This is a genomic window from Lentzea xinjiangensis (assembly GCF_900110955.1).
Classification (GTDB): Bacteria; Actinomycetota; Actinomycetes; order Mycobacteriales; family Pseudonocardiaceae; genus Lentzea; species Lentzea xinjiangensis.
In genome coordinates this window covers 1-55,938 of sequence record NZ_FOFR01000003.1, presented here as the reverse complement: position 1 = coordinate 55,938, position 55,938 = coordinate 1, and the positions used below count along the sequence as shown (strand labels likewise).

The window sequence follows — 55,938 nt, the reverse complement described above, 5'->3', positions numbered from 1 at the left end:
CAGCGGTGCGGCGAGCGGGGTGATGTCACCGGTGCCGTGCACGTCGATCAGCTCCTTGAACTCGCCCGCGTCGCGCCGGGTCCGGAAGCCGACCCACGCCACCGACACGACCGCGACGTTGCCCCGGTCGTCGCCGACGGCGAACAGCGTCCGGTCGAGCGACCGGCACGGGTTGCGCGTCAGGTGGTCCCGCACCTGGCCGAAGGAGTGCGACACGCACTCCACCGCGGGTTTGGCCGTGCGCTTGAGGGTGCGCATGTTCACCTGGCGCCACGCGCCGTCCGCGTCCCCGTTGCGGGCGGACTTCCTGCCCTCGGACTTCGCCCTGGTGATGTTCAGCCCCGCGGAGTCGGCGGCGGTCGTCGACGCACCTCCGCCGAGCGACAGCCCGCCACCGCTGCCGGCGGCCACCGACACCGCCAGCACCCCGGCGGCGACCACGGCGCCCGCCTTGCCCGCGCCGGGGTCCGAGCCGCCTCCCGGTCCACCGATCCGTCGTCCCATCCGTGCCTCCTCGACGGACGAGGACACCGCATGCGCTTCACCCGGAGGGGTGGATTGGACTCAAATCACTCGATCGGGTGGTGGTCCTTCGCAGCCACAACGCTCGGTGCTCCACTCGACGAGGGTCACGGTGGGAACGGTGCGACCTGCACCGCACCGGAGATCAAGCGCGCCGCCGCGACCAGGTCGGCTTCCCGGCCGTGCCGCGCCACGGCCTGCACCCCCACCGGCAGCCCGGCGGCATCGAACCCAGCCGGGATGCTGATCGCCGGGTGCCCGCTCAGGTTGAACGCCCACGTCAGCGCGGTGTTGATCCGATCGCCCGGCCCGTCGTGCCCGTGCGGCGGACCGGGCGTCGTCGGGGTGAGCAGCAGGTCGGTGGTCTCGAACAGCTCCTCCAGCACCGGGTTGGGGCCGCAGCGGCCGGCGAACCAGTCGTCAGCGGGGTCGTCGAGCACCAGCGGGACAGGGCGAGGGCGCAACGGCGCCGCCGCCCGCCAGGCGATCTCGGCCTGGTCGTCGTCCACGGCCGCGAAGCCCAGGTCCGTCGACCACACGGCGGTGGGGGAGGTGGTCCCGGAAGTGCCCAGGTAGGTCGCGAGCAACGCGGGGTCGCGGGTGAACACCCCGACCGCGGCCCGGTGCGACGAAGTCGTCTTCAGGCCGAACACGCCGCACCAGGCCGCCGGGACGCGGATCGACCCGGCGCCGTCGACGCCCGTGGCCAGCGGCACGACGCCCGAAGCCACCGCCACCGCCGACCCGGCCGACGAACCGCCCGGCGTGCGATCGAGGTTCCACGGGTTGCGCGTGACGCCGCGAGAGTTGCGCCCCCACGTCTGCCACGGGGTACTCCCATCGGGCGTGGTGGTCAGTCCGATCGGAACGCAGCCCATGGCCACCAGCGCTTCCCGGTGGCCGCGACGCTCACCGCGCTTCACGGCGATGGGCACACCGGCCAGGGGCAACGCGGGATCGACCGGCGGGAAGGAGCGGAAGACCTCGTGGAACGCGCACAGCACGGGTTCCACCTCCTCCAGCCGGGCCAGGGCGGCCGAGATCTGGTCGGGCATGATCACCTCGTGAAATGGACTCGCGCTGTGCACCACCTGGCTGAGCTCGCCGAGAGGTGCTCCGACCTGCCGACCTCGTTCTACAAGTTCCAGGTGGTCGAGCTGTGGGTCTTCGGCGATCTGCTGGACGTGCCGCGCGACGTCGAGACCATCGAGGTGGCGCTGGTCACCGACCTGCCGGTGGACGAGGTGCCGTGGCTGTCCGAACCGGTCGGCGCCGAGCACTGGGCGAACGCCACCCGGCTGTCGCGCAACCCCTTCGCGGCGCACTGGCGCTCCAAGGACGCGCCGGTGTGGAACCACCGCATCGAGCGGCCGACGTTGATCTGGAGCGCGGCCGGCGGCATCGACGAGGAAGCGCTCGTGGCGGTGAGCGACGGCACGGCAGAGCTGGTCCGCCAGGCCGCGCCGTCGCCGGAGGAGCTGCGCCGCAGGATCGCCGACGAGCTCGCGGTCAGCCTGGCGGCGCTGCGGGCGGCCAACCAGGCCTACACCGACCGCCGCTGGAGCCCCGGCAAGCTCACCCCCCACTCGGACGCGCTGTGGCGCGCCACCACCGGGTACCTCGACCTGCTGGACGCCAGCGGCTGATGCGCCGGACGAGACCGCGGAGCTCCGCAACCACTCCGCAGCGGTCATGGACGCGGTGGAGGCGCGTGAGACGTACCACGTGACGCGCAATGGCGTCGAAGTCGCCGAACGCCACCGGAATCCGCCCAAGGTCGACCACGCGCGCAGGCGTCAGGAAGCCGACGAGTCCTTCGGCGACGAAGACCGCGTGGGCGACTCCGACCCCTGAGAACGCAGCCATGGCTGAGCGCCCGCGTCCGGGGTGTGCTCGACACGAGCACGTACATCGACCTCGGTCTGCTGGATCCGGCGGCGCTCCCGGAGATGCCCGAGCTCACAGCGATCACGGTGGCTGAGTTGCATCAGGGCGTGGCGCTAGCCCAGGTTGCCGCGTCCAGGGCTGCTCGCACCGAGGAACTCGGCGCGGCGGTCGTCGGCTTCGAGCCACTGCCGTTCGATGCCCGGGCGGCCGCCCGCTACGGCAGGCTCGTCGCGCTGACGATGGCGGCGAACCGGAATCCGAAACCCCGGCGGATGGACCTGGTGATCGCCGCAGTCGCGTCGTCACGAGGAATGCCGCTCTGCACGCGAAACGCCGACGATCTCACAGGGCTCGACGACGTGGTCGCGGTCAGGCTCACCAGCCGCGGGCGCGCCACTCCGCCAGCGAAGGGCGCTCCTTGCCGAGCGTCGAGTCGTCGCCGTGACCGGGGTAGAACCACGTGTCGTCGGGCAGGACGGCGAAGAGGCGGTCCTCCACGTCGTTGATCAGCGAGGCGAAGTTGTCCGCCGACGTCGTCTCCCCCACACCCCCCAGGAAGAGTGAATCACGTGAGCGGTGAACACGTCCAGCCTGTGTAGCCCTACGCGCTACGCGGGGCTACGCTTGGCTCGTGAAGGTCATCAGTCAGCGGGAGTTCCGCAACCACTCCGCCGCGGTCATGGACGCGGTGGAGGCGGGAGAGACGTACCACGTGACGCGGAATGGCGTTGAGGTCGCCGAACTCCGGCCCCTGCCTCGCCGTCGTCGGCTGACGGCCGAGGAGCTTGTCGAACGACACAGGACCCTGCCCCAGGTCGATCACGTCCGCATGCGCCAAGAAGCCGATGAGTTCTTCGGTGACGAGGACCGCGTGGGCGACTTCGATCCGTGGGAGCGCAGCCGTGGCTGAACGTCCCGAATCCGGGGTGCTCGACACGTGTGCCTACATCGATCTCGGTCTTCTGGACCCGGCTGGGCTCCCGGAGATACCTGAACTCACCGCGATCACGGTGGCCGAGTTGCACCAGGGCGTAGTGATGGCCAAGGACGCCGCGTCCAGGGCCGCGCGCACCGAGAAGCTCGGCGCGGCGATAGTGGACTTCGAGCCACTGCCCTTTGACGGTCAGGCAGCCGCCCGATACGGCACGCTGGTCGCGCTCACAATGGCGGCGAACCGGAATCCGAAGCCTCGACGGGTGGATCTGCTGATCGCAGCTGTCGCGTCATCGCGTGGATTGCCGCTTTACACGCGAAATGCCGAGGACTTCAAAGGACTCGACAGCATGGTCACGATCATCGAGGTCTGATCAAGGTTGCCGGGGAGCCGGCGTTGGCAGGCTCCCCGTCGACCACGATCACCAGCCGCGGGCGCGCCACTCCGCCAGCGAGGGGCGCTCCTTGCCGAGCGTCGAGTCGTCGCCGTGACCGGGGTAGAACCACGTGTCGTCGGGCAGGACGGCGAAGAGGCGGTCCTCCACGTCGTTGATCAGCGAGGCGAAGTTGTCCGCCGACGTGGTCTTCCCCACGCCCCCCGGAAAGAGTGAATCTCCGGTGAAGAGGTGCGGGTGGCCGTTCGGGTCGTCGTACACGACCGCGATGGAGCCGGGGGTGTGGCCCCGCAGGTGGATGATCGACAACGGGACTTCGCCCACGTTGATGGTGTCGCCGTGGTCGACGAGGACGTCCGGCGGGACGGGCAGGACGGACGCGTCCAGCTCGTGCGCGACGGTGTTCGAGCCGTGGGCGCCGGCCAGGGCTCCCAGCGCCTGCCAGTGATCGGCGTGCTGGTGCGTCGTCACGATCGTGCGCAGGCGCGGGCGGGACGGGATGTGGCCGAGCAGGTCGGACAGGCGCTCGTAGTCGTTGGCCGCGTCGATGAGCAACGCCTCGTTCGTGGACCGGCAAACGAGCAGGTAGGCGTTGTTGTCCATCGGGCCGACGGAGATCTTCGTGATGGTCAGCGCGTCCAGGGTGCGGCGGGCCGCGGGGCCGTTCGGATCGACGTGACCGGTGTAGTTCTCTAGTACGTCCACGGTGGCAGACGGTAGTCGCTCGAAGCGGTGGCCCGCACACCTTCAGGTTGCATACAGGTTGCACTCATAGGGTAATAAAGGATCACCGCCGCGTCACCGAGTACGCCGAACGAACCAACGAACAGGTCCCCGCCTCTCGTGATTCCAGCGCAACGACACAAGCCCGGCAGTTCCCGCAGGGTGAGCTGGGACGTCCTCCGCGTCGTCGCCATCGGGTGCGTGCTGCTCCACCACGCCACGCTCACCAGCGTCAGCAGCCACCCCGGTCTCGGACCGCTGCCGTTCGCCTTCCCGATGTCGATGGGCGCCAGCACGTTGATGGTCGTCTCCGCGTTCTTCGCCTGCGCCTCGCTCGGCGGCGGCAGACCCGGCCGGTTCCTGTGGAGACGGCTCTCCCGCCTGCTCCCCGCGTACATGGCGGCCGTGCTGCTGACGTACGCCGTGCAGCGGTGGGTCGCGCCCGAGGGCTGGAACCAGCTCGACGGCCGGGACGTCGTCTACAACCTGTTGCTGATCAACCAGTGGTTCCCGGACGTCAACATCGTCGACTTCGCGTACTGGACCGTGCCGGTGCAGCTCGCGGCCTTCATCGCCGGCGCGGCGCTCGTGAAGGTCCTCCGGGGCGCCAAGCTCCGCGTTTTCCTGTGGGCGCTGATCGTCACGCCGCTGCTGCTGCGCACGTTGCTCGACCACTCGCACGCGCTCTTCGTGATCTACAACGGTCTCGCGCTGCACCGGGCGCAGTTGTTCGCCGCCGGCATCGCGATCTGGCTCTGGCACGAGGACCGGCTCGGAACGCGGCACCTGGCGGCGCTCCTCGTCGCCACCCTGACGGCCCAGGCGGTTCACACAACCGAGTACGGATCGACGCTCGGTTTCGCCGTGCTGTTGCTGATGGTGTGCGCGGCGGCCGCTGGACCCGATTGGGTGTTCTTCGCCCCGGTCGCCAAGCCCGTCACGTGGCTCGCCGGCATCTCGTACGGCGTCTACCTCGTGCACCAGCAGATCGGCACCGTGGTGATGGACCGCATGCACGCCGCCGGGCTGCGGTCCTGGTGGCTGCTCGCCGGCTTCCTCACCTCGGCACTGGTGCTCGGCTGGGCGATGACGAGGTTCGTCGAGCAGCCCGCGTACCGGCTGCTGACTCAGAGCCAGTCGGGCAGGTCCGGCAGCTCGCCGCGCAGGCCGGTGCCACCCGTCCTGCCGGTGAGCCAGCCCAGCACGGCGGTCGCCGACCCGCTCACCGAGCTGCGGCTCGCCGGGCCGTTGACCGCCCAGCTGCGCTGACCGCCGTCCGGCAGGGTCGCCTCGATGCCGAACGGCTCGACCCTGCCCGCGAACTGCTCGACGGCGTCGTCGAGGAACTCCTCGACGAAGTCGGCGGGCAGGTCGTCGAACCCGATGCCGCAGTCGAGGTCGATGAGGTGGATCCACACCTCGCGCAGCCGGAACAGCGGCACCTGCGAGGCGGGCAGCGCCGCGCCCTTGGGCATGGTGACCTCGGAGCGCCACGAGTGCGCGGGCATCTCGCGGCACGCGGCGTCGAAGCGCAGGCAGGCGGAGTCGAGATCGGCCTTGATCACCTGGAGGATCCGGCGGGCGCCCTCCTCGATGTCGGCGTCGCGGTCCGCCCGGGAGGTGTAGGCCTGGTGCTCGACCCCGGTCCGCGCCCAGGTGAGGAGGTTCACCAGCGCGTCCGCGTTGCGGGCGAGGTGGGTGACGACGTGCCCGCGGGTCCAGCCGGGCAGCAGGCTCGGGCCGCGCACGGAGGTCCGGTCCAGCTCCTCGACGACCTCGTACAGCACGTCCGTCGCCTGGCGCACCGCGTTGACGTGCCGGTCCGGCACACCTCGCGGGGCGGGGACGGGAGTGTGCTGCGTGGACGGCGTGTAGGTCATGTGTGCTGCCTCTCCCCGACGTTGAGGCTCCTCATCGAAGTGACCAGCCTATGAGTAAACGCAGCTCAGGGGAATGCGACAGCGGCCGGAACCGTTTTTGTCGGGGGTGCGACCTAGCATGGTCCGCGGGTCGGTCGCAGCCTCCACGACGATGCGAGTACTCTTCGAACGCTTGTTCGGAAGAGTGTGGCGTGAGTGACCCGCCAACCACAGCCGAAGGGATCCCAGTGGCAGACCGTCTTGTCGTTCGCGGCGCTCGCGAGCACAACCTGCGCAGCGTCGACCTGGACCTGCCGCGGGACAGCTTGATCGTCTTCACGGGACTGTCCGGCTCCGGCAAGTCGAGCCTCGCGTTCGACACGATCTTCGCCGAGGGCCAGCGCCGCTACGTCGAGTCGCTCTCGGCGTACGCGCGGCAGTTCCTCGGCCAGATGGACAAGCCGGACGTCGACTTCATCGAGGGCCTCTCGCCAGCGGTGTCGATCGACCAGAAGTCGACGAGCCGCAACCCGCGCTCGACCGTGGGCACCATCACCGAGGTCTACGACTACCTGCGCCTGCTCTACGCGCGCGCAGGCAAGCCCCACTGCCCGCAGTGCGGTGAGCCGATCGGCAAGCAGACGCCGCAGGAGATCGTCGACCAGGTGCTCGCGATGGAGCAGGGCACCAAGTTCCAGGTGCTCGCGCCGGTCATCCGCGGCCGCAAGGGCGAGTACCTCGACCTGTTCCAGAACCTGCAGACGCAGGGCTACTCGCGCGCCAAGGTCGACGGGGTCGTGTACCCGCTCGCCGAGGTGCCGAAGCTCAAGAAGCAGGAGAAGCACCACATCGCGGTCGTCATCGACCGCCTCAGCGTCAAGGCGTCGTCCAAGCAGCGGCTCACCGACTCGGTCGAGACCGCGCTGCGCCTCGCCGACGGCCTGGTCGAGCTGGAGTTCGTCGACCTGCCGGAGACGGATCCGAAGCGGGTCAGGGGCTTCTCCGAGAACCTGGCGTGCCCCAACGGCCACCCGCTCGCGATCGAGGACCTGGAGCCGCGGTCGTTCTCCTTCAACTCGCCGTACGGCGCGTGCACGGTCTGCACGGGCATCGGCGTCCGCAAGGAGGTCGACCCGGAGCTCGTGGTCCCGGACGACGAGATGACCCTCGAAGAGGGCGCCATCGCGCCGTGGGCCGGCGGGCAGACCGCCGAGTACTTCACCAGGCTGTTGCAGTCGCTCGGCGAGACCATCGGCTTCCGGATGGACCAGCAGTGGCGGCTGCTGCCCTCCAAGGTGCAGAAGGCGATCCTGCACGGCATCGACGAGCAGGTGCACGTCCGCTACCGCAACCGCTACGGCCGCGAGCGCTCCTACTACGCCAACTACGAGGGCGTGATCCCGTTCCTCGAACGGCGCCAGGAGCAGACCGAGTCCGAGTACATGCGGGAGAAGTACGAGGGCTACATGCGCGAGGTCCCGTGCCCCGCGTGTGCGGGCACGCGGCTCAAGCCGGAGATCCTCGCGGTCACCCTGCGCCACGGCAAGAAGGGCGACAAGTCCATCGCCGAGGTCTGCGCGATGAGCGTCGCCGAGTGCTCGGACTTCCTCGACGGGCTCAAGCTCGGCAAGCGCGAGTCGATGATCGCGGGCGCGGTGCTCAAGGAGATCCAGGCCCGCCTGCACTTCCTGCTCGACGTCGGCCTCGACTACCTCTCGCTCGACCGCGCGTCCGGCACGCTGTCCGGTGGTGAGGCGCAGCGCATCAGGCTCGCCACGCAGATCGGCTCCGGCCTGGTCGGCGTGCTGTACGTGCTGGACGAGCCGTCGATCGGCCTGCACCAGCGCGACAACCACCGGCTGATCGAGACGCTCACGAGGCTGCGCGACCTCGGCAACACGCTGATCGTCGTCGAGCACGACGAGGACACGATCCGCACGTCGGACTGGGTGGTCGACATCGGCCCCGGCGCCGGTGAGCACGGCGGCAAGGTCGTGCACAGCGGCCCGTACAAGAAGCTGCTGACGAACAAGGAGTCGATCACCGGCGCGTACCTGTCGGGGCGCAAGTCGATCCCGATGCCGGCGAAGCGCCGCAAGATCGACAAGAAGCGCCAGCTCACGGTCGTCGGCGCGCGCGAGCACAACCTGCGCGGCATCGACGTGTCGTTCCCGCTCGGCACGCTCACCTCGGTCACGGGCGTGTCCGGTTCGGGCAAGTCGACGCTGGTCAACGACATCCTCGCCACGGTGCTCGCGAACAAGCTCAACGGCGCGCGCCAGGTGCCCGGCAGGCACACCCGGATCAACGGCCTGAACGAGGTCGACAAGCTGGTGCGGGTCGACCAGTCGCCGATCGGCCGCACCCCGCGGTCGAACCCGGCCACCTACACCGGCGTGTTCGACCACGTCCGCAAGCTGTTCGCGGCGACGACCGAGGCGAAGGTCCGCGGCTACCAGCCGGGCCGCTTCTCGTTCAACGTCAAGGGCGGCCGCTGCGAGGCGTGCGCGGGCGACGGCACGATCAAGATCGAGATGAACTTCCTCCCGGACGTCTACGTCCCCTGCGAGGTGTGCAAGGGCGCGCGGTACAACCGCGAGACGCTGGAGGTGCACTACAAGGGCAAGACGATCTCCGAGGTCCTCGACATGCCGATCGAGGAGGCAGCGACGTTCTTCGAGCCGATCAACGCCATCCACCGCCACCTGCGGACGCTGGTCGACGTCGGGCTCGGCTACGTGCGGCTGGGCCAGCCGGCGCCCACGCTGTCCGGTGGTGAGGCGCAGCGCGTGAAGCTCGCGTCCGAGCTGCAGAAGCGCTCGACCGGCAAGACGGTCTACATCCTCGACGAGCCCACGACGGGTCTGCACTTCGAGGACATCCGCAAGCTGCTGGGCGTGATCAACGGCCTGGTGGACAAGGGGAACACCGTCATCGTCATCGAGCACAACCTCGACGTCATCAAGACGTCCGACTGGATCGTCGACATGGGTCCCGAAGGGGGCTCCGGCGGCGGTATGGTCGTGGCAGAGGGCACACCCGAGCAGGTCTCGCAGGTCGAGAAGAGCTACACGGGGCAGTTCTTGCTGCAGGTGCTCGAGAACGAGGAGGTGTCGGCAGCAGGGTGATGATTCCACTCGACGCGCTGGCCCACCGCGAGCGCGCCCTCCTGGCGTCGCGCGGCGAGCCCACCACGTACTCCTTCAGCCTCGTCGAGGCGCTCGACTCGTCGGAGCAGGCACTCCGGCGCGTCGCGGCAGTCGCTTGGCTGCGAACCCTGGAACGTCTTCCCGGGCTCGTGGACAAGTGAACCGGGTCGGCCTGGTGGGACGCTCGAGTCCCACTGGAGCCGAATTACACGCGGCGGGGAATCTCCAGTCCCGGTGTGAGTTTTATCGATAACCTGTCACTCCCACCGGTGATCCGGGATGATGACGGCCGTGTCACTCAACCGCTATCGCTTCCGGAGCGTGTGGCACGTGGACGCGTGCCCGGCCGATGTGTACGAGGTGCTGTCCGACATCGCGAACTACCCGGTGTGGTGGCACGAGGTCCGTTCGGCGACGAAAATCGACGACGAGACCGGCGAGCTCCGGTGCCGTTCGTTCCTGCCCTTCGACCTCGTCGTGCAGGTCAGGCACAGCATCCGCAACCAGCAGGCCGGGTTGCTGCGCGCCACGCTGTCCGGTGACATCGAGGGCTATGCGGGCTGGGAGATCACCGGCCGTGACGGCGGCACCGACCTGATGTTCGACCAGGAGGTCGTGGTCAACAAGGCGCTGCTGCGCCGGCTGGTGCTGATCGCCAAGCCGTTCTTCCGCGGCAACCACGACATGATGATGCGCGGCGGTTTCAAGGGCCTGAAGCAGGTCCTCGAGGCCAAGGCCGCGAGCCGCGACTCCTGACCTCAGCGCAGGTGCCGCACCAGTAGCGCGAGCTGCTCCGCGTACCTCTCGGCGAACTCGGGGGTGCTCGGGTCCTCGCCGCCGAGCTGACGCGCGGTCTGCTCCAGCGTCAACGGCGCCGCGGCCGCCGCCATCAGGGCGAGCAGGAGCATGTTCGGATCGAGGTCCGCGGCGATCTCTCCCGCCTGCTGCCGCGCCCGGAGGAACTCGACCTGGCCCCGCAGGAACTCCGCGTCGACCGGTGGGGTCTCGCCGGACAGGTTCGCCCACGCCCAGAGCCTGCCCTGGTCCCGGTTGTGCGCCGTGGTCATCACGAACGCCTTGACCACGTCCTCCAGCGGCTGCTCGGCGCTCGCCATCGCGGTGCCCTCGGCGTGCCAGGCGGTGGCCAGCTCCTTGTACAGGCCCTCCTTGCCGCCGAAGTAGTACGAGATCAGCTGCTTGTTCACGCCCGCCCGCGCCGCGATGTCCGTCGTGCGCGTGGCCGCGTAGCCCTTCGCGCCGAACTCCGCCGCGGCCGCCTCCAGGATGCGGGCCCGCGTGCGTTCCGGGTCGCGCTTGCGTTCCGAGGCGCTGGGCGAACGGCGTTGATCCACGGCGACACGGTAGCCGACCGCATTTTTCAACCATCGGGTTGACTTAATCAACCGAGCGGTTGAAACTTCTCGGCATGAGGATCGCTGTGGTGGGTGGGGGAATCGGCGGGCTGTGCCTGGCGCACGGGCTGCGCAAGGCCGGCGTGGACGTGACGGTGTACGAGCGAGATCTCTCGCGCACGGACCGCTTGCAGGGCTACCGGGTGCACATCGACCCGCACGGCGCCGCCGCGCTGCAGGAGTGCCTGCCCGCGGCGAACTGGGAGCGGTTCGAGCGGAGCGCGGGGAGCGGCGAGGACGGGTTCGGGTTCCTGACCGAACAGCTCAAGCCCCTGCTCGTGCTCGACCCGGACGAGGAGAAGCACTACTCGGCCAGCCGGATCACGCTCCGGCAGGTGCTGCTGGACGGGCTCGACGTGCGGTTCGGCAAGCGGTTCGAGCGCTACGAGCAGAACGGCGCCATCACCCTGCACTTCGAGGACGGCACGAAGGCCGGCTGCGACGTCCTCGTCGGTGCCGACGGCATCCGCTCCCGGGTGCGCGGGCAGTACCTGCCGCATGCGGGCGCCGAGGAGGTCGGCGTGGTCGCCGTGGCGGGGAAGCTGTTCCTGGACGAGCACGACTGGGTTCCCCGGAACCTCCTCGTCCGGGCCAACTCGATCGTTCCGACCGGCCGGTGCGGCATGTTCCTCGCAGCGCACGACGGGCTGGGCTACACGGACGACGACGGTGTGCTGTTCGACAACACGCGTCCATACCTGATGTGGGCGTACGCGGCGAAGGACCTCGAACTCGGCGAAGGGCTGCAGGCCGCGGTGCTGCGGAGGATCGCCGGGTGGAGCCCGGTGCTGCGCAGGATCGTCGAGTCGTCGCATCCGGAGACGGTCAGTCAGTGGCGCATCAGGTCGTCGAAGCGCATCGAACGGTGGAAGAGCACGAACATCACGTTGCTCGGGGACGCCATCCACGCGATGACGCCGATGCGCGGCATCGGCGCCAACGTCGCGTTGCGGGACGCGCAGCTACTTGCGCGCAAGCTCGCCGAGAGTGGTGCTGACGGCATCTCCGCGTACGAGGAGGAGATGTACGACTACGGGTTCGCGGCCGTGCGCGACTCGCTGCGCGCTGCCAGGCAGTTCGCCGAAGGTGGTCCGGTCTCGCGAACGCTGTTCCGGACCGTGCTCAGGACGGCGTCGGCGGTGCCCGCCCTGAAGCGGGCCATGTTCTGAAAAATTGATGTGAACCGTTCTGGCCCGCTGTCCGTGTCATGGGCGTCGGAGGGCACGAGCCAGGAGGTGGGAGATGGTCCGCGGGAGCGTCGCGATCGTCGCGCTGGGGTTGATCTCGCTCACCGCCTGCGCCGGGGCCCCGGGGAGCAAGCCGGTCGCGCAGCAGCAGGAAAGCGTGGTGGCGGCGCTGAAGGTCGCGGAGATCCAGGACCTGGGTCCGATCGTCACCGACGCCAAGGGCTTCACCCTCTACCGCTTCGACGGCGACCGGCCGAACGAGTCCACTTGCGACGGTGAGTGTGCCGCGTCGTGGCCACCGGCGACCGTCGAGGGCGAGAACTTCGCGGTGACCGGTGTCGACCGAGGGCTCGTCGGCAGCTTCGTGCGCCAGGACGGCAGCCGCCAGCTCACCGTCGGCGGCCTGCCGCAGTACCGCTTCGCGAAGGACAGCGCTCCCGGCGAGACCAAGGGCCAGGGCCTGCAGGGCAAGTGGTTCGCCACCGGCGGGAACGGCGAGCGCACGCAGCTCGCCGCCCGCACCGGGGTCGTCACGGGGCTCGGCGCGGTGCTCACCGACAACGCGGGCCTCACGCTCTACCGGTTCGACGGCGACACGGCCCAGCCTCCCGCGTCCACTTGCGACGGTGGCTGCGCCGCGGCCTGGCCACCGGTCGTCGTCGAGGGCGAGAAGCCTCGTGTGAAGGGCATCGACCCCACGCTGCTCGGCACGGTCGAGCGCGCGGACGGCAAGAAGCAGCTCACGGTCGCGGGCTGGCCGCAGTACACGTTCCAGGACGACAACAAGCCCGGCGAGGCCAAGGGCGTCACGGTGCCGAGGTGGTTCGCCACCGCCACCGACGGCAGGAAGGCGCAGCAGAACAAGGCGGTCGCGCTCACCAGCGCGACCGTCGCGGACCTGGGCGTCGTCGCGACCGACAAGGACGGCATGACGCTCTACCGCTTCGACGACGACTCCGCGGACCCGCCTGCGAGCACCTGCTCCGGTGAGTGCGCGGAGCAGTGGCCGCCCGCTTTCGTCAGCGAGGGTTTCCAGGTGCAGGGCGTGGACGCCTCGCTCGTGGGGACGATCGAGCGGGACGGGAAGGAACAGCTCACCATCGCGGGGTGGCCGCAGTACCTGTTCGCGGGGGACGAGGTCTGCGGTGAAGCCAACGGGCAGGGCGTTGGCGGGAAGTGGTGGGCGACGAAGGCCGACGGATCTCGCGCCGGCCGGTGACAGGGGAGAGGAGAGCCCCGGCGGGAACCTTCCCGCCGGGGCTTTCTCCGTGCTACCGCAGGCGCATCAGCAGTGCCTGCTCCGGTTCGAGCACCGGTAGCTGGACACCGGCCTCCGACAGCGCGGAACCGGGCAGCTCCAGCGGGTCCCAGCTCGCGGGGTCCCGCTGGGTGAGCCGCGGCCGGCCGGCCGGAGCGTCGAAGGACAGCCGGTACGTCCGCGCCGGGTCCAGCCCCGGCAGCCGCACCCGCCGTGGCTTGGTCTGCACCGACGTCGTGAGCTGCGCGTAGCAGAACAACGCCTCCGACCGGTCGGCCGCGACGATCCCGTGCACCCACGCCGCCGGGTCGGGGTGGTCGGAACGCACGACGGTTCCGGTGTGCACCAACGACCGCACGTCCTTGTAGTACTCGATCGCGGCCCGCAGCCCGGCGCGTTCCTCCTCGGTGGTCGAGTTGATGTCCCACTCGATCCCGAAGTGCCCGAACAGCGCCGTGGCGACCCGGAACGAAAGGTCGTGCACGCGTCCGGTCGTGTGCGACTTGGTGGGGCCGACGTGCGCGCCCATCAGCTCCGGCGGGAGGAAGACGCCGGTCCACCGCTGGATGAGCTGGCGCTCCAGCGCGTCGTTGCAGTCCGACGTCCACACGCGGTCGGTGCGCGAGAGCACGCCGAGGTCGATCCGGCCGCCACCGGACGAGCAGCTCTCGATCTCCACGTGCGGGTGCCGCAGCCGCAGGTCGTCGAGGAGCCGGTAGAACGCGGCGGTCTGGTCGTGCACGCGAGAGCTGATCAGATCGCGGTTGTGGTCCCACTTCACGAACGCGATGTCGTTGTCCGCCAACACCGACGACACGCGGTCGAGGATGTGTGCGTAGGCCTCGGGGTGCGCGATGTTCAACACCTGCTGGTTGCGCGACGGCGGCGGCAGCACGCCGGGACGCGGGCCGAGCGCCCAGTCCGGGTGGGCGCGGTAGAGGTCGGAGTCGGGGTTGACCATCTCCGGCTCGAACCACAGGCCGAACTCCATGCCCAGCGAGCGGACGTGCTTGATCAACGGGGTCAGGCCGTCCGGCCACACCGTCTCGTCGACGTACCAGTCACCCAGACCGGCGGTGTCGTCGCGGCGGTGGCGGAACCAGCCGTCGTCCAGCACGAAGCGCTCCACGCCCATGGCGGCGGCGGTGTCGGCCAGCGACGTCAGCCGGGCGAGGTCGTGGTCGAAGTAGACGGCCTCCCACGTGTTGAGCACGACCGGGCGGGGACGCGACGAGCGCTCCCGCAGGTGCCGGTGGAACGCCGCGCTGATGCCGTCGACGCCTTCGGCCGAGTAGGCCGCGTACAGCCACGGCGACTCGTACTCCTCGCCCGGCGCCAGCGTGATCTCGCCCGGCAGCAGCAGCTCGCCCCCGCCCAGGACGGGCGAGCCGTCGGGCAGGTTCTCGGCGTACGTCACGTGGTTCCCGCTCCACGCCACGTGCACCGCCCACACTTCGCCGTGGCGGAACGAGAACCCCGGCGTGCCGGCCAGCAGCCCGATGGTCGCGTCGTGACCGGTGCGGCCGTGGCGGCTCTCGCGGACCCAGGAGCCGTAGTTCAGCGTCTGCCGCTGCGGTGCGCGCTCACGGCTCCACCGCCCGGTGAAGTCGAGCAGCTCGGTGGCGTGCGACGGGATCGGGAGCGCGGTTTCCAGGCCCTCCAGCGCGTACGGCGTCGACCCGTCGTTGCGGACGACGTGCCGGACGCGGACCATGCCGGACGGCAGCAGTTCGACGGTGCCGGTCACGGTCAGCTCCGCGGCCTCGTCGGAGGCGACGTACCGGAAGATCGAGCCGTCCTCCCCGGAGAACGACGTCACCGCCAGTGCGGGCGCGAAGTGCTCGCCGCCGCGGTGGCCGCGCAGTCCGGGCCGACCGGCGTACCCGGCACCCGCGTCGGGCAGCAGCGCGAGCGTCACCGGGACGTCCGGCGCGTTGTTGGGGATGGGCCACTCCACCGCACGAGCCGAGGCGCGCAGCGCTTCGGGACCGATGTCACCGAGCGTCCGCCCCCAGTGCGCCACCACCGGCAGGCTCGAGCCCTGGAGGGCGATCACGATGCTCGACGTGTCGTCGTGCAGGTGCACGACCTCTGCGTTGCTCATGCGGGCCCCGTCCACATCAAACACAAATGAACAATGCGCCGATCCTCAGATGCGGGGACTTCGATGTCAAGCGTTGGAAATTGTTGGGTTGTGTCCTGGCTCGTGCGGTTCATCCGCGCCCGGCGGTGGCGAGGAGCACCTCGCCACCGCCGGGATCACGCGCACGCCGAGCTGGTCCCGGCGCGGCCCGTCAGACGACCAGGCTGAGCACCGCGGCGACCACGAAACCGACCACGGAGAGGATGGTCTCCAGGACGGTCCACGACTGCAGCGTCTCCTTGACCGACAGGCCGAAGTACCGCGACACGATCCAGAACCCGCCGTCGTTGACGTGCGAGGCGATGATCGAACCGGACGCGATGGCCATGACGACCAGCGCGAGCTGCGGCTGCGAGTAGCCGAGGTCCGCGAGCACCGGTGCGACGATGCCCGCTGTCGTCACGATCGCGACCGTCGCCGAGCCCTGCGCGATGCGGATGACGCAGCTGATGACGTAGGCCAGCGCGATCACCGGCAGGCCGATGCCGGACAGCTCGCCCGCCAGCGTCTTGCCGATGCCGGTCGCGGCCAGCACCGCGCCGAAGAAGCCACCGGCGCCGACCACGAGCAGGATCATCGCGACCGGCCGCAGCGAGGCGCCGGACAGCTCCGCGACCTTCTCGCGCGTCATGCCGCGCCGGAAGCCCAGCAGCCAGAACGCGAGCAGCACCGAGATCGTCAGCGCCACCGCGGGCGTGCCGAAGAACGTCGCCACCGAGTACAGCCGCGATCCCTTGGCCAGCAGGATCGAGCCGAACGTGCCGGCGAGGATCAGCACCAGCGGCAGGCCGATGATCGACAGCACCAGCCCGAGCGACGGGGGTTCCCGGTCGCCGTTCTCCGCGCGCGCCTGCTCGGCCGCGACCAGCATCTCCTCCGGCACCGGGACGGTGATCCGCTTGCCGATCCAGTACGAGTACAGGACACCGCCGACGAACCACGACGGGAGCGCCACCGCGATGCCCATGATGATGATCCAGCCGAGTGACACCCCCAGCAGACCGGCCGCCGCCACCGGTCCCGGGTGGGGCGGCATGAACGCGTGCATGACCGAGAGGCCCGCCAGCAGGGGCATGCTGAACAGCACGATCGACTTGCCGCTGCGCTTGGCGGCCACGTAGACCAGCGGCGCCAGCACGAAGATGCCGATGTCGAAGAAGACCGGCACGCCGAAGATCAGGCCGGCCAGGCCGATCGCGACGGGCGCGCGCTTCTCGCCGAACGCGCTCATCAGCTTGTCCATCAGCACCTGCGCGCCGCCGGACGCCTCGAGGATCGCCCCCAGCAGGGTGCCGAGGCCGATGATCGCGGCGATGTGGCCGAGGATGCTGCCGAAGCCCTTCTCCAGCAACGAGTCCGAGGCCTTCTGCGCCGACCCGACCAGCGCCTCCGTCGGCACGCCCGCGGCCAGCGCCACCAGCAGCGCGACGACGATCAGCGCGATGAACGGCTCGACCTTGAACTTGATGATGAGAAGCAGCAGCACCGCGATGCTGACCACGGCGAGGGTGAGCAAGCCCCCTGTTGAGTGTTGCAACCAGTCGATCACGGGCGGCTCCTGAGTGAATGGCCTGGCAATGCGCCGGTGGCGGTTCCGTCGTCGATCACCGGCACCCCGTTGCAGAACACGTACGGGATGCCGGCGGCCTGCTGCCGTGGCTCGTCGAACGTCGCCGTGTCGGCGATCGTCGCGGCGTCGAACAGCACCAGGTCTGCCGCGTAGCCCTCGCGGACCAGACCCCGGTCGGTGAGCCGCAAGCGCCGGGCGGCGCGGCCGGTGAGGTGCTCGACGCACTCCTCCAGGCTCAGCACGCCCAGCTCGCGGACGTAGCGCGCGAAGTAGCGGGGGAAGGTGCCCCACGCGCGCGGGTGCGGGCGGTCGCCGACGAGCAGGCCGTCGCTGCCGCCCGTGTGCGCCGGGTGCTTCATGATCGCCTGCACGTTCTCCTCGTGGCCCACGTGCATGAGGCAGGAGGTGCCCAGGCGTTCGTCGACCAGCACGTCGAAGTAGAGGTCCGCGGGCGCCCGGCCGAGCCGGCGCGCGGAAGCGAGGACGCTCGCGCCGACCAGGTGCGCGTTGCGGTCGTCGCGGACACCGTTGATCTCGATGGTGTCCCAGTCGACCGGGACGCCGTGGCACCCGTCCGAACCGGTCTCCTCGATCTCGGCGCGGATGCGCTCCCGGGTGTCCACATCGGACAGCCTGGCCAGCGCCCGCTCCGGACCGCCCTCCGTCGCCCACGACGGCAGCAGCGCGCTCAGGTAGGTCGCGCCCGGCAGGTACGGGTAGGTGTCCAGGGAGATGTCGGCGCCTTCGGCGATCGCGTCGTCCAGCAGGGCGAGCAGCTCGGGGGCCTTGCCCTTGTTGACCGGGAAGTTCATCGTGGCGTGCGCGAGGTGCAGAGCGCACCCGGACCGTTTCGAGACGTCCACCATCTCGGCGTACGCCTCCAGCGCGCCCGCGCCGTAGCTGCGGTGGTGCGGGCTGTAGAACCCGCCGTGCTGCCCGACGACCTCGCAGAGCTGCACCAGCTCGGAGGTGCCGGCGTACATGCCGGGCGTGTAGGTGAGGCCGGACGACATGCCCATCGCGCCCTCGGCGAGCGACTGCGCGAGAACGGTCCTCATCGTGTCCATCTCGGACTCCGTCGGCGGCCGGTCGTCCCAGCCGACGACGAGCATCCGCAGCGTCCCCTGCGGCACCAGGTACGCGGCGTTGACCGCGATGCCCTGGTCGAGGCGGTCGAGGTACTCGCCGACCGAGCGCCAGTTCCAGTCGAACCCGGGCGGGTCGTCGTTCCACCCGGCGAGCTGGCCCCGCAGCGTGGCGAGCACCTCGTCGTCGACCGGCGCGTAGGAGAGCCCGTCCTGGCCGAGCACCTCCGTCGTGACGCCCTGCGAGACCTTCGCCAGGTGGTCGGGCTCGGCGAGCACCCGCAGGTCGGAGTGCGAGTGCATGTCGATGAACCCCGGCGCGAGCACCAGCCCGTCCGCGTCGATCGACCGCGTGCCCGTGAGCCCGTGCCCGATGGACGAGATGACGCCGTCCTTGATCGCCACATCCGCCCGGTGGGCGGGTGCGCCGGTGCCGTCGGCGATCAGTGGTCCGCGCAGGACTACGTCGTCCATCGGAACGCTCCTTCTCAGAAGTAGGTGCGGATCAGGTCGACCACGGTCGTGCCGCGCACGACCGGGATGAGCTGCCACTTGTCGAACACCGTGCACGGGTGGGAAAGCCCCAGCCCGACCCAGTCGCCGACCCGGACCGTGGCCTCCGGGCCGAGCCGCAGGAACGCGTGCTGGTCGTTCAGCGCCGTCACCTCCGCCTGGGTCAGCGGGGCGATGGCGCCGTCACCCCGGCGCAGGAGCTGCGGCTCCGGCAGGCCCTCGTCGAACGAGGCGTCGCGCTTGCCGATCGTGAGCAGCGCCAGGTCGCGCTGCGGCCGGGAGGTCACCTGCGCCCACGCCCGCAGCGCCGGCCGGAACGGCTGCACGCCCCCGATCCGGGAGAACGGCGAGATCCCGCGGTAGAAGCCGTCGTCGTGCGTGATGTACGCGCCGCTGCGCAGCACCGGGGTCACCGGCACCGGCCACGGCTGGGACAGCGTCGCGGCGACCTGGTCGAAGTACGCGCTGCCGCCCGCGGTGACGATCGCCGAGTCCAGCTCGTCGAGCATTCCGGCGTCGGCCAGCCGCAGCACGAGCGTGCGCAGGTCTGCCAGGTAGCTGTCCACAAGGGACTGCGAGGACGCGGACGCGTCGTGCGCCAGCGCGCCTTCGTAGCCGCCGGCGCCCGCCAGGCGCAGCACGGGGCTGCGGTCCACGGCGCGGGCGACGGCCAGCGCCGTCTCCAGGTCGCGCGCGCCGGTCCGCCCGCCGGGCGCGCCCAGCTCCACCAGCACGTCGACCGGCCGGGCCGCGCCGAGCTCCCGCAGCGCCTCGCTCATGATCGCGACGCCGGCCTCGGAGTCCGCCCAGCAGCTGAACTCGAAGCCGGGGTCCGCGTCGAGCTCGCGGACCAGCCAGCGCAGTGCGGCGGGGTCGAGCAGCTGGTTCGCGAGCAGCACCCGGCTGACCCCGAACGCCCGGTAGACCCGCAGCTGCGAGGCGTTGGCCGCGGTGATGCCCCAGACGCCGTGCTCGACCTGCCGCTGGAAGAGCTGGGGCGCCATCGTCGTCTTGCCGTGCGGCGCCAGCTTGACGCCGTGGTCGTCACACCACGTGGCCATCGTCGTGAGGTTGTGCGCCAACGCGTCCTCGTCCAGCACGACGAGCGGGCCGACGAACTCGTCGGCGAAGAGGTCGAGCCCCTGGCCGGCGACCTCGCCGATGGTCGAGCCGAACGTGCTCGAGGGCAGGCCCTTGAACCGCCAGCTGATCCGTTCCGACCTGATGTCCGCGACGGCCGAGAGGTCCATCTCCATCAGTTGTTGCATATTTTGCAACTCCCATTGCGCGATGTGATGCTGGAGTGTGTAGCATTCGGGTGCGCCGCCGTCAACGAACACCCCTGGAGCACGCATGCGGTTCGAACACGTCGGCGGTGTCGTGTGTCTCGGCGAAACCATGGTGATGATGGTTCCGGCAGAGCCCGGACCCGTGCATCTGGTGCGCACCTGGCATCGAGCCGTGGGCGGCGCCGAGTCCAACGTCGCCTGCCACCTCACCCGTCTCGGCGTGCCGTCGTCGTGGGTCAGCGCCGTCGGCGACGACTCGTTCGGCCTCGCGGTGCTCGACGCGGTCGCGGGTTTCGGCGTGGACGTGTCGCGGGTGCGCGTCGACCCCACGCGCCCGACCGGCCTCTACGTGAAGGAGGCCTCGCCGCACGGCAGCCCGGTGCGCTACTACCGGCGCGGCTCGGCGGCGTCCGGCATGGGCCTCGAGATGATCGACCGGCTCGGCCTCGGCGAGGTGGCCCTGGTGCACGTCAGCGGGATCACCGCCGCGCTGTCCGACTCGTGCCTCGCGATGCTGCGCGAGCTGCTGCGCCGGCCGCGGCACGGCTACCGGATCTCGTTCGACCTGAACTGGCGGCCCGCGCTGTGGGCGGGCCGGGACCCGCGCGTGCTGCGCGAGCTCGCGGACATGGCCGACATCGTGCTCGCGGGTTCCGACGAGGCGGAGCTCGTGTGGGGCACCGGCGACCCGCGGCGCCTGCGGGAGCTGCTGCCCGGTCCGGTGTCGCTGGTGGTGAAGCAGGGAGCCGACGGCGCCACGCTGCTGGAGGACGGGGAGGCGCACTTCGAACCGGCGTTGCGGGTCGAGGTGGTGGAACCGGTCGGCGCGGGCGACGCGTTCGCGGCGGGCTTCCTCGCGGCCACCCTGGCGGGACAGGCGCCGTCGGTCCGCCTGCGCGCCGGGCACCTGCAGGCGGCGTCCGCTTTGCTCACCGCGGAGGACGTCGGGGATCCTCTGCCGGACGACGTGACGGCTCCGCTGCTGCACGCCGACCCGCGGACCTGGGCGTCCGCCCGCCTGGAGGTGTAGATGAGCCAGAGCCTCGACCGCGCGCTCACCCTGGTGAGCCGGCTCGCGACGGGCCCGAAGACGCTGGACGAGCTGTCCGGCGTGATCGGTGTGCACAAGTCGACGGCCCTGCGTCTGCTGCGCACGCTGGAGTCGCACCGCTTCGTGCAGCGCGACGGCGTGCACCACTACCGCCTCGGCACCGCCCTGTTCGACCTCGCGAACCTCGCCCTGGAGGAACGCGACGTGCGGCGTGCCGCCGAACCCGCGTTGCGCGAGCTCAACTCCCGCCTGGGGCACACCGTCCACCTCGCGTCCTATGAGGACGGTGAGGTCATCTACATCGACAAGTACGAGTCGACGCACCAGATGCGCATGTACTCGCGCATCGGCCGCCGCGCCCCGTTGCACTGCACGGCCGTGGCGAAGATCCTGCTCGCCGACCTGCCTCCCGCCGCCTTGCAGAAGGTGGTGGCGGGCATGGAGTTCCCGCGCCTGACGGCCAACACCATCACCGGTCCCGCGGCCTACCTCGCGGAGCTGGAACGCGTGCGCGCCAACGGCTACGCCGTCGACAACGCCGAGCACGAGGACTTCATCCACTGCATCGCCGCCCCGATCAGGGGCGCGCGCGGCGAGGTGCTCGCCGCCGTCTCGATGTCCGTGCCGAAGGTGCTGCTCGACTACGACGGCCTGCTGTCGCACCTGCCCGACCTGCTCGCCACCGCCCAAGCTGCATCAGTCGAATGCGGTTATGTTCCAAGATGAGGGAGTTCCCGTTGTCCAAGGTTGAGATCAAGACCGCCGACGCGCCGCAGCCGGTGGCCCGTTTCTCGCAGGGTGTGCGCAAGGGCAACATCCTGCAGGTGGCCGGTCAGGTCGCGTTCGACCCGTCCTCCGGTGAGATCGTCGGCACCACCGTCGCCGAGCAGACGCGTCAGACGTTCGCGAACCTCAACGCCGTGCTCGCAGCCGGTGGCGCGTCGATCGACGACGTCGTGATGATCCGCGTCTACCTCACCGACACCGCGCACTTCGCGGAGCTGAACGAGGTCTACGGCGAGTTCGTCACGGACCCGGCGCCGGCGCGGACGACCGTGTACGTCGGGCTCCCGGCCGGGCTGCTGGTGGAGATCGACGCGCTGGCCGTCGTCGACTGATCTGTTCGCAGCAACGGCGGTCCGGAGTGCGCATCGGCATTCCGGGCCGCTGTTGACGTTGTGACACGATCCGCGCATGAAGTGGTACGCGGACAGACCGGTCAGGCTCACGCGTCAGCTGATCGCCGACCTCCTCGCCGCCGGCTGGGTGGCGCTGTGGATCTGGGTGGCCACCACCGTCCACGACTGGGTGCTCCGGTTGCGGGCCCCGGGAGACGGCTTGGTCAACGCGGGTGGCGACATCCGCGACGTCTTCACCAACGCCGCGAACAAGGCCAGGGACGTGCCGCTGGTCGGTGACGACCTCGCGGGCGCGCTCGGCAACGGCACCAAGGCCGGCGAGACCCTCACCAGCGCGGGCCACGCGCAGATCGGCGTGGTCGAGGACAGCGCGTTCTGGCTCGCGGCCGCACTGGTCGTGGTCCCGGTGCTGTTCCTGCTCGTCACCTGGCTGCCGGTCCGGCTGCGGTACGCGCTCAGGGCCGGGAGCACCGCGCGGCTCAGGGACAAGCCGGACCTGCTGGCGCTGAGGGCGCTCACCGGGCTCAGCGCGCGCGAGCTGGCCAGGTTCGCCGGGGACCCCGCAGTGGCCTGGCGCACCGGGGACACCGAGGTCATCGACGAGCTGGCCAGAAGGCAGCTCGCGGCGCTGGGGGTGAGGGCGTGATCACCGTCTCCGTGATCGCCGCGGTCGTGGCGATGTGCGCGGTGGCCGTGTCGTTGTGGCAGGCCCGCGAAGCGAAGGGCGCCCAGGCGGCCGCGAGCGGGGCCCAGGAGGCGGCGAACCGGGCGCGGGAGGAGGCGGGCGCCGCGCGGAAGGCCGTCGAACAGGCCACGAGCAGCGCGCTGCAGGCCAAGACGGCGGCCGAGGAGGCCAGGAAGGCGGCCGCGAGAGCCGAGGAGGCGGCCACCGCGGCCCGGATGCTCGCGGACGAGGCGCAGTTCACGGCCCAGCAGGCGACGGCCCAGGTGAACGAGGTCACCGAGCTGCTCGCCGCCGAACGGCAGCGGCGGGGGATGCCGACCTTCGCGATCACGCCCGCCGCGCCCGACGAGTTCCGGCTGAGCTACTTCGGCGGGCCGGCGGTCATCGAGCAGCTCACCGTGTCGGTGGTGCCGGGCAGCCGGGTGCTCGGGCTCTCCCAGTACGACGAGCCCCCGGCCGAGCACCTCGACGTCGGGCCGCTGCACAACGGCTCCGCCATCACCTTCCGGGCCGCGACCGGGCAACGGGCCAGTGCGGTCTTCCAGATCAGGGCGGAGCCGTGGGACCCGGTCGTCGTCCGGGCCGACCAGTAGCCGCGGCGGGTGCCGGGCCGGTCAGTAGACGGGGCCGGTGTACTTCTCGCCGGGGCCCTGGCCCGGCTCGTCGGGCACGGCGGAGGCCTCGCGGAAGGCGCGCTGCACCGACTGCAGACCGTCCTTGAGCGGCGCGGCGTGCGGACCGAGGTACTCCGAGGTCGCCGTCACCAGGCCGGCCAGGCCGGTGATCAGGCGACGAGCCTCGTCGAGGTCGCGGCGCGGGGAGTTGTCGGGGTCGGCGTCGGCGAGGCCGAGGCGTTCGGCGGCGGCGGACAGCAGCATCACGGCGGCCCGGCTGATGACCTCGATGCTGGGCACGTCGCCCAGGTCGCGGACATCCTCGTCGGCACTGTCTTCCAGCGGATCGGTCACCCGCCCATTCAAGCAAGACGGCGTCGCGGGGCCGCGATTCGGGGGTTGACAAGAGCGTCTGCTACTATTTCCGACGCGACCAGCTCTCGTTAGTGCGAGAGCGGCAAGTGGAGCCCCGCTCCCACCCGCGTTCACCGCCTCAAGAGGTGGCCGGGTCCGGTCATCCTGACAGCAGGACACGCGGGTGTCCGGCGGGCAGGTATGTGATCGGTCGGAAGCGGGCCCTGTCGTCGACATCGACGACGGGGCTCTTGTCTTTGGCGCAACCGAGTCTCAAAGGACGTGAATGACAAGTCCCTCGAACCGCGGTGCACCCGTCAGCACCGAGCCGCGCATCAACGACCGCATCCGGGTGCCGGAAGTTCGTCTGGTCGGGCCGAATGGTGAGCAGGTCGGGATCGTTCGCATCGAGGACGCGCTCCGACTCGCGCAGGAAGCGGATCTCGACCTCGTCGAGGTCGCCGCTCAGGCTCGCCCGCCGGTCTGCAAGCTCATGGACTACGGCAAGTTCAAGTACGAGACGGCGCAGAAGGCTCGCGAGTCTCGTCGGAACCAGCAGCTGACGGTCATCAAGGAGCAGAAGCTCCGCCCCAAGATCGACCCGCACGACTACCAGACGAAGAAGGGCCACGTGGCCCGCTTCCTCTCGCACGGGAACAAGGTCAAGGTGACCATCATGTTCCGCGGTCGCGAGCAGTCGCGCCCCGAGCTCGGCTATCGGTTGTTGCAGAAGCTGGCGGAGGACGTCGCGGAGCTGGGCTTCGTCGAGTCGAACCCCAAGCAGGACGGCCGCAACATGATCATGGTGTTGGCGCCGCACAAGAACGTCAAGGCGCGTCCGGTCAAGCAGGACGACGCGCCCGAGGCGGACGAGACCGCTTCGGACGACGTGTAAGGACGCATGCCCGCCCCCGACCCGGTGGGTAGCACGAGACGAGGACGGAAATGCCGAAGAACAAGACGCACAGCGGGACCTCGAAGCGGTTCAAGGTCACCGGCAGCGGCAAGATCCTCCGGGAGAAGGCCGGCAAGCGCCACATCCTGGAGAAGAAGTCCAGCAAGGTGACGCGTCGCATGAGCGGCACCGCGGTCGTGTCGGACAACGACGCGCCGCGCATCAAGAAGCTGCTCGGTCTCTGACCCGCTTCGACCCCCCTAGCTAACTCGGGGGAGGCAGTGCCGGACCTCCGGCGAACACCGCCCCCCATGAGATCGACAGGATGGACCCGTGGCACGCGTCAAGCGGGCTGTGAACGCCCAGAAGAAGCGCCGTACCACCCTTGAGCTGGCCAGCGGCTACCGCGGTCAGCGCTCGAGGCTGTACCGCAAGGCCAAGGAGCAGGTGCTCCACTCGCTCAACTACGCGTACCGCGACCGCCGTGCGCGCAAGGGCGACTTCCGCAAGCTGTGGATCCAGCGCATCAACGCCGCTGCCCGCGCGAACGGCATGACCTACAACCGCCTCATCCAGGGCCTGCGCCTCGGCGGCGTCGAGGTGGACCGCAAGATCCTCGCGGACCTCGCCGTCACCGACGCCACCGCCTTCGCGGCTCTCGTCGAGATCGCCCGTGGCGCGCTCCCGGCTGACGTGAACGCTCCTGCCGGGGACAAGGCCTGAGCCAGCACCTCCGCGGACACCGACCCGAGGCAGATCCGTTCACCGAACGGACGCCTCGGGTCGTTGCTGCGCGCCACCTGACCCGCCGCCAGGGCCGTGACAAGGCAGGCCGCTTCCTCGTCGAGGGCGCCCAAGCCGTGCGCGAGGCACTGGCCTGGCGCACCGGCGAGGTGCACGAGCTCTTCGTCACGGCGACGGCCGCGGAACGCAACGCCGACCTGCTCCGCACCGCGTCCGACGCGGGTGTGCGGATCAGCGAGGTGACCGACAAGGCCGCCGCCTCCCTGTCGGAGACCGTGACGCCCCAGGGCCTCGTCGCGGTCTGCGACGCCGTGCCGCAGCCGCTCGAAGTGGCCCTGCGGGGCACCCCGCGCCTCGTCGCCGTCCTCCACGGCGTCTCGGACCCGGGCAACGCGGGTACCGTCACGCGCGTGGCCGACGCGGCCGGCGCCGACGCGGTGATCTTCGCGGGCGACGCGGTCGACCCGCACAACGGCAAGTGCGTGCGCGCCTCCACCGGCTCGCTGTTCCACCTGCCGATCGCGCGCTCCCGCGACGCGGACGAGGTCTTCGCCGCGTGCCGCCGGGCGGGCCTGAGGCTCGTGGCCGCCGACGGCTACGCGGAGGACGACCTCGTCGAGGCCTCGGCCAGGGGCGAGCTCGCGCAGCCCACGGCGTGGGTGTTCGGCAGCGAGGCCCACGGCCTGCCCGACGACGTCGTGGCGAAGCTCGACACCTCGCTCAAGGTGCCGCTGTACGGCGCCGCCGAGAGCCTGAACCTCGCGACGGCCGCGGCCGTCTGCCTCTACGCCTCCGCGCGGGACCAGCGGAATTGAGCTGACGGGTCACGGGCGCGCGGCTACTGTGCGCCCGTGCGCGAATCCGAGGTCGAACTCCTGTGCTCCCAGCTCGCCTCCTACTACGTGTTCCCGGACACGGCCGAGGAGATCGCGCGAGTCCTGCGCGCCCGTCTGGCCGAGGGCGATTACTCCGATGTGGACGATGAGGAGTTCGCCGCACGGGTCACCGCCGATCTGCAGAGCGTCAACGGCGACAAGCACCTCCGCCTTCTCCACAGCGCCGAGGAGGTTCCCGAGACCGGCCAGGAGTCGGCCTGGGACCCGGTGGCGTACCGGAGGGAAGCCGAGCTGGACGCGTTCGGCGTGCGGAAGGTCGAACGGCTGAAGGGCAACATCGGCCTGCTGGAGCTCAACCTGCTGCACGACGCCGAGATCGCCACCCCCGCCGTCACCGCCGCCATGAACCTCATCGCGCACACCGACGCGCTGATCATCGACCTGCGGAACAACGGCGGTGGCGACCCGCACACGGTCGCGTTGATCTGCAGCTACCTGTTCGACGAACCCGTGCACCTCAACGACATCTACGACCGTCCAGAGGACACGACCCGGCAGTTCTGGACGCTCCCGCACGTCCCCGGCCCGCGGTTCGGCGGCACGAAGCCGGTCTACGTCCTCACCAGCGCCCGCACGTTCTCCGGCGCGGAGGAGCTGAGCTACAACCTGCGGCAGAACGAGCGCGCCACCCTGATCGGCGAGACCACCAGGGGCGGCGCCCACCCCGGCGGCCGCTACCGCGTCGGCCCGCACCTCAGGTCCGCCGTTCCCAGAGGCCGCGCGATCAACCCGATCTCCGGAACGAACTGGGAGGGCGTCGGTGTGGTCCCGCACGTCGCGGTGCCGGCGGACGAGGCGTTCGAGGTCGCCTACGAGAAGGCGACCTCGACCCTCCAGAACTAGTCCAGCCGCGCGGTCAGCTCGCGCACCAGCGGGTCGGTGCCGGACGGCTTGTTCTGCCGCCGCAACGCTTCCGAGAGCACCGACAGCACGTTCCCGACCTGGACGTCGTCGGGCAGCAGGCTCGCCGCCCGGCGCGCCTCGGCCTCGGCGCCCTCCGCGTCGTCGGCGTCGAGCAGCACGTGCGCGGCCCGCAGCACGATGAACACCCGCCAGCCCTCGTCGCCCAGCGACACCACCAGGGCCTCGGCGTCGCGGTACTGCTTCATCGCGAGCGCGAACTCACCGGCCTGGCCGTGCACCCACGCGCGGATCGCGATGATCTCCGCCTGCCGCCGGGTGACCTCGCGCGGGTCGTCCAGCAACGGCAGCAGCGCCTCGGCCTCGTCGACGGCCGCGCGCGTCTCGGTGATCTCGTCCTCCGGCAGGTTCGAGGCCAGCTCGACCAGCGAGCCGATCGCCTCGGAGAGGTCGCCCTCCTGCTGCCACAGCGCGGCGGCCGCGCGCCACGACGCCGTCGCCTCGTCGTCCTTGCCGAGCCTGCCCTGCACGGACGCCAGCGCGTCGAGCAGGAACGCCCGCCGCCCCGCCTCCTCGGGCGGCAGCAGCTCCGACGCCTCGCGCAGGTGGCGCTCGGCCGCCGGGAGCTCGCCCAGCTTGCGGCACACCTGCCCGAGCCGGAACACCACCTGCAGCCGCAGGTCCTCCTGGCCGTCCTGGAGCAGGCGCAGCGACTCCTCCAGCACCTCGGCGGCCTCGACGAACCGGTCCGCCTGCACGTAGCCGCCGCTCAGCGCGAAGCAGAAGTGCGCGGTGTGGCCGGGGGTGAGGTGCACGCGCGAGATCGCCACGGCCTCCCTCAGCTCGCCAAGGCAGGCCGCCTCCTGGTCCAGCTCCTGGATCGCCACGACCTGGTACCAGCGCGCCTCGGCGGCCTCCGGGAGCGGGAACGCCGCCACGAACTCCCGTGCCGTCGCCATCGCCTCCGGCACCTTGCCCAGCAACGTCTCCAGCCGCAGCCGCAGCCGGTAGGCCTCGAACCGGGCGCTCGGCGGCAGCTCGCCCGCCAGCACCGCCACGACGTCGGAGTACGCGCCGTCGAGGTCCTGCTGCCGCGCCCGGTGTTCCGCCGACTCGACGGCGACCCTGCCGCGCAGCTCCGGAACGTCCAGGGAGGACGCCAGCGCGAGCATCGCGGACGCCCGCTCGTGCGCCTGCTCGCCGTCGAGCAGCTCGGCCAGCGCCAGCGCCGCGACCGACCGGGTGTGGTCGCTCTCCGCCTCGGCCAGGCACCGCTCGGCCGTCTCCAGGCCACCCTCCAGCCCGATCGCGAGCCGCGCCCGGTACCGCAGCGCGAGGTCGGCGGGCAGCGCGGTCAGCTGCTCCTCGAACGCCGCGGGGTCGAACGGGACCAGCCCGGTCGTCATCCGCCGGATGCGCGCGTGCGCCGCGAGGTCGGGCGGCAGCAACGAGTCCATGTCGGCGGGCAGCGAGGCGAGCATCCGCCGCGCTTGCACGAAGTCGCCCTGCTCGTACAGCGCCACCATCGTCTCGGCGATCTCCACGGGGTCGCCGGACACGAGCGGCTCCTCGGCGGGAGCGGTCACCGGCGCGGCCGGGACCGCCAGCTCGACGGCGGGGTAGTCCTCCTGCTCGAGCGACCTCGACACCCGCTCGGTCCACGCCGGCGTGCCGTTGCGCTGGTCGAAGGCCCCGGCCAGCTCCAGCGCCCGCGCCGACAGGCGGTCGAGCAGCTCGGCCGCGGTCAGCGAGCCGACCGACGGCACCTCGAACGCGGTGCCGGCCGGAAGCCGTCGCAGCAGGACCGAGGCGCACTCGGCGAACGACATCTCGTCGGCCGGCAGCTGGGTCGCGACGACCTTGTGCAGCGAGCGGCGCAGGATCTCCTCGCCGCGCGCCAGGTTGCCCGTCAGCGCGCAGAACCGGATGTGCTCGTGCACGTACGAGGTGATCTCGTCGTCCTTGATCAGCCGGTACGCGGTCGTGTGCGCGTGCGCCGCCCGTTCGGTGTCGCCGATCTCCAGCAGCGGCCACAGCAGCGCCGTCAGGATGCCCTGCGGCTGGGTGCTGCAGTTGGTGTTGCCGGACAGGCCCTCCCAGCCGTGCGCGGCGGCCTCCTGGTGCCTGCCGAGCCGCGCCAGCATCCAGACCTGCTCCTCGACGACGCACGCGTCGCAGTCCGCCATCGGACCGGACTCGGCGGCGAGGTAGCGGCCCAGGTGTTCGGCGAGGCCCGTCAGGTCACCGACGTGGTAGGCGTGCTCGGCGCGCGCACCGTGCACGGGCTGCACCGAGAAACCCAGCCGCCCGTAGCGGTCGGCGAGCTGCCCGATCACGGCCTGGAGCTGCTCCAGCGAGAACCGGGGGTCGCGGCGCAGGCCCGTCGCGACCCACTTGTGCGACCAGTTCAGCGAGTGGACCTCGTAGTCGTTGAACGCCTCCGGGTCCTTCTCCTCCGCGGCCCGCGCCCAGGCGAACGGCGCCAGCATCAGGTCGTAGCGCGCGAGGTAGTACGCCGAGTCGATCATCGCGATCCGGCAGGACACCCCGAGCGGCAGGTGCCCGAGCGCGTCGGCCATGCGCGCGGCCCGTTCCAGCGCCTCGTGCTTCGGCATGCCCGTGGGCATGTTGTACGCGTCGAGGAACGCTCTTTCGGCGTCCTCGGCGGTGAAGTCGGCCATGTTCACTTACCCCCAACGGCGCGGTCCAGCAGTTCCAGGAACGAGCGGTTGAGCGCCGCCGTGTCCTTCGGTCGCATCGCCCGCCGAGCCTGCAGGACGGCGTGCACGTACAGAGATTCGAGCGTCAGCTCCACGAGCGACGGGTCGGTCAGCCGCGCCAGCCGCTGCACGAGCGGGTTGCGGCAGTTGAGCACGAGCTGCTCCGGCCGCGACGAGTCCGACCCGGCGGTCAGCTGCCCCAGCAGCTCGGCCCACAGCGGGTCGGTGACCTCCTCCGCCGTCTGCTCGGTGTCGAGCTTGCGCTGCTGCTCGGCGTTGCTGATCAGCAGCGCGGGCAGCGAGACCGGGTCGAAGTCGCGGACCACCGCGTCGCAGTCGTGCCGGTCCAGTGCCGCCGCGCCCTCGGCCAACCGCAGCCGCAGCGCCGCCTCGATCTCCGGTTCCGGGTCGGCCAGCGCCGCCAGCAGCTCCGACGGGGCCACCCGGCGGGCGACAGCGGGACCGTCGAGCGCGCTGAGCCGGTTCAGCAGCTCCAGGTCGTAGGCGTAGCCCGCGTTCACCAGGCCGAGGCCCTGCGCGGCCGCGACCGGCGCGAGCTGGTGGAACTCGTCGACGTCCGGGATGTAGAGGATCGCGCCGTGCTTGCGCTTGAACTGCCGCAACGGGATCGCGCCCTCGGTGGTCTCGAACGGCAGCCAGCGCTCGACCAGCCGCAGCATCTCGTCGTCCGAGCGCGCGAGCGACTTGATGCCCAGGTGGTGCGCGGCCAGCAGCTCACCGGCGCGGCGCGGCTCGATCGCGTCGAGCCTGATCAGCCAGTCGCGGATCTGCTCGCCCAGCTCCTCGCGCACCGCGAGCAGCATCTCGTCCTGGTACAGCGACTCGCGTGACGCCGTCGGCCGGACCGCGGACGCGTCGACCACGCACCGCACGAAGTAGGCCCAGTCCGGCAGCAGTCCCTCGACGTTGTCGCCGACGAGCATCCGCTTGAGGTACACCCGGTGCGTCTGGCGCGTGCCGGGGTGCACGCCCTCGGGCAGCACGAACGCGACGCCCGTCAGCCCCGCGGCCTCGACCTCGATCGGGATCGCCTCGAAGGGCCTGAACCCGAAGACCTGCTCGCAATACCCGGAGAGGTCCGCGTCCTCGTCGTCCCACGGCCGTTCGCCGCGGGTCACCTGCGCGCCGTCCACCGTCACGACGGCCGGCAGCAGGTCGCCGTAGTCGCCCACCAGCGGCCGGACGACGTCCGCTTCGAGCCAGTGCTCGTTGCCGCGCGAAGCGGTCAGCACCACCGTCGTGCCGACCGGCACACCACCCGCGGTGTCCACTGTGTCCACGGTGTCCACTGTGTCCACTGCCGACACGGTGTAGTTGCCCGACGAGTCCGCCTCCCACCGCACGGCGGGGCCGCCGCGAGCGGACCGCGTGACGACCGTCACCGAGGAGGCGACCAGGAAGCACGACAGCATGCCGACGCCGAACTGGCCGAGGAACCCCTCGCGGGCGAAGCCCAGCTCGTCGCGCTTCGAGGTCCGGCCGAGCGTCGAGAGCAGCTCGTGCACCTCGGTCTCGGTGAGCCCCACACCGGTGTCGGTGATCGTCAGCGTGGGGCCGCAGGTGATCGTGACCTCGGCGGGGCAGGACGGGTCGAGCTCACGCCGTGCCGTGATCGCGTCGACGGCGTTCTGCAGCAGTTCCCGCACGTAGACGCGCGGACTGCTGTACAGGTGGTGGCTGAGCAGGTCGATGATGCCGCGCAGGTCGACGCGGAAGGTGTGCGACATGATGCCGCCCATCCTAGGTACGGGGCAGGGACCGGTGCCGCTCTTTGAAGGAACGTCCCGAGGGGGAAATCGTGGCGGTGTGGTCGGGCAGGCTCGCTCTGCTGGTGTTCCTCACCACGGTCGTGGTGCTGGTGGGCAACCGGCTCGGATCGCCGTGGAACTGGCTGCTGCCGGTGGTCTGGGCGCTGCTCGCGGCTCCGCCACTGGTCGACCGGTGGCGGCGGCGCGACCGGGAACGGGGGCCGGCGCGGCGTCGTGGCGGAACGGCCGGGAGCGGCCGGGACCGCACCGACTAGGATCGGCCTGTTCATTGCCGAGGTCCGCTGTGTGGATCAAAACTGGGAGCTGTCCACAAACCATGTCCGGAGCCAACGACCCGTACGACCCGAAGCAGGTCGCGGCGCTGTCGGCCGAGCACCTCGACGCGGCCGTGCAGAAGGCGCGCGAGGCGTTCGCCGGAGCAGCCGACCTGGAGGCACTGGCCGCGGTCAAGCCGGGCCACCTCGGTGACCGGTCGCCCGTGCTGCTGGCCCGCCGCGAGATCGGCGCCCTGCCGCCCAAGGCCAAGGCCGAGGCGGGCAAGCGGGTGAACGAGGCGCAGTCCGCGATCAAGACCGCGTTCGAGGAGCGCCACGCCGTGCTCCGGGCCGAACGCGACGAGCGGGTGCTGCGCGAGGAGTCCGTCGACGTCACGCTGCCTTGGGACCGCTTCCCGCGCGGCGCGCGCCACCCGATCACCACGCTCGCCGAGCGCATCGGTGACGTCTTCGTGGCCATGGGCTACGAGATCGCCGAAGGCCCCGAGCTCGAGACCGAGTGGTTCAACTTCGACGCGCTGAACTTCGGCAAGGACCACCCGGCCCGCTCGATGCAGGACACGTTCTACATCGCGCCGGGTGACTCGCAGCTGGTCCTGCGCACGCACACCTCGCCCGTGCAGGCCCGCACGCTGCTGGAGCGCGACCTGCCGGTGTACGTCGTGTGCCCCGGCCGCACGTTCCGCACCGACGAGCTCGACGCGACGCACACCCCGGTGTTCCACCAGGTCGAGGGCCTCGCGATCGACAAGGGCCTGACGATGGGCCACCTCAAGGGCACGCTCGACGCGTTCGCGCGCGCCATGTTCGGCGAGGACTCCAGGACCCGCCTGCGCCCCTCGTTCTTCCCGTTCACCGAGCCGTCGGCCGAGGTCGACGTCTGGTTCCCGGAGCGCAAGGGCGGCGCCGGCTGGGTCGAGTGGGGCGGCTGCGGCATGGTCAACCCCAACGTGCTGCGCGCCACCGGCGTCGACCCGGACGTCTACTCCGGCTTCGCGTTCGGCATGGGCCTCGAGCGGACGCTGCAGTTCCGCAACGGCCTGCCCGACATGCGCGACATGGTCGAGGGCGACGTCCGCTTCACCCAGCCATTCGGAACGGAGGCCTGAGCCGGATGCGCATCCCGGTCAGCTGGCTGGTCGAACACCTCGGTTTCGACGAAGTCCCCACGCCCGGCGAGCTCGCCGAGGCGTTCACCCGCATCGGCATCGAGGTCGAGGAGGTGAGCCCGCTCGGTCCCGTGACCGGCCCGGTCGTCGCCGGTCGCGTCGTCGAGATCGAGGAGCTCACCGAGTTCAAGAAGCCGATCCGCTACTGCAAGGTCGAGGTCGGTCCCGAGCAGGTCAACCAGATCATCTGCGGCGCCACGAACTTCGTCGAGGGCGACTCGGTCGTCGTCGCGCTGCCCGGCGCCGTCCTGCCCGGTGGCTTCGCGATCTCCGAGCGCAAGACCTACGGCCGCGTGTCGCAGGGCATGATCTGCGCCGCCGACGAGCTCGGCATCGGCGACGACCACTCCGGCATCCTCGTGCTGCCCACCGGCACCGCGCAGCCCGGCGACGACGCGATGGAGCTGCTGGGCCTCAACGACAGCGTCATCGAGGTCGCGCCGACGCCGGACCGCGGTTACGCCTTCTCGGTCCGGGGGCTGGCCAGGGAGATCGCCTGCGCGCTGGACGTCCCGTTCGGCGACCCCGGCGCCGTCGAGGTCCCCGAGCCGGAGGGCGAGGCCTGGCCGGTCATCGTCGAGGACCGCGCCGCCTGCCCGCGGTTCGTCGCGCGCCGGGTGACCGGTGTCGACCCCACCGCGCCCACGCCGTGGTGGATGCGCCGCCGCCTGATGCTCGCCGGCATGCGCTCCATCTCGCTGCCGGTCGACGTCACCAACTACGTGATGCTCGAGCTGGGCCAGCCGCTGCACGCGTTCGACGCCTCGTCGTTGTCCGGTGCGCTGACCGTGCGCCGCGCGCTGGCGGGGGAGAAGCTCACGACGCTGGACGACTCGGTCCGCGCGCTGGACGTCGACGACATCGTGATCGCCGACGACTCCGGGGTGATCTCGCTGGCCGGTGTCATGGGCGGTGCCTCCACGGAGGTCCGGGACGACTCCTCGGACATCCTGCTGGAGGCGGCGAACTGGGACCCGCCGTCGATCGCGCGCACGGTCCGCCGGCACAAGCTGCCGTCCGAGGCCGCGAAGCGCTTCGAGCGCACCGTCGACCCCGCGCTGGCGCCGGTGGCGCTGGAGCGGGCCGCGAAGCTGCTCAACCACTACGCCGAGGGCTCCATCAAGCCGGGCCGCACCGACGTCGGCGCGGCGCCGCTGCCGCGGCCGGTGTCGATGCCGATCGACCTGCCGGACCGCGTCGCGGGCGTCCGCTACGCGCGTGGTGTCACGGCTCGCCGGCTGGGCCAGATCGGCTGCCAGGTCGCCGTGACCACCTCGGACGACGGCCAGACGATCGTCACCGCGACGCCGCCGACGTGGCGCGCCGACCTCGTGCAGCCCGCCGACCTGGTGGAGGAGGTGCTGCGGCTGGAGGGCTACGACACGATTCCCTCGGTGCTGCCGTCCGCGCCCGCCGGTCGTGGCCTGACCGAGCAGCAGCGCCGCCGCCGCGCGGTGTGGAGGACGCTGGCCGAGGACGGCTTCGTCGAGGTGAAGCCGTTCCCGTTCATCGACCCGTCGGTGTTCGACGCGTTCGGTCTCGACGGGAACGACGTCCGGCGCAACACCGTCAGCGTGGTGAACCCGCTGGAGGCGGACAAGAACGTCCTCGCCACCACCCTGCTGCCGGGCCTGCTGGAGACGCTCCAGCGGAACCTGGCCCGCGGGGCCCGCGACGTCGCCCTCTACAACGTCGCCCAGGTGACGCTGCCGCGCGCGCAGCAGGTCCCGGTGCCCTCGCTCGGCGTGGACCGCCGCCCGACCGAGGCCGAGCTGGCCTCGATGCTCGCCGCGCTGCCGCAGCAGCCGCTGCACGTCGCCGGTGTGCTCACGGGCCACCGCGAGCTGTCCGGCTGGTGGGGCAAGGGCCGCATCGCCGACTGGTCGGACGCCGTCGAGGCGGCCCGCCGCGTCGGCCAGGCCTACGGCGTGACGTTGCGCGTGGTGGCCTCGGACCTGCCGCCGTGGCACCCCGGTCGCTGCGCCGAGCTGCGCGTCGGCGACTGGCCGGTCGGCCACGCCGGTGAGCTGCACCCGAAGGTCGTCGAGGCGCTGGGCCTGCCCAAGCGGACCGTGGCGTTCGAGCTCGACCTCGACGCCCTGCCGCTGGACGACCGCCGTCCGGCCCCCGTCGTGTCGCCGTACCCGCCGGTGCTGCTGGACGTCGCGCTCGTCGTCGACGCCTCCGTGCCGGTGCAGTCGGTGACGGAGGTGCTCGGCGCGTCCGCGGGCGACCTGCTGGAGGACATCCGCCTGTTCGACGTCTACGCGGGCGAGCAGGTGGGCGAGGGCAAGAAGTCGCTCGCGTACTCCCTGCGCTTCCGCGCGCCGGACCGCACGCTCACGGTGGAGGAGGCGACCGCGGCCCGTGACTCGGCCGTCACCGCCGCCGGCGAACGCCTGGGCGCGGCACTGCGCGCCTGATCGGTCGTGCCGGGAAGGCCCGAGTTTCCGCCGGGAAGCTCGGGCCTTCCCGCGTTCGCGGTCCGCACCGGCCGCCCGGTGCCGGGACCCAGCGCGTCGGTCTGCCGAAACTGCCGGTGCGGATTCGCTCGATCGGCTGAATGCCAGGAATCGGCCGCGGTGACCAAACCAGCAGGTGGTGACCCTGTACCGCTGTCAAGGTGCCAAAAGTCCCTCATTACAAGGGGAAATCGGCGCCCGTAGGACGCTTGCGCAGTAGGTGAAGCTTCTCCAAGATTGTTGACGCGGCCCGCTGGGCCGAGGGGCGAAGCGATGAACCACCGGGCGAGTCTGGTCGCCGGTCCGGTGGGGAGCTAGAGGCGAACCCACCGCCTGGAGCAACAACTCTGGAGAGTTGCGCCATGCGTAGTCTGGGTCCGCGCCTCGAGATCGCCGTGTCGCTGACGATTCTCATGGTCGGCGCGGCGGTCGTGGCGGCGATGCACCTGACGTGGCCGGAACCGCAGCTACCCGCGATGGCGTACTCGGTGAGCAGCGGCGACTCGGGCGCGCAGCAGCTCAAGCCGTTCGAGATCAACGACATCTCCGGCGCGGCCGTCGAGCTCAAGCCGGGCGCCGAGGGCAAGCGCGAGGTGCGGCTGTCGAACCCGAACCCCGTCGCCATCATCGTCGAGAGCCTCTCCGCGGTTCCGGGCCAGCCGCTCGACGCCACCGGGCAACGCGTCGCCGGGTGCCCCGCCGGCGTGCTGACCGTGGTGCCGCTGATGGACATCGTGGAGATCCCGGCCGGTGGCGCGGTCGAGGTCGTCATGAAGGTCCAGGTGGCCGCGGACGTTCCCGCCGAGTGCGCCGAGCTCGTCTTCCCGCTCACCTACTCGGGGCGTGCGAAGCACGGCTGACGGACGTCAGGCGGTGATGTGCCGGATCACCGCGGCGAGGGACCGCTCACGTGGTCGCACGGTGTCCACGGAGAGCGCCTCCCCGTGCCAGGAGGGGAAGTTCGCCAGTCGCTGCCGCACCGTGGACCAGTCGCCGGCGTTGTGCCAGCCGGGGATTCCGCGGCTGCGGCCTTCGAGCCTGTCGCGGTGGACTTCCTCGTCGGAGCACCGGCACACGACCACGCGGAACTCCGCACCGGCCCGGCGTGCCAGGCTGCGCCAGCGCTCCCTGGTCACGACCCGTTCGGTGGGATGGTCGAGGATGGCGGACTGCCCGGCGAGGAGCTGCCGCAGAGCGAGCGTGGTCAGCAGCTCTTCGGCCATCGCCAGCGGAGCCTCGAAGTAGCGACCGCCGAACGGGGTCAGCGCGCCGAGCAGCCAGTCGGTGGCGAAGACCGGAATCCCCAGCTCGGCGCCCGCGGCGTCGGCCAGGGTGCTCTTCCCGCTGCCGGGCACCCCGGAGAACACGACCAGCCGGGCACCCGTGGCGACCGGAGGTAGGTCGTAGTCGGTGAAGTCGACCGGCAACCGCGGTGTCAGACCGGCAGGCACCAGCCCGGCGACCCACGTGGAGGCGATTCGGTGCGGCGGTGCCGCCTCGACGACGCAGGACACGACGTCAACGGTGCCGTCGTGACGGCGGATCCGCGCCCGCGCGGTGGTCTCGCCGACGTCGAGACCGACCACGACGACCGGCGCGTAGCCGGCGGCGCGACCGCGGGTGACCTCGACGTACCTCTCGGGCGTGACGACGGCGGTGAACGCGGCCGCGAGCACGTCGGAGGCGTCAGCTCCCCAGCCGGGTTTCCCGTCCAGGCCGTCGAGGACCCATTCCAGCCGCGCCAGGGCTGGACCGGCCGCGAGGCGGTGCACTGTTCCTCCTGGACGGGGTGGTGGAGGCGAGCCGATCAAGCCTAGCGAGCCTGCCAGGAGACAGGCCGGGCGTTCGCCCACGACTGAACGGGACTGCCGTGAGCTGACGACAGCGCCCCCGCGCTAGAGGTGTTTGAGGGCCTCCCGCCGCGACAACGGCGACAACCCGGGCCGGGCCTCGACGAACGCCCGCACCCAGCCGGGGTCGGTCTTCGCGTACTCCCGCAGCGCCCACCCGATCCCCTTGCGCAGGAAGAAGTCCGGATCGTCCACGTTGGCGTCGACGCACGCGGCCAGCAGCTCCACGTCGGTCGCGCCCTTGGCCCCGAGCTGGCAGATGATCGACGTCCGCCGCCGCCACCTGTCCGCGTCGGCAGACCACCGCAGCACGTGGGGCCGCACGACCCCGGGCGCCGACCGCAGCAGCGGCCCCACCAGTTTCGACGCGATCTCGTCGACGTAGTCCCACCACGCGCCGGTCACGATCATCTCGTCGAACCACGGCAGCAGGCCGGCCGACTGGAAGCGGCGATCACCGCTCAGCGCGAGTGCGACATACCTTTCCTCGCGATAGGTGGCCTCGCGCCACAACGTCCGCACGGCGTCGAGCCACTCGTCGGGGTCATCAACGCGGGGCAGTGACTTCAGCAACGCCGCCCGGCGCGGTTTCGGCACTCCGAGGAACGGCATCGCCGACTTCATGTACGCCTGCATCTGCGGCGCTTTCCGCGGGTCCGCGAGTTCCTCGAGTCCTGCTCGGACCGCTTTGATCAAGGAAACCTCAAGTTCCACACCCAAACGGTATAGGCAGAAGGAGTAGCCCTTTGAGATTGATGGCCCCATTCGTGGGAAAAGTGCTAACGAACCCGCAAAACATCACTTGACCGGGTGTGATCGTGAACGGAAAACGCGCGAGTTCCGGATACAGTTCGCGTTCATGCGCGTGCTCATGGTGGTGGCGGCGCTCGTGCTCGGCAGCATGGGCGCCACCAAAGCGGACGCGGTGGACTACCTCGACCTGCCGCTGGTCAACTCCGCCGGCGAGGAGCGGGGCGGAGTCCACCCCGACCTGCCGTACGACCGCGCGTCGCTGGAGCAGGCCCTGACCGCCTACCGCGCGCAGGGCGTCGCGCCGGCCAGGTTCAAGGCGTTGCTGTGGCAGTACTGGATCGTCCGCGCCGCCGAGGACGCCGGTGTGCGGCTCGCCGACTGGGACCCGCAGCGCGGCGCCGAGCACAACCGACCGGTGATCTTCGCCGTGTACGACTTCTACGCGAAGCTCTACCTGGAGCACCCCGGCACGCTCAGGTGGATGGGGTTCGCGAACATCGGCGCGCCCGCGTTCGCCGCCGGCATGCTCGACCTCGGCACGGTGCCGGAGCTGCGCTGGTTCTCGTCGATGCTGATGTCGATGCAGAAGCACATCTTCATGGACCTGGGCGCGATGCACGCGGCCTACCTGCACGGCGGGATCGCGGCCGTGCAGGAGATGCGCGACGCGGGGATCATCGACGCGGAGACCACCGCGGCGTGGGCCGAACCGGCGCGGGCGGTGCTGGAGTTCTCCTCCCGCGAGCAGAACCTGGTGATCGCCGAGCAGTTCGACCGGATGCGGTCCCGGCTGCTGCCGCCCGGCGAGGTGATCACGTACGCGATCACGGTGGCCGGTCCGATGCCGGTGCCGGGCGGCAGGACCCCGGCGCAGTACCGGCCGCTGTTCGGCGGCCCGCTGCCCGCGTTCAACTACGCGGACCGGGAGGCCCGCTGGGACTTCCTGAGCAACGACACGGTCCCGGCCTACGAGCGCCTCTCCGCGGAGGCCGTGCACGAGATCGTGCGACGGCCGTTCGCCGACCGCGTCGCCGAGTACCGCGCCAGGGCCCGGCTGCTCGACCTGGTCCTGCCGTTCGGCGGCGGGGCAAGGACGGGAGTCCGCTGAGCACGGACGCCTCCGGCCCGCCCGCCGGGTTCATCCCCCGTTCGGGCGTGGAATCGGATCAGCCGAAGTAGGCTGCTGACCATGACGTCGTACGACTACGACCTGATCGTCATCGGCTCTGGCCCTGGCGGCCAGAAGGCGGCGATCGCGGGTGCGAAGCTGGGCAAGCGCGTGGCGATCATCGACAAGCAGGAGATGGTCGGGGGCGTCTGCGCGAACACGGGCACCATCCCGTCGAAGACGCTGCGCGAGGCCGTCATGTACCTCACGGGCATGAGCCAGCGCGAGGTGTACGGCGCGAGCTACCGGGTCAAGCACGACATCACGATCACCGATCTGATGGCCCGCACCCAGCACGTGATCGGCCGCGAGGTCCAGGTCGTGCGCGCCCAGTTGCACCGCAACGGCATCGACCTGCTCAACGGGTTCGGGCGTTTCGTCGACCAGCACACGGTTGCGGTGGAGGGCAGTCATCGCAATGACCGGGTGACGATCAGCGGCGAGTACATCGTCATCGCGACCGGCACCACACCCGCCCGTCCGTCCGCGGTGGACTTCGACGAGGAGCGGATCCTCGACTCCGACGAGGTCTTCGCGCTGCAGGAGATCCCGTCGTCACTGGTCGTCGTGGGCGCCGGCGTGATCGGCATCGAGTACGCGTCGATGTTCGCCGCCCTCGGCACCCGCGTCACGGTCGTCGAGCAGCGCGAGCGGATGCTGGACTTCTGCGACCCGGAGATCGTCGAGTCGCTGAAGTTCCACCTGCGCGACCTCGCCGTCACGTTCCGGTTCGACGAGAAGGTCGTCGACGTCTCGGTGTCCAACTCGGGCACGATCACGACCCTCGCCTCCGGCAAGCGCATCCCGGCCGCCGCGGTCATGTACTCGGCGGGCCGCCAGGGGTGCACGGACCGGCTGGACCTCGCCGCCGCGGGGCTGGAGGCCGACCGCCGCGGCCGGCTGTCCGTCGACGAGCACTACCGCACGCCGGTCGAGCACATCTACGCCGTCGGTGACGTGATCGGCTTCCCGGCGCTGGCCGCGACGTCGATGGACCAGGGCCGGCTGGCCGCGTACCACGCGTTCGGCGAGCCGGTGCACGAGCTGACCGCGTTGCAGCCCATCGGCATCTACACGATTCCCGAGATCTCCTACTGCGGTGCCACGGAAGCCGAGCTCACTTCGTCCGCCGTTCCCTACGAGGTGGGCATCGCCCGCTACCGCGAGCTCGCGCGCGGCCAGATCGTCGGCGACGCGTACGGCATGCTGAAGCTGCTGGTGTCCACCGTGGACCGGAAGATCCTCGGCGTGCACGTGTTCGGCACCGGCGCCACGGACCTCGTGCACATCGGCCAGGCCGTCATGGGCTGCGGCGGCACGGTCGACTACCTCGTCGACACGGTCTTCAACTACCCGACGCTGTCCGAGGCGTACAAGGTCGCCGCCCTGGACGCCACGAACAAGATCCGCGCCCTGGACCGCTTCACGACCTCGTGAGCCCGGCGTCGTGGGCCACGATGGCGGCCTGCACGCGGTTGGCGCACCCCAGCTTGGGCAGGATCCGGCTGATGTGCGCCTTCACCGTGCCGGTCGCCATGAAGAGCTGCTCGCCGATCTCGGTGTTGGACAGGCCTTCGCCCACGAGCTCGAGCACGCTCCGTTCGGCGGCGGTGAGCGCGTCGATCTTGCGGCGCGCCGACGACCTGTCGTCCGGTGCGGTGAGGTGCTTCTCGATCAGGCGCTTGGTGATCTGCGGGGCGAGGATCGGCTCGCCCCTGGCGGCCTTGCGGACGGCGTTGATCAGCTCCTGCGGCGGGGTGTCCTTGAGCAGGAACCCGGTCGCGCCGACCTTGAGCGCCTGGGCCACGTAGGAGTCCTCGCCGAACGTCGTGAGCATGACGACGTTGGTGCTCGCGGCGATCTGCTCGGCCGCTCGCAGACCGTCGCCGCCGGGCATGCGGATGTCGAGCAACGCCACGTCGACGCCGTGCGCGCGGCTGAGCTCGACGGCCTCCCTGCCGTCGCTCGCCTCCGCCACCACGGTGATCTCCGGGTCGTTCTCCAGGATCAACCGGATGCCGGCGCGCATCAACGTCTCGTCATCGGCGATGAGGACTCGGATCACGCCGAGCAGCCTACGGCCGCTCCTGCTCCTTCGAGGACAACTTGCCGTCGCGGAAGCACACCTTGTAGAGCAGCTCGGCGTTGTGCGAGGCCCGGTACCGCGAGCACCCGTCGGCCCCGGGCTGCCCGATGCCGAACTGGTCCATCACCTCGTCCTCGGTCGTGACGCCCACCCGCATCGAGTCGAAGTACGGCGCGTTCATCTGCGACGGGCTGAGCAGCGCGAGGACCAGCAGCACGATCAGCGCGCCGCTGATCGGCACCAGCGCGAGGAGCCCGAGGCACCCGCCGCCCAGTACCCGCGGCACGGTCAGCACCTCGGCCGCGAGCGGTGGCGGCACCTCCCGCACGTCGGTCGCGGACTGCTCCGCCTGCGCGGCCGGGTGCAGCGGCACGTCCGCCGCCACCCGGAAACCGCCCTCGACCGGCGCACCGGCGCTGAACGAGCCGCCGAGCAGGCCGACGCGTTCCTCCAGGCCGATCAGGCCGCGCCGGGTGCCCTTGCCGGGAGCTCCGGACGACGGCCCGTTCAGCACCTGGACCCGCGCCCGGCCGCCCTGGACGGCGACCTGCACCCGCGTGCGGGCGCGCGGGGCGTGCTTGTGGACGTTCGTCAGCGCCTCGCGGACCACGCGGTGCACCGCGCGTCGCGTGCGGGGATCGGCGCCGTGCAGGTCGTCGCCCGACCAGTCGAGGGTGGCGGAGATGCCGGCCTGCACCGAGCTCTCGACCAGAGCGGTGATGTCGGACCTCGTGCCGGTGTCCTCGTCGAGCGACTCGGGTTCGGGGTTCGTCCGCAGCACGCCGAGGATCTCGCGCAGCTCGGCCATCGCGAGCGACGACGTGGTGCGGATCAGCTCGGCCTGCTCGTGCAGCTGCGGGGCCTTGGTGGCGGTCGCGAGCTCCAGCGCCCCGGCGTGGATGGAGATCAGGCTGAGCCGGTGGCCGAGCATGTCGTGCATCTCGCCGGCGATGTGCGCCCGTTCCTCGGAACGGGCCGACGCGGCGGTCAGGGCCCGTGCGCGTTCCAGGTACTCGTTGCGCTCCTGCAACAGCCGGACCATCGGCCTGCGACGGCCGAGCAGCATGCCGGAGACGGCGGGGAAGAGCACGAAGAACACCGAACCGGTGACCGCGCCGAACAGCGCCTCCTGCAGCGGCAGCTCGCGGTTGCTCTGCTGCGCCAGGCTGAAGGCGGTCTGCAGGAGCGTCATCGCCCCGAGCAGTGCCCACAGCCGGCCGAGCCGGGGCACGCGCCGGGCCGCGGTGAAGACCACGAACACCGTGGCGGCCTGCGCCCAGAGGTTGTTGACCGCGAAGAGAGGGGCGGTGAGCAGCAACGACCACTCCGGCCTGCGCGGCGCGAGCCACACCAGCCCGGCGACCCACAGCGCGGTGAGCACGGTCAGCGACCAGTGCGGGACCGGGGCCAGCGGGGCGAGCAGCGGCGTCAGGCCGGCCAGGAACGCGATCAACGGCCAGACGAACCTCATCGGTCCATCTCCTTCTTCGTGGTCAACACGCCCGTCTTGTCGAAGCAGAGCTCGAAGTCGTGATCGTCGTCATCACGCGCGTGGTAGCGGAAACACCCGTCGTTGCCCGACGTGACGCCGAAGCCGTGCGCCTCGGTGACGTCGGACTCCTCCGTCACGGACACCTGGAACGCGTCGAACTCCTGCCTGCTCATGTCGGCGCTGCTGAAGATCGCGACGATCAGCAGGACCAGTGCCGTGCCGAGCGCCGGGACGACGGCCAGGGTGGCGAGGCAGCCGCCGCCGATCACGCGGGGCGTGGTCAGGACCTCGGCGGTGATCGGCGGCGGCGCCTCCACGACCGCGCCCGCCGCGTCCGCCTCCTCCTGGGCCACCGGGTGCAGCGGCAGGTCGGCCACGACCCGGAACCCGCCCGCGGCCGGTCCCGCGGTGAACGAGCCGCCGATCAGCGCGACGCGTTCCTCCAGGCCGATGAGCCCGCGGCGGGTGCCGCCGCCCCGCGGTGCCGCGCTGGCGGCGTTCACCACCTCGACGCGAACCCGGTCGGCCACCTGGATCGAGACGCGGGTGCGCGCCGATGGCGCATGTTTGTGCACGTTCGTGAGTGCTTCACGCACGACCCGATGGACCGCCCTTCGCAGGCGTGCGTCGGCGTCGGCGAGATCATCGCCCGACCAGTACAGCTCGACGGACACACCCGCAGCAGCAGACGCCGCCACGAGTCGTTCGACGTCCGGGCGAGTTCCGGCGTCCTCACTGGCTTCGATGCTCCCGAGGACGCCGAGGATCTCGCGCAGCTCGTCCATCGCGACCACGGATGTCTTGCGGATGAGCTCGACCTGTTCGCGCAGTTCGGGAGCCTGCTCGGCGGCGGACCGCTCCAACGCGTCCGCGTGCGCGGTCAGCTGCTTGAGCCGATGGCTGAGCATGTCGTGCATCTCGCTCGCGATGTGTGCCCGTGTGTCGGACCTCGCGGTGTTCGCGGTCAACGCGCGCGCGTGTTCCAGGTAGTCGTTGCGTTCCATCAGCACCTGGCTCAACGACTTGCGGTGCCCGACGAGAGCACCGGCGACCGCGGGGAAGAGCAGCAGGAACACCACGGTGAACGCCGTGCCGAGCAGGTACTCGGACAGGCTGTCCCCCGCCCGCCACGAATGCAGGCCGCCGAACCCCGCCTGCAGCACGGCGGTGGCGGACACCAGCGCCCACAGCTGCCGTTGCGAGCGGATGTTCCGGGCGGAGCGCAGGACCACGAGCGAGGTCGGGGCGATCGCGAGCAGGTTGTTCACCGCGTGCAGGGGAGTGGTCAGCAGCACCGCCCACCTCGGCCACCGCGCGCTCAGCGGCGCGAGCGCCCCCGCCCACACCGCGGAGGCCACGACCAGCCACCACTCGGCGGGCCTGCCCAGCGGCGCCACCAGCGAGACCAGCGCCAGCAGGAAGGCGCCCGCCGCCCACAACCCGTCGCGCACCTTCACGTCCACGCTGATCATCATGGTCGACCGCGGTGGCCGGTTCCCAGCGCCGGGTGGCTCGATCCCGTGGACAGGTGGCCATACTCTGTTGAGTGAGTTTGCACGACTGTGCATAATCATTCGTATGACAGTGAGGATCGCGGTCGCGGGCGCCAGCGGATACGCGGGTGGCGAGCTGCTCCGCCTGCTACTGGGTCATCCGGACGTCGAGATCGGCGCGCTGACCGCCAACAGCAGTGCCGGCGACGCGCTGCTCAAGCACCAGCCGCACCTCCTGCCACTCGCGGACCGCCGGCTACAAGACACCACAGCCGAGACCCTCAAGGGGCACGACGTGGTGTTCCTCGCACTTCCGCACGGTCACTCGGCCGCGCTCGCCGAGCAGCTCGGCGACGACACCGTGGTGGTCGACTGCGGTGCCGACCACCGGCTGACCAGCGCTGACGACTGGACGCGGTGGTACGGCGGCGAACACGCGGGCACCTGGCCGTACGGGCTGCCGGAGCTTCCCGGCCAGCGGGAGCGGCTCGTGGGCGCGCGCCGTGTGGCCGTTCCGGGCTGCTACCCGACGGTGTCCTCGCTCGCGCTGGCCCCGGCCGTCGACCTGATCGAGGACGAGGTCGTCGTCGTCGCGGTCTCCGGCACGTCGGGCGCGGGCAAGTCGCTGAAGCCGAACCTGCTCGGCTCCGAGGTCATGGGCTCGGCCAGCGCGTACGGCGTCGGTGGCGCGCACCGGCACACGCCGGAGATCAGCCAGAACCTGAGCGCCGCGGCCGGCCGGCCGATCAGCGTCAGCTTCACGCCGGTGCTGGCGCCGATGTCGCGTGGCATCCTCGCGACCTGCACGGCGCGGCTCGAAGACGACGGCGCAAACGTTCGCGAGGTCTACGAGAAGGCGTACGCGGACGAGCCGTTCGTGCACCTGCTGCCGGAGGGGTTCTGGCCGGCGACGAACGCCGTGCTCGGCTCTAACGCCGTCCAGTTGCAGGTCACCGTCGACCCCGACCTGGGCAGGCTCGTGGTCGTGGCCGCCGTCGACAACCTGGCCAAGGGCACCGCGGGTGCCGCCGTCCAGTGCATGAACCTCGCTCTCGGCCTGCCGGAAACGTCCGGCCTCTCGACCGTTGGAGTCGCTCCGTGAACCGCAACAAGGGCGTCACCGGACCCCAGGGCTTCCGGGCCGCCGGGATCGCCGCCGGCATCAAGCAGACCGGCGCCCTCGACCTCGCCCTCGTCGTCAACGACGGTCCCGCCGACGCCGCCGCGGGTGTCTTCACCACCAACAAGGTGAAGGCCGCGCCCGTCCTGTGGTCGCAGCAGGTCGTGCGGTCGCGCCGCCTCACCGCGGTCGTGCTCAACTCCGGCGGCGCCAACGCGTGCACCGGCCCCGAGGGCTTCCAGGACACGCACGCCACCGCCGAGAAGGTCGCCGAGGTGCTCGGCACCGGCGCCGTCGACGTCGCGGTCTGCTCCACCGGCCTGATCGGTGAGCGGCTGCCGATGGGCAACGTCCTGGCCGGCGTCGAGGCGGCGGCCAAGGAGCTGGGTTCCTCGCAGGAAGCCGGGTTGAACGCCGCCACCGCCGTGATGACCACCGACAAGCGCCCCAAGCAGTCCTGGCAGGACTCCGGGCAGGGCTGGTCGGTCGGCGGGTTCGTGAAGGGCGCCGGCATGCTCGCGCCGAACATGGCCACGATGCTGTCCGTCATCACCACGGACGCCAAGGTCTCCGGCGACCAGCTCGACCGGGCCCTGCGCACCGCGACGGGCCGCACGTTCGACCGCCTCGACGTCGACGGCGGCACGTCCACCAACGACACGGTGCTGGTGCTGGCTTCCGGCGCGTCCGGCGTCGAGCCCTCGTTCGAGGACTTCGTCGCGGTGCTCACCGAGGTCTCCGCCGACCTGGTCAAGCAGCTCCAGGGCGACGCGGAGGGCGTGACCAAGGAGATCAGCATCACCGTCCGGCAGGCGGCCACCGAGGCCGAGGCCGTCCACATCGGACGGACCGTCGCCGAGGACAACCTGGTCAAGACCGCGTTGTTCGGCAGCGACCCGAACTGGGGCCGCATCGCGATGGCGCTGGGCAGGGCCGACGCCGAGATCGACCCGGACGTGCTGCAGATCCTGATCAACGGGGTCTCGCTGTACCGCAACGGCACCCGCGACCGCGACCGGTCGGAGGCGGACCTGAGCGGGCGCGAGATCGAGATCGTCATCGACCTCAACGTCGGTGAGGCGGAAGCCACCGTCCTGACCACGGACCTGTCGCACGACTACGTCGAAGAGAACAGCGCCTACTCCTCATGAACGCACAAGAAAAAGCGGCGGTCCTCGTCGAGGCGCTGCCGTGGCTGGAGCGTTTGCGCGGCGCGCTCGTCGTCGTCAAGTACGGCGGCAACGCCATGATCGACGACGAGCTGAAGAAGGCCTTCGCCGAGGACATGGTGTTCCTGCGGCTGTGCGGCCTGCGCCCGGTCGTCGTGCACGGCGGTGGCCCGCAGATCAAGTCGATGCTGGACAGGCTCGGCATCCACAGCGAGTTCCGCGGCGGCCTGCGCGTCACGACCCCGGAAGCCATGGACGTCGTGCGGATGGTTCTCGTCGGTCAGGTCGGACGCGAGCTCGTCGGTCTGATCAACCAGCACGGCCCGTACGCGGTCGGCATCTCCGGCGAGGACGCGCACCTGTTCACGGCCACCCGGCGTGGTGCCGTGGTGGACGGCGAAGAGGTCGACATCGGTCTCGTCGGCGACATCACCGAGGTCAACCCGGACGCGGTGCTCGACATCGTCCGCGCCGGCCGGATCCCGGTCGTGTCGACCGTCGCGCCGGACGTCCACGGCGTGCCGCACAACGTGAACGCGGACACCGCCGCCGGTGCGCTGGCGGTGGCGCTGGGCGCGGAGAAGCTCGTCGTGCTGACCGACGTCGAGGGTCTGTACGCCAACTGGCCGGACAGGTCGTCGCTGCTCGACCAGGTGCGCGCCTCCGAGCTGGAGGAGATGCTGCCGCGCCTGGAGAGCGGCATGGTGCCGAAGATGGAGGCCTGCCTGCGCGCGGTGCGCGGCGGCGTCCCGCGGGCGCACGTGATCGACGGGCGCCTGGCCCACAGCGTCCTGCTGGAAGTCTTCACCACTGAAGGTGTCGGAACGATGGTCTTGGGGGACGAATGACCTCGCGGTGGCAACAGTCCATGATGGACAACTACGGCACCCCTCAGCTAGCGCTGGAGCGCGGTGAGGGCGCGTACGTCTGGGACACCGACGGCAACCGCTACCTCGACCTGCTGACCGGCATCGCCGTGAACGCGCTCGGGCACGCGCACCCGAAGGTCGTCGAGGCGGTGACGACGCAGATCGCCAAGATCGGCCACACCTCGAACCTCTACGTCAACGAGCCCGCGCTCAAGCTGGCCGAACGCCTGCTGGACCTCGCGGGGGAGCCCGGCAAGGTCTTCTTCTGCAACTCCGGCGCCGAGGCGAACGAGGCGGCGCTCAAGATGTCGCGTCGCACCGGCCGCACCAAGGTCGTCGCCACGATCGGCGGGTTCCACGGCCGCACGATGGGCGCGCTGTCGCTGACCGGCCAGCCCGCGAAGCGCACGCCGTTCGAACCGCTCCTGCCCGGTGTCTCGCACATCCCGTTCGGTGACGTGGCCGCTCTCGAAGCGGCGATCGACGACGACACCGCGGCGTTCGTCGTCGAGCCGGTCCAGGGCGAGCAGGGCGTCGTCCTGCCGCCGGAGGGCTACCTGCAGGAGGCCCGCCGGATCACGTCCCGGCACGGCGCGCTGCTGGTCCTCGACGAGGTGCAGACCGGCGTCGGCCGCCTCGGCACCTGGTTCGCGTTCCAGCAGGCCGGGATCGTGCCGGACGTCATGACGCTGGCCAAGGGCATCGGCGGTGGTCTGCCGCTCGGCGTGACGATCGGCTTCGGCGCCGCGGGCGAGCTGTTCCAGCCGGGTCACCACGGCACCACGTTCGGCGGCAACCCCGTGTGCTGCGCAGCCGCCCTCGCGGTGCTCGACACGATCGCCGCGGAAGGCCTGCTGGAGCACGCCGCGTCCGTGGGCAAGGAGATCGCCGCGGGCGTGGAGGCACTGCACCACCCCGCGATCTCCGGAGTGCGGGGAGCCGGCCTGCTGCTCGGCATCACGCTGCGCGAGGCGGTCTCGGCGAAGGCCGCGGCGGCCGCGCAGCGGGCCGGCTACCTGATCAACCCCATCCAGCCCGACGTGCTGCGGCTCGCTCCGCCGCTCGTGCTGGAGACCTCCGAGGCGCAGGCCTTCGTCGCCGCGCTCCCCACGTTCTTCGAGGAGACGCCGTGAGCCCCCGCCACTTCCTGCGCGACGACAGCCTGACCACCGACGAGCAGTCGGCGGTGCTCGACCTCGCGGACGCCTACAAGGCCGACCGGTTCACCGCGAAGCCGCTGGCGGGCCCCAAGTCCGTCGCGGTGATCTTCGAGAAGAACTCGACGCGCACCCGGCTGTCCTTCGAGGTCGGCATCGCCCAGCTCGGCGGCAACCCGGTGATCATCGACGGCCGGTCGATGCAGCTCGGCCGCGAGGAGACGATCGAGGACACCTCGCGGATCCTGTCCGGCTACGTCGACGCCGTGGTGTGGCGGACGTTCGCCCAGGCGCGCATCGACGCGATGGCGTCCGTGTCGCGGATTCCCGTCGTGAACGCCCTGACCGACGAGTTCCACCCGTGCCAGGTGCTCGCTGACCTGCAGACGATCCGCCGCCGCTACGGCCGGCTGGCCGGTCTGACGCTCACGTACCTGGGCGACGGCGCCAACAACATGGCGCACTCACTGCTGCTGGGCGGCGCCACGGCCGGCATGCACGTCCGCATCGGCGCGCCGGCATCATTCGTGCCGAACCCGCAGTTCCTCGAGGACGCCAAGAAGCGCGCCGCCGAGACCGGCGGCTCGGTGGCGTTGATCAACGACCCGCGCGAGTCGGTCGACGGCGCGGACGTGCTGGTCACCGACACGTGGACGTCGATGGGCCAGGAGAACGACGGCAAGGACCGCGTCGGCCCGTTCCGGCCGTACCAGGTCAACGCCCAGCTGCTGGCCGCGACCGGCAAGCCCGACTCGACCGTCCTGCACTGCCTGCCGGCGCACCGCGGCTGGGAGATCACCGACGAGGTGCTCGACGGCCCGCAGTCGCTGGTGTGGCAGGAGGCCGAGAACCGGCTGCACGCGCAGAAGGCGTTGCTCGTGTGGTTGCTGGAGCAGTCGTCATGACCCGCACCTCCCGGCAGGGCCGCATCGTCGAGGTGGTCAGCCAGCGCGCCGTCCGCAGCCAGTCGGAGCTCGCGAAGCTGCTGGCGGCGGAGGGCATCGAGGTCACCCAGGCCACGCTGTCGCGCGACCTCGACGAGCTGGGCGCGGTCAAGCTGCGCGGTCCCGACGGAGGTGCGCCGGTCTACGTCATCCCGGAGGACGGCAGCCCGGTGCGCGGCGTCCAGGGCGGCACCACGCGGCTGGTGCGGGTGCTGGGCGAGCTGCTCGTGTCGACGGACTCCTCCGGCAACCTCGCGGTGCTGCGGACTCCGCCGGGCGCCGCCCAGTTCCTCGCCTCCGCGCTCGACCGCGCCGCGCTGCACGAGGTCGTCGGCACAATCGCGGGCGACGACACGATCCTGGTCGTGGCCCGCGAGCCGATGACCGGCGCCGAGCTCGCCGAGCGGATCACCGCGCTCGCCTCGGGGGCCGTCGGTGAATGACCCCGTCCACGCCGTCCTGACCTTCGACGCCGGTGTGCCGGTGGCGGTGGACGGCGAGACCGTCTCCGTCGCCGAGGCGGTCCGCGAGCTCAACTTCCGCGCCGGCGTGGTGCGCTCCAGCCTCGGGTCGGTGGCGCTGCGGGTGGCCAGGGCGGCGCTGGGACCGGGTTCCGGGCAGGTCGACATCTCGCTGCACGAGGGTCGCGTGGTCGGCCTCGTCTGCCGTTCGGAAGAATCGCTCTACGACTTCGCCGGCTGAGAGCCGGCCAACGGAAAGTTGCGCAGCAATGAGCTCTTTGTGGGGTGGCCGGTTCGAGTCGGGACCGGCCGAGGCGATGGCGCGGCTGTCGCTGTCGACGCACTTCGACTGGCGGCTCGCGCCGTACGACATCGCCGGGTCGCGCGCGCACGCCGGTGTGCTGCACGCCGCGGGCCTGCTGACCGACGACGAGCTCGCCGGCATGCACAAGGCGTTGGACGAGCTGCTGGTGGACGTCGAGTCCGGCGCCTTCACCCCGGTGCTCGAGGACGAGGACGTCCACACCGCCCTGGAGCGCGGCCTGATCGACCGCGCCGGCGTCGAGCTGGGGGGCAAGCTGCGCGCCGGCCGGTCCCGCAACGACCAGGTGGCGACGCTCTTCCGCATGTGGCTGCGCGACGCCGCCCGCCGCGTCGCCGCCGGTGTGCTCGACGTCGTGGACGCGCTCGCGGAGCAGTCCTCGACGCACTTCGGCGCCGTGATGCCGGGCCGCACGCACCTGCAGTCCGCCCAGCCCGTGCTGCTCTCGCACCACCTGCTCGCCCACGCGCACTCGTTGCTCCGCGACGTCGACCGCCTGCGCGACTGGGACAGGCGCGCCGCGTTCTCCCCGTACGGCTCGGGCGCGCTGGCCGGGTCGTCGCTGGGCCTCGACCCCGCGAAGGTGGCCGCGGAGCTGGGCTTCTCCGCACCGGTCGAGAACTCGATCGACGGCACCGCGTCCCGCGACTTCGCCGCCGAGATGGCGTTCGTGCTGGCGATGATCAGCGTGAACCTCTCCCGGATCGCCGAGGAAGTCATCATCTGGACCACGGCCGAGTTCCGCTTCGCGGTGCTGGACGACGCCTGGTCCACCGGCAGCTCGATCATGCCGCAGAAGAAGAACCCGGACGTGGCCGAGCTGGCGCGCGGCAAGTCCGGCCGGCTGATCGGCAACCTGGCGGGCCTGCTGGCGACGCTCAAGGCCCAGCCGCTGGCCTACAACCGCGACCTGCAGGAGGACAAGGAGCCGCTGTTCGACTCGGTCGAGCAGCTCGAGCTGCTGCTGCCGGCGTTCGCGGGCATGGTCGCCACGCTCCGGTTCGACGTCGGCCGCATGGCCTCGCTCGCCCCCGCCGGTTTCACGCTCGCCACGGACATCGCGGAGTGGCTCGTGCGCCAGGGCGTCCCGTTCCGCGTGGCGCACGAGGCGGCCGGTGCGTGCGTGCGTGCCGCGGAGTCGCGTGGCGTCGGCCTGGAAGAGCTGACCGATGCCGAGTTCGCCGCGATCTCGCCCGCTCTGACGCCCGAGGTCCGCTCGGTGCTGACGGTCGAGGGCTCGATCGCTTCGCGCGACGCGCACGGCGGCACGGCCCCTTCTCGGGTCCGCGAGCAGCTCGACGCGCTGGTGGCACAAGCTGCGGCGGCCCGTGAGTTCTAGGCAGCTGACCAGGGAGGAGCTGGCCGTCGACCCGGTCGACGCAGCCCGGCTCCTCCTCGGCTCGTTCCTGGAAGCGGGCGGCGTGCGGGTGCGCGTCGTCGAGGTGGAGGCGTACCGGGGCGGCGACGACCCGGCATCGCACTGCTACCGCGGCATGACGCCGCGCAACGAGGTGATGTTCGGCCCGGCCGGCTTCTTGTACGTCTACTTCGTCTACGGCATGCACTTCTGCGCCAACGTCGTGTCGCTCACCGACGGCGTTCCCGGTGCCGTGCTGCTGCGCGCGGGCGAAGTGGTGTCGGGTGAGGACATCGCGTTCTCCCGGCGTCCTGCCGCGCGGTCGGCGGCGGAACTGGCCAAGGGGCCCGCACGGCTGTGCAAGGTCCTGGGCCTGGACCGCTCGCAGAACGGCCTCGACCTGACGTCGCCGGACTCGCCCGTGCGGCTGTACGCGGGGGAACCGGCGACCACGATCCAGTCCGGCCCGCGCGTCGGCGTGGCCGTGGCGATGGACGTGCCGTGGCGGTTCTGGATCGACTCCCCGGCCGTGTCGACGTACAAGAGAGGCGGCAAGCGCCGCCGGTCAGCGTGACAACCTGCCCACCGCTGCCGTGAACTCCCGTTCCAGCGCCGGGTCGACCCCGAACACCAGCGGTACGGTCATGTTGATCTGCTCACCGGCGGTCAGCCGTTCGACCAGCGTGTCCGCCACCTCGCGCAGACCGTGCACCACGTCGTACATCGCCCGTAGCTGCTGATCGGCGAACCGCGCCTGGATGCGGGCCGCGGCACGTGCGTGTTCATCCGCGTAGCTGGTGCCGTGGATCCCACGCGCCCACCCCAGGATCTCGTCGAACGTCCGCACGAACAGCTCGCCGAGGTGCACGATCCGGTCGGGATCGCCCTGCCTGCCCGGCGCCCCGAACGCGGCCTCCTGGGAGGCCGGCGTGAACACCGACTCCACCGCGACCTTGATGATCTCGTTCAGGAGCACGTTGCGGTCCTGGATCAGCGGGATCCCGGAGCCGTGCTCGACGATCCCGTTGCGCGGCGCGTACCGCAGGAAGTGCTCCCGGTACTTCGGTTCCAGCTCGGCGAGCCCTTGCGCCACAACGGTCACGTACAGCAGGTACTCCCAGCCGCGCGGCCTCTCCCGCGCGAGTGCCGCGATCGACTGGGGCGTGATCGGCGTGTGGGCCGTGAACTCCGCACGGTGCTGCGCCAGCTTCTGCACGACGGCCTGCGCGATCGTCTCCGTGTCGTGCACGCGCAAGTCCAGGTAGCCGACCGTTGCGACGAGGCCGGGCACCTCGGTGTCGTCGATCCGGATCGGCAGCAGGAACTCGGCCTGCTGCTCCACGGCGCGGGCCTGCACGACCCGGCGTTGCAGCCGCGCCCACCGTTCGCCGACATAGTGCCGCGACACGAACGGCAGCACGTACCGGACACGTCTGCCGAACGTGTCCGAGGTGTGTTCAACCAGGTCGAGACCCCACCGCTCGACCAGCTGGTCTTCGTCGTAGTAGACCGTGACGCCCAGGTCCTTCAGGCGCTGGACGACCTGGTGGACCTGGGCGCGGTTCTCGTCGGCGAACGACGGGGCGACGTCGAACTCGTACTCCGGCACCCCGGCATTGTCTTAGGGACGCACGGTCCTGCGGTACCAGGCATGCCGGTGACCCACCGGCAGCGCCAGCCGCGTGATCAGAGAAGTCAGCAGCGCGCCGATGGCGAGCCACAGCACCGCGGCCAGGCCCTCGTTGAACAGCACGGCCACCTTCGGGTTCGCCGGCGTGAAGAGACCGTCCAGGCCGAGGGTGACACCACCGGCCCAGCCGGAGACGAACTGGAAGAACCCGTTGGTCGCGTTCGCGTCCGCCACGACCAGGAAGATGTGCACCAACAGCACGATGGCGAACGCCCAACACACGACATCGATCAACGCACACACAGCGCGCACTGCGCGCACCCTGCCGTAGTCGTCGTTGCGTTCCACGACTTCCTCGACGACCGGTTCGTTCGCGCGCGGCATCCGCTGGGTGGGCCGCCGTAACTCGTCCCGTGGCTCCGTCATGGCGTTGGCGTACCCGTCCTGCCACCGGGTCGAAACCCGTTAGGGCTGGTAGGCGACAATGAGTGCCGTGAGCGAGCACATCCTTGACGAACTGTCCTGGCGCGGCCTGATCGCGACGTCCACCGACCTCGACGCACTCCGGAAGGACCTGGACGCCGGCCCGCTCACCCTCTATTGCGGTTTCGACCCGACGGCGCCGTCGCTGCACGCCGGCAACCTGGTCCCGCTGCTGATGCTCAAGCGCTTCCAGATGGCGGGCCACCGGCCGATCGTGCTGGCGGGCGGGGCCACGGGCATGATCGGCGACCCGCGCGACACCGGTGAGCGGACGATGAACTCGCTCGACACCGTCGCCGAGTGGGCCGGGCGGATCCGCGGCCAGCTGGAGCGGTTCGTCGAGTTCGACTCGTCGCCGACGGGCGCGGTCGTGGAGAACAACCTCGACTGGACCGGCCAGGTCACCGCGCTGGAGTTCCTGCGCGACGTCGGCAAGCACTTCTCGATCAACGTGATGCTGTCGCGCGAGACCGTGAAGCGCCGCCTCGAAGGCGACGGCATGTCGTACACCGAGTTCAGCTACCTGCTGCTGCAGTCGAACGACTACCTGCAGCTGCACCGCAAGTACGGCACCGCGCTGCAGATCGGCGGCTCCGACCAGTGGGGCAACATCGTCGGCGGGGTGGACCTGATCCGCCGCGTCGAGGGCAAGCACGTGCACGCGCTGACCGCGCCGCTGGTGACCGACGCCGAGGGCCGCAAGTTCGGCAAGTCCACCGGTGGCGGCAACGTGTGGCTCGACCCGGAGATGACCTCGCCGTACGCCTGGTACCAGTACTTCGTGAACGTCGGCGACGCCGACGTCCTGCGGTACCTGCGCCTGTTCACGTTCCTCACCCGCGAGGAGCTCGACGAGCTGGAGAAGGAGACCGCGGAGAGGCCGCACCTGCGCACGGCGCAGAAGCGGCTCGCGCAGGAGTTCACCGACCTGGTGCACGGCGAGCGCGCGACCCAGCAGGTCATCCTCGCGTCGTCGGCGCTGTTCGGCCGCGGCGAGCTGCGCGACCTGGACGCGCCGGTGCTGCGGGCCGCGCTGGCCGAGGCGCCCACGGGCCGGGTGCGCCTGGCGGACGAGCCGACGATCGTCGACCTGCTGATCGCGTCGGGGCTCGCGGAGAGCAGGGGCGCGGCGAGGCGCACGGTCAACGAGGGCGGCGCCTACGTGAACAACGAGAAGGTGACCTCCGAGGAGTGGAAGCCAGCGGCGTCCGACCTCCTGCACGGTGAGTGGTTGGTGCTTCGCCGGGGCAAGCGCAACAACGCCGGCGTGCAAGTGGACCTCTGATCTGCGCATTCGGCTCTGCGAAGGCCGTCGGTCCCGCCTGGGACCGGCGGCCTTCGACGTTTCTGGTGTGATCGCGGTCACAGTGTGCAGGGGATCGGCCCTGCGATAGCGTGTTCCTGGGTCCCGGATGGGGCTGCTGACCTGCGGTTTCTTGACCGCGGGTGGCTGCGGCGCCCCCGATTTGACCCCGAGTTGGTGTGCGTGTAACTTTCTCTCTGCCAGCGCGGAACGGGCCGGGAACACCGGAACGGAGCGCGGCGAGGGTCACGAACCAAGCTTCCACGGACTGTGGTAGAGTGGGTGACCTGGAAACGACGAAGACCCAGCCGGTAGCTCGTCTGAGCTCAGAGGCCAAGGGCGTCGGAAGTTTCAATCACAAGCTTAAGTACGACACAGCCTCGGATCGATCGCCGTGTGGCGGATCGTGATGATGAGCGCGTGTTCTTTGAGAACTCAACAGCGTGCCGAAACACAGCCAGTAATATGAATACCCCTCGTCGGGGTATTCCTTTGAGTAGATAGACCAGATTGCCAGACATATTCCGTCTGGAGCGATCACACAATCCTTATTGGAGAGTTTGATCCTGGCTCAGGACGAACGCTGGCGGCGTGCTTAACACATGCAAGTCGAGCGGTAAGGCCCTTCGGGGTACACGAGCGGCGAACGGGTGAGTAACACGTGGGTAACCTGCCCTGTACTCTGGGATAAGCCCGGGAAA

54 protein-coding genes, 1 rRNA gene and 2 pseudogenes (1 of these 57 only partly in view) are annotated in these 55,938 nt (G+C 70.7%); 37 read left to right on the top strand and 20 right to left on the bottom strand.

The window, feature by feature from the left end; translation table 11 throughout:
* Together BMW88_RS43180 and BMW88_RS44295 are read right to left on the bottom strand one after the other, a co-directional pair.
* Positions 1 to 504, bottom strand: partial view of a hypothetical protein gene (locus BMW88_RS43180; RefSeq protein ID WP_245777682.1) — the 5' portion only. The gene continues 156 nt to the left of window position 1, outside the view; only the first 504 of its 660 coding nucleotides appear in the window; the start codon lies at positions 502 to 504; its stop codon lies beyond the left edge, outside the window.
* Positions 505 to 629: 125 nt separating this feature from the next.
* On the bottom strand, positions 630 to 1,577 hold the full coding sequence (locus BMW88_RS44295) for an amidase family protein (protein WP_089950661.1): 948 nt from the start codon (positions 1,575 to 1,577) through the stop codon (positions 630 to 632).
* Here BMW88_RS44295 and BMW88_RS09890 point away from each other — a divergent pair.
* Both BMW88_RS09890 and BMW88_RS41765 read left to right on the top strand, forming a co-directional pair.
* Positions 1,509 to 2,168 carry a DUF7711 family protein gene (locus tag BMW88_RS09890; RefSeq protein WP_425434639.1) on the top strand — a complete coding sequence of 220 codons (660 nt, stop codon included), beginning with the start codon at positions 1,509 to 1,511 and terminating at the stop codon, positions 2,166 to 2,168. The two genes, BMW88_RS44295 and BMW88_RS09890, sit on opposite strands and share 69 nt — an antisense overlap.
* 46 nt (positions 2,169 to 2,214) lie before the next feature.
* Complete coding sequence (locus BMW88_RS41765) at positions 2,215 to 2,376, top strand: hypothetical protein (protein WP_177221031.1); 162 nt, start codon at positions 2,215 to 2,217, stop codon at positions 2,374 to 2,376.
* A 408-nt stretch (positions 2,377 to 2,784) separates the two neighbouring features.
* Here BMW88_RS41765 and BMW88_RS09880 read toward each other — a convergent pair.
* A pseudogene (locus BMW88_RS09880) lies at positions 2,785 to 2,976 on the bottom strand (MBL fold metallo-hydrolase); the annotation flags it as partial.
* Between the two features lie 64 nt (positions 2,977 to 3,040).
* Here BMW88_RS09880 and BMW88_RS09875 point away from each other — a divergent pair.
* Together BMW88_RS09875 and BMW88_RS09870 are read left to right on the top strand one after the other, a co-directional pair.
* Positions 3,041 to 3,319, top strand: a complete 279-nt coding sequence (locus BMW88_RS09875; RefSeq protein WP_089950354.1) for a type II toxin-antitoxin system Phd/YefM family antitoxin — start codon at positions 3,041 to 3,043, stop codon at positions 3,317 to 3,319.
* Positions 3,312 to 3,716: a type II toxin-antitoxin system VapC family toxin gene (locus BMW88_RS09870; RefSeq protein ID WP_089950353.1), complete on the top strand. Its 405-nt coding sequence runs from the start codon at positions 3,312 to 3,314 to the stop codon at positions 3,714 to 3,716. The genes BMW88_RS09875 and BMW88_RS09870 overlap by 8 nt, the downstream gene beginning before the upstream one ends.
* Positions 3,717 to 3,764: 48 nt before the next feature.
* Here BMW88_RS09870 and BMW88_RS09865 read toward each other — a convergent pair whose 3' ends face one another.
* Positions 3,765 to 4,442 (bottom strand): MBL fold metallo-hydrolase, encoded by a 678-nt coding sequence (locus BMW88_RS09865; protein ID WP_089950352.1) that lies wholly within the window; start codon positions 4,440 to 4,442, stop codon positions 3,765 to 3,767.
* 138 nt (positions 4,443 to 4,580) lie between these two features.
* On the opposite strand from BMW88_RS09865, the pseudogene BMW88_RS09860 reads away from it, so the two are divergent.
* Positions 4,581 to 5,540: pseudogene (locus tag BMW88_RS09860) on the top strand (acyltransferase family protein); the annotation flags it as partial.
* A 47-nt stretch (positions 5,541 to 5,587) separates the two neighbouring features.
* On the opposite strand, the gene BMW88_RS09855 reads toward BMW88_RS09860, so the two are convergent.
* Positions 5,588 to 6,340: a maleylpyruvate isomerase family mycothiol-dependent enzyme gene (locus BMW88_RS09855; RefSeq protein ID WP_089950351.1), complete on the bottom strand. Its 753-nt coding sequence runs from the start codon at positions 6,338 to 6,340 to the stop codon at positions 5,588 to 5,590.
* 227 nt (positions 6,341 to 6,567) lie between these two features.
* Between BMW88_RS09855 and uvrA the strand changes: the two genes are divergently transcribed.
* The 3 genes from uvrA to BMW88_RS09840 all read left to right on the top strand — a co-directional run bounded on the left by uvrA (position 6,568) and on the right by BMW88_RS09840 (position 10,224).
* The gene (gene uvrA, locus BMW88_RS09850; RefSeq protein WP_089950350.1) at positions 6,568 to 9,447 is read left to right on the top strand and encodes an excinuclease ABC subunit UvrA; all 2,880 of its coding nucleotides are present in this window, start codon (positions 6,568 to 6,570) and stop codon (positions 9,445 to 9,447) included.
* Positions 9,444 to 9,629: a hypothetical protein gene (locus tag BMW88_RS09845; protein WP_089950349.1), complete on the top strand. Its 186-nt coding sequence runs from the start codon at positions 9,444 to 9,446 to the stop codon at positions 9,627 to 9,629. Before uvrA ends, BMW88_RS09845 begins: the two co-directional genes overlap by 4 nt.
* Before the next feature lie 130 nt (positions 9,630 to 9,759).
* Positions 9,760 to 10,224: an SRPBCC family protein gene (locus BMW88_RS09840; protein ID WP_089950660.1), complete on the top strand. Its 465-nt coding sequence runs from the start codon at positions 9,760 to 9,762 to the stop codon at positions 10,222 to 10,224.
* 2 nt (positions 10,225 to 10,226) lie between these two features.
* On the opposite strand, the gene BMW88_RS09835 is transcribed toward BMW88_RS09840, so the two are convergent.
* Positions 10,227 to 10,820 carry a TetR/AcrR family transcriptional regulator gene (locus tag BMW88_RS09835; protein WP_089950348.1) on the bottom strand — a complete coding sequence of 198 codons (594 nt, stop codon included), beginning with the start codon at positions 10,818 to 10,820 and terminating at the stop codon, positions 10,227 to 10,229.
* A gap of 74 nt (positions 10,821 to 10,894) precedes the next feature.
* Between BMW88_RS09835 and BMW88_RS09830 the strand changes: the two genes are divergently transcribed.
* Positions 10,895 to 12,049 (top strand): FAD-dependent oxidoreductase, encoded by a 1,155-nt coding sequence (locus BMW88_RS09830; protein WP_089950347.1) that lies wholly within the window; start codon positions 10,895 to 10,897, stop codon positions 12,047 to 12,049.
* 73 nt (positions 12,050 to 12,122) lie between these two features.
* On the top strand, positions 12,123 to 13,286 hold the full coding sequence (locus tag BMW88_RS09825; RefSeq protein ID WP_089950346.1) for a hypothetical protein: 1,164 nt from the start codon (positions 12,123 to 12,125) through the stop codon (positions 13,284 to 13,286).
* 52 nt (positions 13,287 to 13,338) lie between these two features.
* On the opposite strand, the gene BMW88_RS09820 is transcribed toward BMW88_RS09825, so the two are convergent.
* From BMW88_RS09820 to BMW88_RS09805, 4 genes are all read right to left on the bottom strand, one after another.
* A complete protein-coding gene (locus BMW88_RS09820; protein ID WP_089950659.1) occupies positions 13,339 to 15,429 on the bottom strand; it encodes an alpha-galactosidase in 2,091 nt (696 codons plus the stop codon).
* A gap of 190 nt (positions 15,430 to 15,619) precedes the next feature.
* Positions 15,620 to 17,017 carry a GntP family permease gene (locus tag BMW88_RS09815; RefSeq protein WP_089950345.1) on the bottom strand — a complete coding sequence of 466 codons (1,398 nt, stop codon included), beginning with the start codon at positions 17,015 to 17,017 and terminating at the stop codon, positions 15,620 to 15,622.
* Entirely contained in the window at positions 17,014 to 18,597 is a 1,584-nt protein-coding gene (locus tag BMW88_RS09810; protein WP_089950344.1) for an N-acyl-D-amino-acid deacylase family protein, read from the bottom strand. The genes BMW88_RS09815 and BMW88_RS09810 overlap by 4 nt, the downstream gene beginning before the upstream one ends.
* 14 nt (positions 18,598 to 18,611) lie before the next feature.
* Positions 18,612 to 19,904, bottom strand: coding sequence for an amino acid deaminase (locus BMW88_RS09805; RefSeq protein WP_089950343.1), 1,293 nt, complete (start codon positions 19,902 to 19,904; stop codon positions 18,612 to 18,614).
* A gap of 85 nt (positions 19,905 to 19,989) precedes the next feature.
* Here BMW88_RS09805 and BMW88_RS09800 point away from each other — a divergent pair, with 85 nt between their 5' ends.
* The 5 genes from BMW88_RS09800 (at position 19,990) to BMW88_RS09780 (ending at position 23,393) form a co-directional block, all read left to right on the top strand.
* Positions 19,990 to 20,955, top strand: coding sequence for a sugar kinase (locus BMW88_RS09800; RefSeq protein ID WP_089950342.1), 966 nt, complete (start codon positions 19,990 to 19,992; stop codon positions 20,953 to 20,955).
* The gene (locus BMW88_RS09795) at positions 20,956 to 21,702 is read left to right on the top strand and encodes an IclR family transcriptional regulator (protein ID WP_089950341.1); all 747 of its coding nucleotides are present in this window, start codon (positions 20,956 to 20,958) and stop codon (positions 21,700 to 21,702) included.
* 11 nt (positions 21,703 to 21,713) lie between these two features.
* Entirely contained in the window at positions 21,714 to 22,094 is a 381-nt protein-coding gene (locus BMW88_RS09790) for a RidA family protein (protein ID WP_030474127.1), read from the top strand.
* A 76-nt stretch (positions 22,095 to 22,170) separates the two neighbouring features.
* Complete coding sequence (locus BMW88_RS09785; RefSeq protein ID WP_089950340.1) at positions 22,171 to 22,761, top strand: hypothetical protein; 591 nt, start codon at positions 22,171 to 22,173, stop codon at positions 22,759 to 22,761.
* On the top strand, positions 22,758 to 23,393 hold the full coding sequence (locus tag BMW88_RS09780) for a hypothetical protein (protein WP_089950339.1): 636 nt from the start codon (positions 22,758 to 22,760) through the stop codon (positions 23,391 to 23,393). The genes BMW88_RS09785 and BMW88_RS09780 overlap by 4 nt, the downstream gene beginning before the upstream one ends.
* 21 nt (positions 23,394 to 23,414) lie before the next feature.
* Here the strand turns inward: BMW88_RS09780 and BMW88_RS09775 are convergent, their stop codons facing one another.
* Positions 23,415 to 23,768, bottom strand: coding sequence for a DUF1844 domain-containing protein (locus BMW88_RS09775; RefSeq protein WP_245777681.1), 354 nt, complete (start codon positions 23,766 to 23,768; stop codon positions 23,415 to 23,417).
* Between the two features lie 286 nt (positions 23,769 to 24,054).
* On the opposite strand from BMW88_RS09775, the gene infC reads away from it, so the two are divergent.
* The 5 genes from infC (at position 24,055) to BMW88_RS09750 (ending at position 27,146) form a co-directional block, all read left to right on the top strand.
* On the top strand, positions 24,055 to 24,663 hold the full coding sequence (gene infC, locus BMW88_RS09770) for a translation initiation factor IF-3 (protein ID WP_089950338.1): 609 nt from the start codon (positions 24,055 to 24,057) through the stop codon (positions 24,661 to 24,663).
* A 50-nt stretch (positions 24,664 to 24,713) separates the two neighbouring features.
* On the top strand, positions 24,714 to 24,908 hold the full coding sequence (rpmI, locus tag BMW88_RS09765) for a 50S ribosomal protein L35 (protein WP_089950337.1): 195 nt from the start codon (positions 24,714 to 24,716) through the stop codon (positions 24,906 to 24,908).
* A gap of 88 nt (positions 24,909 to 24,996) precedes the next feature.
* Positions 24,997 to 25,386 carry a 50S ribosomal protein L20 gene (gene rplT, locus BMW88_RS09760; protein WP_089950336.1) on the top strand — a complete coding sequence of 130 codons (390 nt, stop codon included), beginning with the start codon at positions 24,997 to 24,999 and terminating at the stop codon, positions 25,384 to 25,386.
* A complete protein-coding gene (locus BMW88_RS09755) occupies positions 25,383 to 26,222 on the top strand; it encodes a TrmH family RNA methyltransferase (protein ID WP_089950335.1) in 840 nt (279 codons plus the stop codon). Before rplT ends, BMW88_RS09755 begins: the two co-directional genes overlap by 4 nt.
* 36 nt (positions 26,223 to 26,258) lie before the next feature.
* Positions 26,259 to 27,146, top strand: coding sequence for a S41 family peptidase (locus tag BMW88_RS09750; protein WP_089950334.1), 888 nt, complete (start codon positions 26,259 to 26,261; stop codon positions 27,144 to 27,146).
* Here the strand turns inward: BMW88_RS09750 and BMW88_RS09745 are convergent.
* Positions 27,143 to 29,845, bottom strand: coding sequence for a hypothetical protein (locus tag BMW88_RS09745; protein WP_089950333.1), 2,703 nt, complete (start codon positions 29,843 to 29,845; stop codon positions 27,143 to 27,145). The genes BMW88_RS09750 and BMW88_RS09745 overlap by 4 nt on opposite strands.
* A gap of 2 nt (positions 29,846 to 29,847) precedes the next feature.
* Entirely contained in the window at positions 29,848 to 31,632 is a 1,785-nt protein-coding gene (locus BMW88_RS09740) for an HSP90 family protein (RefSeq protein WP_089950657.1), read from the bottom strand.
* A gap of 71 nt (positions 31,633 to 31,703) precedes the next feature.
* On the opposite strand from BMW88_RS09740, the gene BMW88_RS09735 reads away from it, so the two are divergent.
* The 4 genes from BMW88_RS09735 (at position 31,704) to BMW88_RS09720 (ending at position 36,440) form a co-directional block, all read left to right on the top strand.
* Entirely contained in the window at positions 31,704 to 31,928 is a 225-nt protein-coding gene (locus tag BMW88_RS09735; RefSeq protein WP_089950332.1) for a hypothetical protein, read from the top strand.
* Between the two features lie 62 nt (positions 31,929 to 31,990).
* Positions 31,991 to 33,058, top strand: coding sequence for a phenylalanine--tRNA ligase subunit alpha (pheS, locus tag BMW88_RS09730; protein ID WP_089950331.1), 1,068 nt, complete (start codon positions 31,991 to 31,993; stop codon positions 33,056 to 33,058).
* Positions 33,059 to 33,063: 5 nt separating this feature from the next.
* Complete coding sequence (pheT, locus tag BMW88_RS09725; RefSeq protein ID WP_089950330.1) at positions 33,064 to 35,541, top strand: phenylalanine--tRNA ligase subunit beta; 2,478 nt, start codon at positions 33,064 to 33,066, stop codon at positions 35,539 to 35,541.
* A gap of 401 nt (positions 35,542 to 35,942) precedes the next feature.
* Positions 35,943 to 36,440, top strand: coding sequence for a hypothetical protein (locus tag BMW88_RS09720; RefSeq protein ID WP_089950329.1), 498 nt, complete (start codon positions 35,943 to 35,945; stop codon positions 36,438 to 36,440).
* 6 nt (positions 36,441 to 36,446) lie between these two features.
* On the opposite strand, the gene BMW88_RS09715 is transcribed toward BMW88_RS09720, so the two are convergent.
* Both BMW88_RS09715 and BMW88_RS09710 read right to left on the bottom strand, forming a co-directional pair.
* Positions 36,447 to 37,352, bottom strand: coding sequence for an AAA family ATPase (locus BMW88_RS09715; RefSeq protein WP_177221030.1), 906 nt, complete (start codon positions 37,350 to 37,352; stop codon positions 36,447 to 36,449).
* Between the two features lie 123 nt (positions 37,353 to 37,475).
* Positions 37,476 to 38,144, bottom strand: a complete 669-nt coding sequence (locus BMW88_RS09710) for a DNA alkylation repair protein (RefSeq protein WP_089950327.1) — start codon at positions 38,142 to 38,144, stop codon at positions 37,476 to 37,478.
* A 145-nt stretch (positions 38,145 to 38,289) separates the two neighbouring features.
* Between BMW88_RS09710 and BMW88_RS09705 the strand changes: the two genes are divergently transcribed.
* Positions 38,290 to 39,291, top strand: a complete 1,002-nt coding sequence (locus BMW88_RS09705) for a hypothetical protein (protein WP_089950326.1) — start codon at positions 38,290 to 38,292, stop codon at positions 39,289 to 39,291.
* 81 nt (positions 39,292 to 39,372) lie between these two features.
* Positions 39,373 to 40,788 carry a Si-specific NAD(P)(+) transhydrogenase gene (gene sthA, locus BMW88_RS09700; RefSeq protein WP_089950325.1) on the top strand — a complete coding sequence of 472 codons (1,416 nt, stop codon included), beginning with the start codon at positions 39,373 to 39,375 and terminating at the stop codon, positions 40,786 to 40,788.
* Here the strand turns inward: sthA and BMW88_RS09695 are convergent.
* The 3 genes from BMW88_RS09695 to BMW88_RS09685 are packed head-to-tail and all read right to left on the bottom strand — an operon-like array spanning position 40,775 to position 44,392.
* Positions 40,775 to 41,416, bottom strand: coding sequence for a response regulator (locus tag BMW88_RS09695; protein ID WP_089950324.1), 642 nt, complete (start codon positions 41,414 to 41,416; stop codon positions 40,775 to 40,777). The two genes, sthA and BMW88_RS09695, sit on opposite strands and share 14 nt — an antisense overlap.
* Before the next feature lie 10 nt (positions 41,417 to 41,426).
* Positions 41,427 to 42,908, bottom strand: a complete 1,482-nt coding sequence (locus BMW88_RS09690; RefSeq protein WP_089950323.1) for a histidine kinase — start codon at positions 42,906 to 42,908, stop codon at positions 41,427 to 41,429.
* On the bottom strand, positions 42,905 to 44,392 hold the full coding sequence (locus tag BMW88_RS09685; protein WP_177221029.1) for a sensor histidine kinase: 1,488 nt from the start codon (positions 44,390 to 44,392) through the stop codon (positions 42,905 to 42,907). The genes BMW88_RS09690 and BMW88_RS09685 overlap by 4 nt, the downstream gene beginning before the upstream one ends.
* Before the next feature lie 115 nt (positions 44,393 to 44,507).
* On the opposite strand from BMW88_RS09685, the gene argC reads away from it, so the two are divergent.
* The 9 genes from argC to BMW88_RS09640 are packed head-to-tail and all read left to right on the top strand — an operon-like array spanning position 44,508 to position 52,395.
* Entirely contained in the window at positions 44,508 to 45,524 is a 1,017-nt protein-coding gene (gene argC, locus BMW88_RS09680; RefSeq protein ID WP_089950321.1) for an N-acetyl-gamma-glutamyl-phosphate reductase, read from the top strand.
* Positions 45,521 to 46,693 carry a bifunctional glutamate N-acetyltransferase/amino-acid acetyltransferase ArgJ gene (argJ, locus tag BMW88_RS09675; protein ID WP_089950320.1) on the top strand — a complete coding sequence of 391 codons (1,173 nt, stop codon included), beginning with the start codon at positions 45,521 to 45,523 and terminating at the stop codon, positions 46,691 to 46,693. Before argC ends, argJ begins: the two co-directional genes overlap by 4 nt.
* Positions 46,690 to 47,559 (top strand): acetylglutamate kinase, encoded by an 870-nt coding sequence (gene argB, locus BMW88_RS09670; protein WP_089950319.1) that lies wholly within the window; start codon positions 46,690 to 46,692, stop codon positions 47,557 to 47,559. Before argJ ends, argB begins: the two co-directional genes overlap by 4 nt.
* A gap of 20 nt (positions 47,560 to 47,579) precedes the next feature.
* Positions 47,580 to 48,713, top strand: coding sequence for an acetylornithine transaminase (locus BMW88_RS09665; protein WP_245777680.1), 1,134 nt, complete (start codon positions 47,580 to 47,582; stop codon positions 48,711 to 48,713).
* Positions 48,710 to 49,642: an ornithine carbamoyltransferase gene (gene argF / locus BMW88_RS09660; RefSeq protein WP_089950317.1), complete on the top strand. Its 933-nt coding sequence runs from the start codon at positions 48,710 to 48,712 to the stop codon at positions 49,640 to 49,642. Before BMW88_RS09665 ends, argF begins: the two co-directional genes overlap by 4 nt.
* Entirely contained in the window at positions 49,639 to 50,124 is a 486-nt protein-coding gene (locus tag BMW88_RS09655) for an arginine repressor (protein WP_089950316.1), read from the top strand. Before argF ends, BMW88_RS09655 begins: the two co-directional genes overlap by 4 nt.
* On the top strand, positions 50,117 to 50,383 hold the full coding sequence (locus BMW88_RS43165; protein ID WP_245777679.1) for an argininosuccinate synthase: 267 nt from the start codon (positions 50,117 to 50,119) through the stop codon (positions 50,381 to 50,383). The genes BMW88_RS09655 and BMW88_RS43165 overlap by 8 nt, the downstream gene beginning before the upstream one ends.
* Positions 50,384 to 50,411: 28 nt before the next feature.
* Positions 50,412 to 51,803, top strand: a complete 1,392-nt coding sequence (argH, locus tag BMW88_RS09645) for an argininosuccinate lyase (protein ID WP_089950315.1) — start codon at positions 50,412 to 50,414, stop codon at positions 51,801 to 51,803.
* The gene (locus tag BMW88_RS09640) at positions 51,793 to 52,395 is read left to right on the top strand and encodes a DNA-3-methyladenine glycosylase (RefSeq protein WP_245777678.1); all 603 of its coding nucleotides are present in this window, start codon (positions 51,793 to 51,795) and stop codon (positions 52,393 to 52,395) included. The genes argH and BMW88_RS09640 overlap by 11 nt, the downstream gene beginning before the upstream one ends.
* On the opposite strand, the gene BMW88_RS09635 is transcribed toward BMW88_RS09640, so the two are convergent.
* The gene (locus BMW88_RS09635) at positions 52,387 to 53,430 is read right to left on the bottom strand and encodes a toll/interleukin-1 receptor domain-containing protein (RefSeq protein WP_089950313.1); all 1,044 of its coding nucleotides are present in this window, start codon (positions 53,428 to 53,430) and stop codon (positions 52,387 to 52,389) included. The two genes, BMW88_RS09640 and BMW88_RS09635, sit on opposite strands and share 9 nt — an antisense overlap.
* A 12-nt stretch (positions 53,431 to 53,442) precedes the next feature.
* A complete protein-coding gene (locus BMW88_RS09630; RefSeq protein ID WP_245777677.1) occupies positions 53,443 to 53,877 on the bottom strand; it encodes a hypothetical protein in 435 nt (144 codons plus the stop codon).
* 67 nt (positions 53,878 to 53,944) lie between these two features.
* Between BMW88_RS09630 and tyrS the strand changes: the two genes are divergently transcribed.
* Both tyrS and BMW88_RS09620 read left to right on the top strand, forming a co-directional pair.
* Complete coding sequence (gene tyrS / locus BMW88_RS09625; RefSeq protein WP_089950311.1) at positions 53,945 to 55,219, top strand: tyrosine--tRNA ligase; 1,275 nt, start codon at positions 53,945 to 53,947, stop codon at positions 55,217 to 55,219.
* A 566-nt stretch (positions 55,220 to 55,785) separates the two neighbouring features.
* Positions 55,786 to 55,938 (top strand): 16S ribosomal RNA (locus BMW88_RS09620); the annotation flags it as partial.

Bases quoted from the DNA above. Each gene is read 5' to 3' on its own strand.
- BMW88_RS44295 (WP_089950661.1), bottom strand. From the start codon at position 1,577: ATGCCCGACCAGATCTCGGCCGCCCTGGCCCGGCTGGAGGAGGTGGAA.
- BMW88_RS41765 (WP_177221031.1), top strand. From the start codon at position 2,215: ATGGACGCGGTGGAGGCGCGTGAGACGTACCACGTGACGCGCAATGGC.
- BMW88_RS09855 (WP_089950351.1), bottom strand. From the start codon at position 6,340: ATGACCTACACGCCGTCCACGCAGCACACTCCCGTCCCCGCCCCGCGA.
- BMW88_RS09830 (WP_089950347.1), top strand. From the start codon at position 10,895: ATGAGGATCGCTGTGGTGGGTGGGGGAATCGGCGGGCTGTGCCTGGCG.
- BMW88_RS09825 (WP_089950346.1), top strand. From the start codon at position 12,123: ATGGTCCGCGGGAGCGTCGCGATCGTCGCGCTGGGGTTGATCTCGCTC.
- BMW88_RS09820 (WP_089950659.1), bottom strand. From the start codon at position 15,429: ATGAGCAACGCAGAGGTCGTGCACCTGCACGACGACACGTCGAGCATC.
- BMW88_RS09810 (WP_089950344.1), bottom strand. From the start codon at position 18,597: ATGGACGACGTAGTCCTGCGCGGACCACTGATCGCCGACGGCACCGGC.
- BMW88_RS09805 (WP_089950343.1), bottom strand. From the start codon at position 19,904: ATGCAACAACTGATGGAGATGGACCTCTCGGCCGTCGCGGACATCAGG.
- BMW88_RS09800 (WP_089950342.1), top strand. From the start codon at position 19,990: ATGCGGTTCGAACACGTCGGCGGTGTCGTGTGTCTCGGCGAAACCATG.
- BMW88_RS09795 (WP_089950341.1), top strand. From the start codon at position 20,956: ATGAGCCAGAGCCTCGACCGCGCGCTCACCCTGGTGAGCCGGCTCGCG.
- BMW88_RS09785 (WP_089950340.1), top strand. From the start codon at position 22,171: ATGAAGTGGTACGCGGACAGACCGGTCAGGCTCACGCGTCAGCTGATC.
- infC (WP_089950338.1), top strand. From the start codon at position 24,055: ATGACAAGTCCCTCGAACCGCGGTGCACCCGTCAGCACCGAGCCGCGC.
- rpmI (WP_089950337.1), top strand. From the start codon at position 24,714: ATGCCGAAGAACAAGACGCACAGCGGGACCTCGAAGCGGTTCAAGGTC.
- BMW88_RS09745 (WP_089950333.1), bottom strand. From the start codon at position 29,845: ATGGCCGACTTCACCGCCGAGGACGCCGAAAGAGCGTTCCTCGACGCG.
- BMW88_RS09740 (WP_089950657.1), bottom strand. From the start codon at position 31,632: ATGTCGCACACCTTCCGCGTCGACCTGCGCGGCATCATCGACCTGCTC.
- pheS (WP_089950331.1), top strand. From the start codon at position 31,991: ATGTCCGGAGCCAACGACCCGTACGACCCGAAGCAGGTCGCGGCGCTG.
- pheT (WP_089950330.1), top strand. From the start codon at position 33,064: ATGCGCATCCCGGTCAGCTGGCTGGTCGAACACCTCGGTTTCGACGAA.
- BMW88_RS09720 (WP_089950329.1), top strand. From the start codon at position 35,943: ATGCGTAGTCTGGGTCCGCGCCTCGAGATCGCCGTGTCGCTGACGATT.
- BMW88_RS09705 (WP_089950326.1), top strand. From the start codon at position 38,290: ATGCGCGTGCTCATGGTGGTGGCGGCGCTCGTGCTCGGCAGCATGGGC.
- sthA (WP_089950325.1), top strand. From the start codon at position 39,373: ATGACGTCGTACGACTACGACCTGATCGTCATCGGCTCTGGCCCTGGC.
- BMW88_RS09690 (WP_089950323.1), bottom strand. From the start codon at position 42,908: ATGAGGTTCGTCTGGCCGTTGATCGCGTTCCTGGCCGGCCTGACGCCG.
- argC (WP_089950321.1), top strand. From the start codon at position 44,508: ATGACAGTGAGGATCGCGGTCGCGGGCGCCAGCGGATACGCGGGTGGC.
- argB (WP_089950319.1), top strand. From the start codon at position 46,690: ATGAACGCACAAGAAAAAGCGGCGGTCCTCGTCGAGGCGCTGCCGTGG.
- BMW88_RS09665 (WP_245777680.1), top strand. From the start codon at position 47,580: ATGATGGACAACTACGGCACCCCTCAGCTAGCGCTGGAGCGCGGTGAG.
- BMW88_RS09655 (WP_089950316.1), top strand. From the start codon at position 49,639: ATGACCCGCACCTCCCGGCAGGGCCGCATCGTCGAGGTGGTCAGCCAG.
- argH (WP_089950315.1), top strand. From the start codon at position 50,412: ATGAGCTCTTTGTGGGGTGGCCGGTTCGAGTCGGGACCGGCCGAGGCG.
- BMW88_RS09630 (WP_245777677.1), bottom strand. From the start codon at position 53,877: ATGACGGAGCCACGGGACGAGTTACGGCGGCCCACCCAGCGGATGCCG.